General features: G+C 65.0%; 60 protein-coding genes and 1 tRNA gene (1 of these 61 running past the window's edge). 17 read left to right on the top strand and 44 right to left on the bottom strand.

The genetic code is table 11. The features are described 5' to 3' along the window. The 5 genes from AC1DW2_RS26595 to AC1DW2_RS26575 all read right to left on the bottom strand — a co-directional run. On the bottom strand, positions 1–48 hold the 5' end (the start) of the coding sequence (locus tag AC1DW2_RS26595; protein ID WP_063985874.1) for a UPF0262 family protein. Its footprint begins 450 nt before the window's first position; only the first 48 of its 498 coding nucleotides appear in the window; its start codon is at positions 46–48; its stop codon lies beyond the left edge, outside the window. Further along, positions 45–1,340, bottom strand: a complete 1,296-nt coding sequence (hisD, locus tag AC1DW2_RS26590; RefSeq protein ID WP_063985875.1) for a histidinol dehydrogenase — start codon at positions 1,338–1,340, stop codon at positions 45–47. Before hisD ends, AC1DW2_RS26595 begins: the two co-directional genes overlap by 4 nt. A gap of 145 nt (positions 1,341–1,485) precedes the next feature. Continuing rightward, positions 1,486–1,935 (bottom strand): DUF2948 family protein, encoded by a 450-nt coding sequence (locus tag AC1DW2_RS26585; protein WP_477007467.1) that lies wholly within the window; start codon positions 1,933–1,935, stop codon positions 1,486–1,488. 81 nt (positions 1,936–2,016) lie between these two features. Further along, the gene (locus tag AC1DW2_RS26580) at positions 2,017–2,676 is read right to left on the bottom strand and encodes an NAD(P)H-binding protein (RefSeq protein WP_063986740.1); all 660 of its coding nucleotides are present in this window, start codon (positions 2,674–2,676) and stop codon (positions 2,017–2,019) included. A gap of 26 nt (positions 2,677–2,702) precedes the next feature. Further along, positions 2,703–3,641: an SDR family oxidoreductase gene (locus tag AC1DW2_RS26575; RefSeq protein WP_477007466.1), complete on the bottom strand. Its 939-nt coding sequence runs from the start codon at positions 3,639–3,641 to the stop codon at positions 2,703–2,705. A gap of 84 nt (positions 3,642–3,725) precedes the next feature. Here AC1DW2_RS26575 and AC1DW2_RS26570 point away from each other — a divergent pair, with 84 nt between their 5' ends. Continuing rightward, entirely contained in the window at positions 3,726–4,379 is a 654-nt protein-coding gene (locus AC1DW2_RS26570) for a TetR/AcrR family transcriptional regulator (protein ID WP_063985877.1), read from the top strand. Positions 4,380–4,579: 200 nt separating this feature from the next. Here the strand turns inward: AC1DW2_RS26570 and AC1DW2_RS26565 are convergent, their stop codons facing one another. The 5 genes from AC1DW2_RS26565 to AC1DW2_RS26545 form a co-directional block, all read right to left on the bottom strand. Continuing rightward, positions 4,580–5,404 (bottom strand): alpha/beta fold hydrolase, encoded by an 825-nt coding sequence (locus AC1DW2_RS26565; RefSeq protein WP_028151420.1) that lies wholly within the window; start codon positions 5,402–5,404, stop codon positions 4,580–4,582. Positions 5,405–5,518: 114 nt separating this feature from the next. After that, the gene (locus AC1DW2_RS26560) at positions 5,519–6,028 is read right to left on the bottom strand and encodes a hypothetical protein (protein ID WP_028151419.1); all 510 of its coding nucleotides are present in this window, start codon (positions 6,026–6,028) and stop codon (positions 5,519–5,521) included. 260 nt (positions 6,029–6,288) lie between these two features. Further along, positions 6,289–6,597 carry an EthD family reductase gene (locus AC1DW2_RS26555; protein WP_063985878.1) on the bottom strand — a complete coding sequence of 103 codons (309 nt, stop codon included), beginning with the start codon at positions 6,595–6,597 and terminating at the stop codon, positions 6,289–6,291. A gap of 126 nt (positions 6,598–6,723) precedes the next feature. Further along, positions 6,724–8,430 carry an FAD-dependent oxidoreductase gene (locus AC1DW2_RS26550; protein WP_063985879.1) on the bottom strand — a complete coding sequence of 569 codons (1,707 nt, stop codon included), beginning with the start codon at positions 8,428–8,430 and terminating at the stop codon, positions 6,724–6,726. A gap of 40 nt (positions 8,431–8,470) precedes the next feature. Then, entirely contained in the window at positions 8,471–8,659 is a 189-nt protein-coding gene (locus tag AC1DW2_RS26545; RefSeq protein WP_063985880.1) for a hypothetical protein, read from the bottom strand. A 317-nt stretch (positions 8,660–8,976) separates the two neighbouring features. Here AC1DW2_RS26545 and AC1DW2_RS26540 point away from each other — a divergent pair. Continuing rightward, positions 8,977–9,051: transfer RNA gene (locus AC1DW2_RS26540), tRNA-Thr, on the top strand. Positions 9,052–9,151: 100 nt separating this feature from the next. Here the strand turns inward: AC1DW2_RS26540 and AC1DW2_RS26535 are convergent. Then, positions 9,152–10,171: an outer membrane protein gene (locus AC1DW2_RS26535; protein ID WP_477007465.1), complete on the bottom strand. Its 1,020-nt coding sequence runs from the start codon at positions 10,169–10,171 to the stop codon at positions 9,152–9,154. Between the two features lie 1,102 nt (positions 10,172–11,273). On the opposite strand from AC1DW2_RS26535, the gene AC1DW2_RS26530 reads away from it, so the two are divergent. Next, positions 11,274–11,765, top strand: coding sequence for a septal ring lytic transglycosylase RlpA family protein (locus tag AC1DW2_RS26530; protein ID WP_094184040.1), 492 nt, complete (start codon positions 11,274–11,276; stop codon positions 11,763–11,765). Positions 11,766–11,861: 96 nt separating this feature from the next. Here AC1DW2_RS26530 and AC1DW2_RS26525 read toward each other — a convergent pair whose 3' ends face one another. The 3 genes from AC1DW2_RS26525 to AC1DW2_RS26515 form a co-directional block, all read right to left on the bottom strand. Next, entirely contained in the window at positions 11,862–12,350 is a 489-nt protein-coding gene (locus AC1DW2_RS26525; RefSeq protein WP_063985882.1) for a cyclic nucleotide-binding domain-containing protein, read from the bottom strand. A 196-nt stretch (positions 12,351–12,546) separates the two neighbouring features. Then, positions 12,547–13,185, bottom strand: a complete 639-nt coding sequence (locus AC1DW2_RS26520) for a ferric reductase-like transmembrane domain-containing protein (protein WP_063985883.1) — start codon at positions 13,183–13,185, stop codon at positions 12,547–12,549. Positions 13,186–13,196: 11 nt separating this feature from the next. Further along, entirely contained in the window at positions 13,197–13,685 is a 489-nt protein-coding gene (locus AC1DW2_RS26515) for a peptidase associated/transthyretin-like domain-containing protein (RefSeq protein WP_063985884.1), read from the bottom strand. 371 nt (positions 13,686–14,056) lie between these two features. Here AC1DW2_RS26515 and AC1DW2_RS26510 point away from each other — a divergent pair, with 371 nt between their 5' ends. After that, on the top strand, positions 14,057–15,820 hold the full coding sequence (locus tag AC1DW2_RS26510; protein WP_354177783.1) for a SulP family inorganic anion transporter: 1,764 nt from the start codon (positions 14,057–14,059) through the stop codon (positions 15,818–15,820). 13 nt (positions 15,821–15,833) lie between these two features. Here AC1DW2_RS26510 and AC1DW2_RS26505 read toward each other — a convergent pair whose 3' ends face one another. Further along, complete coding sequence (locus tag AC1DW2_RS26505) at positions 15,834–16,283, bottom strand: DUF3085 domain-containing protein (protein WP_477007464.1); 450 nt, start codon at positions 16,281–16,283, stop codon at positions 15,834–15,836. Next, complete coding sequence (locus AC1DW2_RS26500; RefSeq protein ID WP_063985887.1) at positions 16,280–16,519, bottom strand: hypothetical protein; 240 nt, start codon at positions 16,517–16,519, stop codon at positions 16,280–16,282. The genes AC1DW2_RS26505 and AC1DW2_RS26500 overlap by 4 nt, the downstream gene beginning before the upstream one ends. Positions 16,520–16,689: 170 nt before the next feature. Here AC1DW2_RS26500 and AC1DW2_RS26495 point away from each other — a divergent pair, with 170 nt between their 5' ends. From AC1DW2_RS26495 to AC1DW2_RS26485, 3 genes are all read left to right on the top strand, one after another. Beyond that, the gene (locus AC1DW2_RS26495; protein WP_231143679.1) at positions 16,690–16,857 is read left to right on the top strand and encodes a hypothetical protein; all 168 of its coding nucleotides are present in this window, start codon (positions 16,690–16,692) and stop codon (positions 16,855–16,857) included. 58 nt (positions 16,858–16,915) lie between these two features. Then, positions 16,916–17,134 carry a hypothetical protein gene (locus AC1DW2_RS26490; protein WP_028151408.1) on the top strand — a complete coding sequence of 73 codons (219 nt, stop codon included), beginning with the start codon at positions 16,916–16,918 and terminating at the stop codon, positions 17,132–17,134. Between the two features lie 309 nt (positions 17,135–17,443). Continuing rightward, positions 17,444–18,451 carry an LLM class flavin-dependent oxidoreductase gene (locus AC1DW2_RS26485; RefSeq protein WP_231143680.1) on the top strand — a complete coding sequence of 336 codons (1,008 nt, stop codon included), beginning with the start codon at positions 17,444–17,446 and terminating at the stop codon, positions 18,449–18,451. A 218-nt stretch (positions 18,452–18,669) separates the two neighbouring features. On the opposite strand, the gene AC1DW2_RS26480 is transcribed toward AC1DW2_RS26485, so the two are convergent. The 6 genes from AC1DW2_RS26480 to AC1DW2_RS26455 are packed head-to-tail and all read right to left on the bottom strand — an operon-like array spanning position 18,670 to position 23,286. After that, on the bottom strand, positions 18,670–19,545 hold the full coding sequence (locus tag AC1DW2_RS26480) for an amidohydrolase family protein (RefSeq protein ID WP_063985889.1): 876 nt from the start codon (positions 19,543–19,545) through the stop codon (positions 18,670–18,672). Between the two features lie 13 nt (positions 19,546–19,558). Further along, positions 19,559–19,951 (bottom strand): RidA family protein, encoded by a 393-nt coding sequence (locus AC1DW2_RS26475; protein ID WP_063985890.1) that lies wholly within the window; start codon positions 19,949–19,951, stop codon positions 19,559–19,561. 25 nt (positions 19,952–19,976) lie between these two features. Next, the gene (hpaH, locus tag AC1DW2_RS26470) at positions 19,977–20,780 is read right to left on the bottom strand and encodes a 2-oxo-hept-4-ene-1,7-dioate hydratase (protein ID WP_477007463.1); all 804 of its coding nucleotides are present in this window, start codon (positions 20,778–20,780) and stop codon (positions 19,977–19,979) included. 3 nt (positions 20,781–20,783) lie between these two features. Then, the gene (locus tag AC1DW2_RS26465) at positions 20,784–21,644 is read right to left on the bottom strand and encodes a fumarylacetoacetate hydrolase family protein (RefSeq protein WP_063985892.1); all 861 of its coding nucleotides are present in this window, start codon (positions 21,642–21,644) and stop codon (positions 20,784–20,786) included. A 55-nt stretch (positions 21,645–21,699) separates the two neighbouring features. Then, positions 21,700–22,317 (bottom strand): flavin reductase family protein, encoded by a 618-nt coding sequence (locus tag AC1DW2_RS26460; RefSeq protein ID WP_283017788.1) that lies wholly within the window; start codon positions 22,315–22,317, stop codon positions 21,700–21,702. A gap of 3 nt (positions 22,318–22,320) precedes the next feature. Continuing rightward, positions 22,321–23,286 carry a Bug family tripartite tricarboxylate transporter substrate binding protein gene (locus AC1DW2_RS26455; protein ID WP_477007462.1) on the bottom strand — a complete coding sequence of 322 codons (966 nt, stop codon included), beginning with the start codon at positions 23,284–23,286 and terminating at the stop codon, positions 22,321–22,323. Positions 23,287–23,415: 129 nt separating this feature from the next. On the opposite strand from AC1DW2_RS26455, the gene AC1DW2_RS26450 reads away from it, so the two are divergent. From AC1DW2_RS26450 to AC1DW2_RS26440, 3 genes are all read left to right on the top strand, one after another. After that, positions 23,416–24,225, top strand: a complete 810-nt coding sequence (locus AC1DW2_RS26450) for an IclR family transcriptional regulator (protein ID WP_477007461.1) — start codon at positions 23,416–23,418, stop codon at positions 24,223–24,225. Positions 24,226–24,408: 183 nt separating this feature from the next. Further along, positions 24,409–25,704, top strand: a complete 1,296-nt coding sequence (locus tag AC1DW2_RS26445; RefSeq protein ID WP_436856069.1) for an O-acetylhomoserine aminocarboxypropyltransferase — start codon at positions 24,409–24,411, stop codon at positions 25,702–25,704. Positions 25,705–25,708: 4 nt separating this feature from the next. Further along, positions 25,709–26,491, top strand: coding sequence for an alpha/beta fold hydrolase (locus AC1DW2_RS26440; protein WP_477007460.1), 783 nt, complete (start codon positions 25,709–25,711; stop codon positions 26,489–26,491). A 6-nt stretch (positions 26,492–26,497) separates the two neighbouring features. On the opposite strand, the gene AC1DW2_RS26435 is transcribed toward AC1DW2_RS26440, so the two are convergent. Both AC1DW2_RS26435 and AC1DW2_RS26430 read right to left on the bottom strand, forming a co-directional pair. Continuing rightward, complete coding sequence (locus tag AC1DW2_RS26435; protein WP_477007459.1) at positions 26,498–27,451, bottom strand: aliphatic sulfonate ABC transporter substrate-binding protein; 954 nt, start codon at positions 27,449–27,451, stop codon at positions 26,498–26,500. A gap of 22 nt (positions 27,452–27,473) precedes the next feature. After that, on the bottom strand, positions 27,474–27,695 hold the full coding sequence (locus AC1DW2_RS26430; protein WP_063985898.1) for a hypothetical protein: 222 nt from the start codon (positions 27,693–27,695) through the stop codon (positions 27,474–27,476). Between the two features lie 389 nt (positions 27,696–28,084). Between AC1DW2_RS26430 and AC1DW2_RS26425 the strand changes: the two genes are divergently transcribed. Continuing rightward, positions 28,085–28,816 (top strand): SDR family NAD(P)-dependent oxidoreductase, encoded by a 732-nt coding sequence (locus AC1DW2_RS26425; RefSeq protein ID WP_477007458.1) that lies wholly within the window; start codon positions 28,085–28,087, stop codon positions 28,814–28,816. A 172-nt stretch (positions 28,817–28,988) separates the two neighbouring features. Here AC1DW2_RS26425 and AC1DW2_RS26420 read toward each other — a convergent pair whose 3' ends face one another. The 9 genes from AC1DW2_RS26420 to phnG are packed head-to-tail and all read right to left on the bottom strand — an operon-like array spanning position 28,989 to position 35,983. Further along, positions 28,989–29,600, bottom strand: a complete 612-nt coding sequence (locus AC1DW2_RS26420; protein ID WP_071909237.1) for a pyridoxamine 5'-phosphate oxidase family protein — start codon at positions 29,598–29,600, stop codon at positions 28,989–28,991. Between the two features lie 22 nt (positions 29,601–29,622). Continuing rightward, on the bottom strand, positions 29,623–30,219 hold the full coding sequence (gene phnN, locus AC1DW2_RS26415; RefSeq protein ID WP_477007457.1) for a phosphonate metabolism protein/1,5-bisphosphokinase (PRPP-forming) PhnN: 597 nt from the start codon (positions 30,217–30,219) through the stop codon (positions 29,623–29,625). Further along, positions 30,216–31,373, bottom strand: coding sequence for an alpha-D-ribose 1-methylphosphonate 5-triphosphate diphosphatase (locus tag AC1DW2_RS26410; protein ID WP_477007456.1), 1,158 nt, complete (start codon positions 31,371–31,373; stop codon positions 30,216–30,218). Before AC1DW2_RS26410 ends, phnN begins: the two co-directional genes overlap by 4 nt. An 11-nt stretch (positions 31,374–31,384) precedes the next feature. Then, positions 31,385–32,083: a phosphonate C-P lyase system protein PhnL gene (gene phnL / locus AC1DW2_RS26405; protein WP_477007455.1), complete on the bottom strand. Its 699-nt coding sequence runs from the start codon at positions 32,081–32,083 to the stop codon at positions 31,385–31,387. Positions 32,084–32,105: 22 nt separating this feature from the next. Continuing rightward, positions 32,106–32,918, bottom strand: coding sequence for a phosphonate C-P lyase system protein PhnK (gene phnK, locus AC1DW2_RS26400; RefSeq protein WP_477007454.1), 813 nt, complete (start codon positions 32,916–32,918; stop codon positions 32,106–32,108). Continuing rightward, positions 32,911–33,801, bottom strand: a complete 891-nt coding sequence (locus AC1DW2_RS26395; RefSeq protein WP_071909234.1) for an alpha-D-ribose 1-methylphosphonate 5-phosphate C-P-lyase PhnJ — start codon at positions 33,799–33,801, stop codon at positions 32,911–32,913. Before AC1DW2_RS26395 ends, phnK begins: the two co-directional genes overlap by 8 nt. Beyond that, positions 33,798–34,901, bottom strand: coding sequence for a carbon-phosphorus lyase complex subunit (locus AC1DW2_RS26390; protein WP_085400872.1), 1,104 nt, complete (start codon positions 34,899–34,901; stop codon positions 33,798–33,800). The genes AC1DW2_RS26395 and AC1DW2_RS26390 overlap by 4 nt, the downstream gene beginning before the upstream one ends. A gap of 4 nt (positions 34,902–34,905) precedes the next feature. Next, on the bottom strand, positions 34,906–35,514 hold the full coding sequence (gene phnH / locus AC1DW2_RS26385) for a phosphonate C-P lyase system protein PhnH (protein ID WP_247313683.1): 609 nt from the start codon (positions 35,512–35,514) through the stop codon (positions 34,906–34,908). 4 nt (positions 35,515–35,518) lie between these two features. Beyond that, positions 35,519–35,983, bottom strand: coding sequence for a phosphonate C-P lyase system protein PhnG (phnG, locus tag AC1DW2_RS26380; protein ID WP_014491455.1), 465 nt, complete (start codon positions 35,981–35,983; stop codon positions 35,519–35,521). A gap of 119 nt (positions 35,984–36,102) precedes the next feature. Here phnG and phnF point away from each other — a divergent pair, with 119 nt between their 5' ends. Continuing rightward, positions 36,103–36,834, top strand: a complete 732-nt coding sequence (gene phnF, locus AC1DW2_RS26375) for a phosphonate metabolism transcriptional regulator PhnF (protein ID WP_477007453.1) — start codon at positions 36,103–36,105, stop codon at positions 36,832–36,834. A gap of 165 nt (positions 36,835–36,999) precedes the next feature. Here phnF and phnE (AC1DW2_RS26370) read toward each other — a convergent pair whose 3' ends face one another. From phnE (AC1DW2_RS26370) to phnC, 4 genes are all read right to left on the bottom strand, one after another. Continuing rightward, positions 37,000–37,848, bottom strand: a complete 849-nt coding sequence (gene phnE / locus AC1DW2_RS26370) for a phosphonate ABC transporter, permease protein PhnE (protein ID WP_477007452.1) — start codon at positions 37,846–37,848, stop codon at positions 37,000–37,002. Further along, positions 37,845–38,729, bottom strand: coding sequence for a phosphonate ABC transporter, permease protein PhnE (phnE, locus tag AC1DW2_RS26365; RefSeq protein WP_477007451.1), 885 nt, complete (start codon positions 38,727–38,729; stop codon positions 37,845–37,847). The genes phnE (AC1DW2_RS26370) and phnE (AC1DW2_RS26365) overlap by 4 nt, the downstream gene beginning before the upstream one ends. A gap of 76 nt (positions 38,730–38,805) precedes the next feature. Then, positions 38,806–39,741, bottom strand: a complete 936-nt coding sequence (gene phnD / locus AC1DW2_RS26360) for a phosphonate ABC transporter substrate-binding protein (protein ID WP_063979768.1) — start codon at positions 39,739–39,741, stop codon at positions 38,806–38,808. Positions 39,742–39,800: 59 nt separating this feature from the next. Then, positions 39,801–40,610, bottom strand: a complete 810-nt coding sequence (phnC, locus tag AC1DW2_RS26355; protein ID WP_477007450.1) for a phosphonate ABC transporter ATP-binding protein — start codon at positions 40,608–40,610, stop codon at positions 39,801–39,803. A gap of 174 nt (positions 40,611–40,784) precedes the next feature. Here phnC and AC1DW2_RS26350 point away from each other — a divergent pair, with 174 nt between their 5' ends. Genes AC1DW2_RS26350 through AC1DW2_RS26340 form a run of 3 tightly spaced genes read left to right on the top strand, consistent with a single transcriptional unit; the run spans position 40,785 to position 43,363 of the window. After that, positions 40,785–41,456 (top strand): LbetaH domain-containing protein, encoded by a 672-nt coding sequence (locus AC1DW2_RS26350; RefSeq protein WP_071909228.1) that lies wholly within the window; start codon positions 40,785–40,787, stop codon positions 41,454–41,456. Continuing rightward, positions 41,453–42,646, top strand: a complete 1,194-nt coding sequence (locus AC1DW2_RS26345; RefSeq protein ID WP_477007449.1) for an alpha-D-ribose 1-methylphosphonate 5-triphosphate diphosphatase — start codon at positions 41,453–41,455, stop codon at positions 42,644–42,646. The genes AC1DW2_RS26350 and AC1DW2_RS26345 overlap by 4 nt, the downstream gene beginning before the upstream one ends. Before the next feature lie 18 nt (positions 42,647–42,664). Continuing rightward, positions 42,665–43,363, top strand: coding sequence for a DUF1045 domain-containing protein (locus AC1DW2_RS26340; RefSeq protein ID WP_477007448.1), 699 nt, complete (start codon positions 42,665–42,667; stop codon positions 43,361–43,363). Between the two features lie 3 nt (positions 43,364–43,366). On the opposite strand, the gene AC1DW2_RS26335 is transcribed toward AC1DW2_RS26340, so the two are convergent. The 7 genes from AC1DW2_RS26335 to AC1DW2_RS26305 form a co-directional block, all read right to left on the bottom strand. Then, entirely contained in the window at positions 43,367–43,960 is a 594-nt protein-coding gene (locus tag AC1DW2_RS26335) for a hypothetical protein (protein WP_477007493.1), read from the bottom strand. 83 nt (positions 43,961–44,043) lie between these two features. Beyond that, entirely contained in the window at positions 44,044–45,444 is a 1,401-nt protein-coding gene (locus AC1DW2_RS26330; protein ID WP_477007447.1) for a selenium-binding protein SBP56-related protein, read from the bottom strand. Positions 45,445–45,736: 292 nt separating this feature from the next. Beyond that, complete coding sequence (locus AC1DW2_RS26325; RefSeq protein ID WP_477007446.1) at positions 45,737–46,675, bottom strand: dihydrodipicolinate synthase family protein; 939 nt, start codon at positions 46,673–46,675, stop codon at positions 45,737–45,739. Between the two features lie 117 nt (positions 46,676–46,792). Continuing rightward, the gene (locus AC1DW2_RS26320; protein WP_354121420.1) at positions 46,793–48,874 is read right to left on the bottom strand and encodes a methyl-accepting chemotaxis protein; all 2,082 of its coding nucleotides are present in this window, start codon (positions 48,872–48,874) and stop codon (positions 46,793–46,795) included. 121 nt (positions 48,875–48,995) lie between these two features. Beyond that, entirely contained in the window at positions 48,996–49,766 is a 771-nt protein-coding gene (locus tag AC1DW2_RS26315; RefSeq protein ID WP_477007445.1) for an enoyl-CoA hydratase, read from the bottom strand. 11 nt (positions 49,767–49,777) lie between these two features. Then, a complete protein-coding gene (locus AC1DW2_RS26310) occupies positions 49,778–50,227 on the bottom strand; it encodes a MarR family winged helix-turn-helix transcriptional regulator (protein WP_063979774.1) in 450 nt (149 codons plus the stop codon). A gap of 45 nt (positions 50,228–50,272) precedes the next feature. Then, positions 50,273–50,926 carry a TetR/AcrR family transcriptional regulator gene (locus AC1DW2_RS26305; RefSeq protein ID WP_354114501.1) on the bottom strand — a complete coding sequence of 218 codons (654 nt, stop codon included), beginning with the start codon at positions 50,924–50,926 and terminating at the stop codon, positions 50,273–50,275. Between the two features lie 91 nt (positions 50,927–51,017). Here AC1DW2_RS26305 and AC1DW2_RS26300 point away from each other — a divergent pair, with 91 nt between their 5' ends. Next, a complete protein-coding gene (locus tag AC1DW2_RS26300) occupies positions 51,018–52,277 on the top strand; it encodes an HlyD family secretion protein (protein WP_477007444.1) in 1,260 nt (419 codons plus the stop codon). Continuing rightward, entirely contained in the window at positions 52,225–53,838 is a 1,614-nt protein-coding gene (locus AC1DW2_RS26295; protein WP_477007443.1) for a DHA2 family efflux MFS transporter permease subunit, read from the top strand. The genes AC1DW2_RS26300 and AC1DW2_RS26295 overlap by 53 nt, the downstream gene beginning before the upstream one ends. Positions 53,839–54,146 lie beyond the last annotated feature (308 nt).

Raw genomic sequence — 54,146 nt, 5'->3', positions numbered from 1 at the left:
CGCGACGATGCGATTGGTCGAGTCGTCCTGTTCGGGCGGCTGGGTCATGACAGATTGAGGCGCAATCCAATCGAGCGCGAATGAGCGTCCAGCCCTTCCGCTTGTCCGAGCGTCATCGCGGCAGGTCCGAGCGCACGCAGCTGGTCCGGGCCGCATTTCAGGATCGAGGTGCGCTTCATGAAGTCGGCAACTCCGAGGCCTGAGGAGAACCGCGCCGAGCGCGCCGTCGGCAGCACGTGGTTGGAGCCGCCGACATAGTCGCCGATCGCCTCGGGCGTATGCGCCCCGAGGAACACCGCGCCGGCGTTGCGGATCTTTGCGGCAAGCGCATCGGGATCATCAGTCATGATCTCGAGATGCTCGGCCGCGATCGCATCCGCGAGCGGAATGGCGTCGGCAAGATTCTTCACCATGATGATGGCGCCGAAATCGGCCCAGGAGGCGCCGGCAATTGCGGTGCGCGGCAATGTCTTCAGCTGCGCTTCGACGGCCTTCTCGACATCCGCGGCGAGGCGCGCGGAATCCGTGATCAGGATCGATTGCGCGCTGGCATCATGCTCGGCCTGCGCCAGCAGATCAGCGGCGATCCAGTCGGCATTGCCGGTGTCGTCGGCAATCACCAGCACCTCGGAGGGGCCGGCGATCATGTCGATACCGACCTTGCCGAACACCAGCCGTTTTGCGGCGGCGACATAGGCGTTGCCGGGGCCGACGATCTTGGCCACCGGCGCGATCGTGGCGGTGCCGTGCGCCAGCGCCGCCACGGCCTGCGCGCCGCCGACCCGGTAGATCTCGCTTACGCCGCCAAGCGAAGCGGCCGCCAGCACCAGCGGGTTGAGCTTGCCGTCCGGCGACGGCACCACCATGACGAGGCGCGAGACGCCGGCGACCTGCGCGGGCACGGCGTTCATCAGCACCGAGGAGGGATAGGCCGCGGTACCGCCGGGCACATAGAGGCCCGCGGATTCGATCGCGGTATAGCGCCAGCCGAGCTCCACGCCGAGCGGATCGGTGAAGCGCTCGTCCTTCGGGAGCTGGCGGCGGTGATAGGTCTCGATGCGGTCGCGCGCGAGCTTGAGCGCATCCAGCGTCGCGGCATCGCAGGCCTTCACGGCCGTCTCGATCTCGGCGGCGGTGACGCGCAGGCCGGATGCATCCAGCTTCAGCCGGTCGAACTTTGCCGTGGCCTCGAGCAGGGCCGCATCGCCCCGCCTGGCGACGTCGTCGACGATGGTGCGCACGGCGGCCTCGACGTCGGCCGAGACCTCGCGCTTGGCGGCGAGGAAGGCCGCGAATCGCTGGTCAAAATCGGCGCTGCTGCGGTCGAGACGAACGGGCATTTTTGGCTTGGCTTCCGGCTGGTCTTTGGGGCGGATTGGCTCACCCGACCCCCTGCTCAATGGCGCGGCGGGGAAGCTGCGTCAACCCTCGGGAGATGCCGTTCCGGCAGCGGCCCGACCTGGCTTGACTGGTATACCGGCCAGCTCACCCCTCCTCCTCGAGGCCCAGTCCGGCCCCGAGCGCGTCCGCCCCCAGATCGGTCAACTCGCATTCCAGACATTCGACGTCGAGGCGGATGGCGCCGCCATGGGCGAACAGCAGCAGGGCGCTGCCGCCGGGCTCCTCGTCGCGGCCGTCCTGGGAGTGAAACTCGATGCCGACGAGGTCCAGAACCTCGTCCGGCGCGCCGAGGTCGATGTTGCGCGACTTGCAGGCGAGCACGCGGTCGAAGCGGAGCGCGGCGACCAGCCGGCGGGGTTCGGCCTCGCCGTCCAGTGACTGCTCCCAGTCCAGCCGGCTCATCCCGACCACCAGCMGCTTCTCGCTTTGCCGCCAGATGATGTCGGCGGCCTGGACGCGGGCGTCCTGCACATGGGTCGAGATCACGGCGAGATCGTCGGCGTCGAGCGCGATCAGTTTGAGCTGGGGAGACATCGCCGGCATTTCTCCTCGGGGGCCGATAAGGCTCAACGCGCGCGGACGCGGAAATTTCCGTGAAACTAACGGGCTAGCCGGCTAGAGGCTATTGATATCCTCCATCTCCAGCACCTTCCGCGGATACCCCTCCCGGGCGACACGAATCATGGCGCGGCCCATCTGCTCGGTCGAGGTGACGAGCCGCGGCGAGATCCGGCGCAGCGCCGACCAGAGCGGCCCGGTTGCGGCATACACGGCCTGCACCCAGGCGGTCTTGGAGCGGGCGCCGTGCAGGGGCTGGATCGCCCCGGGGCGGAACATGTAGGCCCCCCGGAACGGCAGCTTGAGCAGATCGTTTTCGGTCTTGCCCTTGATCCGCGCCCACATCCGCGATCCCTGCTCGGTGGAATCGGTGCCGGCGCCGGTGACGTAGACGAACGTCATCTGCGGATTGAGCTTCGCGAGCGTCGTCGCCGTTGCGAGCGTGAGATCGTAGGTGAGATGGCGATAGCGATCCTCGCTCATGCCGATCGAGGAGACGCCGAGGCAGAAGAAGCAGGCATCGAAGCCCGTGAGCTGCGCTTCGATCGCCGAGTAGTCGGTGAAATCGCCGTGCGTGATTTCGGTGAGCTTCGCATTGCGGACGCCGGTCGGGCTGCGGCCGACCACGAGCACGCGGTCGATGCCGGTGTCGATCAGGCATTCGCGCAATACGCCCTGCCCGACCATGCCGGTCGCGCCGAAGATGATGACTTGCATCGTGACGTCCCCACCCGGCCCGCGGCTCATGCGGCGACCGCGATCTCGTCGAAGGATACACCGGTCAACGTCGCCGAGACATCCCACAGCATGGCGGCCGCGGCGAAATCCTTCGCCTGCGGCATGATCTTCGCCGGCGCGGGCGGCCCCTTCAATTCGTAGAACCAGTTCAGACCGCAATAGCCGCCGGGCTCTGCAGCCGGCGAGGTCGCCGCGAACAGCGTGGGCAGCGCGCCTTCGGCTGCGGAGTGGCTGATGAAAGGCTGGAGCCAACGGCTGACACGCGACTGGAAGGTGTCGGCGCCCGGCCCGTTCGGAATGAGATCGGTCCGCGCGTAGCCGGGATGGGCAGCAAGGCTCGTCAGGCCCCAGCCGGCGGCGAGGCTGTGGCGCTGCAGCTCCAGCGAAAACATCAGCATCGCCAGCTTGGACTGGCAATAGGCGCGCCAGGGACGATAGGAACGCTTGCTTTGCAGATCGTCGAAATTGATCGCGCCGGAGCGGTGCGCGAGGCTCGACAGATTGACGATGCGCGGCGCTTTCGCGCGGCGAAGCTGCGGCAACAGCTGTGCCGTCAGCGCGTAATGGCCGAGATAGTTGGTGCCGAGCTGCATCTCGAAACCATCCTCCGTCTGCTGCCGCTTCGGCAGCGCCATCACGCCGGCATTGTTGATCAGGAGATCGAGCTGCTCGTTGCTGGCGGCAAAGCGCCTGGTAAAATCGGCGACGGAGGCGAGACTGGCGAGATCGAGATGCTCGTAGGCGATCAATGCGTTGGGAAACCGCTCGCAAATGCCCTCGATCGCCCGCAGGCCCTTTGCGTCGTTGCGTCCGGTGAGTATGACAATGGCACCGGCGCCCGCCAGCGCCATCGCCGTCTCGTAGCCGAGGCCGCCCGTCGCCCCGGTCACGACGGCGGTCTTGCCGCTGAGGGAGGGGATGTCTGCCGTGCTCCAGTCGGTCATGCCGTATCTCCGTTCGGGGCTGGAATGAGGCCCGCGACCGGTCTAAATGTGCACTGAGTGCAAGTTTGCAAGAGGTGAAATAATTTGAAGGCTTCAAAGCCCGGCGGGAAATCGGTCAGGACAGGCGCCAAGCCATTGCCGGCAGGAGCAAAATCCCCTGATGGTCCCGGCCTGCGCCAGCGTAAATTGCAAGAGACCCGCGAGCGGCTGACCCGCGCGGCGATGGCACTGTTCCTGGAGCGCGGCTTCGAGGCCACGACCATCGACGACATCGCGACCGCGGCCGACGTGTCACGCCGCAGCTTCTTCCACTACTTCGCGTCGAAAGAGGACGTGGTCGCCGCCTGGCAGGAGGGCGCAGCAAGCGCGCTGGTCGCAGAGGTCGTGGCGCGGCCAGTGGGCGAAACCATGCTGACGGCGGCGGAGAATGCGATCGCGGCGGCCGTCAGGCGGATCGACCCGGCGGAAGCCGCGGCAATGTCGCGGCTCAAGCGCGACAATCCCGCGCTTCACGCGCGCGACCAGCTCAAATACGAGAAGCTCGAGCGCGCACTGGCCGAAGGGCTTTCGCAGCGTGCCAAAACCAAATCGGACAGGCTGAAGGCACGGCTCGTCGCCATGATCGCCACCGGCGCGATGCGCGTCGGCGGCGAAAACTGGATCGGCGAAGATGTGCGGGAGAAACCGGAGGTTTTCGTGAAGCGCACGTTCGATGCGATCAGGGCGATCTTGAAGTGAGTGCGCACCCTCCCCTGGAGGGGTCCGGGACGAGCGTAGCTCGCCCGTGGGTCGGCTCACATGGAGCGCAGCGGAATGTGAGACGGGGTGGGGTGACGGTCTCTCCGCATCGAACAGCGCCCGAGGGGAGAGATCACCCCACCCCGCTCGCGCTGCGCGCGATCGACCCTCCCCCTCCAGGGGAGGGTGAGATCAGTCCCTCACGCCTTGAAGAACGCGAGCAGGTCCGCGTTGATGGTTTCGGCGTGCGTGGTCGGCATGCCGTGCGGGAAGCCCTTGTAGGTCTTGAGCGTGCCGTTCTTCAGCAGCTTGGCCGACAGCGGGCCGGAATCGGCGTAGGGAACGATCTGGTCGTCGTCGCCGTGCATCACCAGCACGGGCACGCTGATCTTCTTCAGGTCCTCGGTGAAATCGGTCTGCGAGAACGCGACGATGCCGTCGTAATGCGCCTTCGCGCCGCCCATCATGCCCTGGCGCCACCAGTTCTGGATCACCGCTTCCGACGGCTTTGCGCCGGGACGGTTGTAGCCGTAAAAAGGACCGGAAGCGAGGTCGCGGTAGAAGCCGGTGCGGCTGGCGGCGAGCTGCTTCTGGAGATCGTCGAACACGCTCTTCGGCAGGCCGCCGGGATTGGCCGCCGTCTGCACCATCAGCGGCGGCACCGCGGAGAGGATCGCAGCCTTCGCCACCCGGCTCTCACCGTGACGCGCGATGTAGTGCACGACTTCACCGCCGCCGGTGGAGTGGCCGACATGGATGGCGTTCTTGAGGTCGAGATGCGCGGTCACCGCCGCGAGATCGTCGGCATAGTGATCCATGTCGTGGCCGTCGGCGACCTGCGAGGAGCGGCCGTGGCCGCGGCGGTCATGGGCGATGACGCGGTAGCCGTGATTGGCGAAGAATATCATCTGCGTGTCCCAGTCGTCGGCCGACAGCGGCCAGCCATGGCTGAACACGATCGGCTGGCCCGAACCCCAATCCTTGAAAAAGATCTCGACGCCGTCCTTGGTGGTGATGGTGGGCATGAATGGCTCCTTCAGTGAAAATCAATCCGGGGCTCGCAAAACGCGAGCCGGCAATCCGGAGATGGTCGGGCGATGTCACGAGGTCGATGCCGCGCACCGACCGTGAACGTGCGATCAGGCAAACGTCATCGGCTTGTAGCGGCGCCAGGCGCCGATGGTCAGCACCACGAAGAACACCAGCACGATGCCCTGCACCACGGCGAAGACGGGGCCTCCCGGCGGATTCGGCGGCACGGCAGGCGCGAGCGCGGCGAGCGCCGGCACCTTCAGGAACGACTGGATCACCAGCACGAAGACGTTGAAATAGAGCGAGATCATCGCAGTCACGATGTAGACGGGACGCCAGACCCCTTTGAGCTTCATTCCGTAGAGCGCGAGGCAGGCGATCGCGAGCAGCACCAGCGAGATGCCGGCGATGATGTACGAGGGCAGCAGCTCCTTGAACGGAAACAGGAAGCCGGTGACGCTGGTGAGGATCGTGAACAGCAGGAAGATCGCGGTGAGGCCCGGCATCGACTTCGACCCGAGCAGACCGAACATCACGACCAGGCCGGCGACGATGCCGATCAGGCTGATGATGACATGGACCAACGTGAAGGCGGGCAGGCTCAACCCAAGAACCACGGCATCTCTCCTACTCTCTGCATTGAGATCAGGCGATTGATATTACGGTCCTCATCGGATGGCTACATACGCGATGTCACAGACTCGTGCGGAGCCATGCGCCGTCGTGCGAATCGACAAACGCACGACCGAATTTTTTGCAGTGCTGTCACAAACGAGAGCAGTTTGTAGCCCGGATGGGGCGAAGCTAAATCCGGGCTACGAGCTTGCAGGTCTTCGACGAAAGTTGAATCGAATTTGGTGAGACGCTTCGCGCGCGCTCAGACTTCCTTGGTGTCGAAGATCAGCAGATCGGCGCCGCCGCTGGCGAATTTCGGCACGTCGCCCGCGGCCGCCTTGCCAGCTTCGCTGCCGAAGGCCTTCTGGATGTCGCCCACGCTGTCGAAGCTGAGAATGGCGACGAGGTGGACGCCCGATGGTCCGGCGGGCGAGCCGACTGCGCCCGTGCTGACGGCGTATTTCTTCAGGCCGGGAAGTTTCTTCGCGAGCGGAATGTGGGTCTCGGCATAATGCTTGTCGAAGGCGGCGGCGTCTTTGGGCGTCTTGTAGAGCACGACGAGTTCGGCCATTTAGTCCTCCCTTGTGAATCTTTTGTTCTTCCACGCGCGATTGGCCTCGCGACGGGGCGATAGTCTGTGGGACACGGCAAGATGGCAAGTGAGATTCCGCTTGCCGTCTGCTTGTCTTGTCCTTGACTAAAGCGCCGGTTTTGCGGCGTCGCCGAGATAGCCGTGCAGGGAGGCCACGACCTGCGCGCCTTCGCCAATGGCGCCGCCGACGCGCTTGACCGAGCCGGAGCGGACGTCGCCGACCGCGTAGACGCCGGGCACCGAGGTCTCCAGTGGGGCCACCAGCTTGCCCTGGTTCAGCTCGGACTGCGCGCCCGTCACGACGAAGCCGCCGCGATCGAGCGTGACGCCGCAGCCGTCGAGCCAGCTGGTGGCGGGATCGGCACCGACGAACAAAAAGAGATTCTTGATGTCGGCGGAGTCTTCATCGCTCGACAGCCGGCTCTTCCAGCGGATGCGCCGCAGCAGTGAAGCCTCGTCGCCCTCGAGCGCGGTGATCTCGGTGTTGAACATCAATTCGATGTTGGGTGTCGCTTCGATGCGCTCGATGAGATAGCGCGACATGCTGGCGCCCAGGCCACCGCCGCGGATGATCATCAGCACCTTCTTGGCGTGTCCCGACAGGAACACGGCCGCCTGCCCCGCCGAATTGCCGGCACCGACCAGGGCCACCTCCTCGCCGGCGCAGAGCCGCGCCTCGACCGGAGAGGCCCAATACCAGACGCCGCGGCCCTCGAACTTGTCGAGGTTCTCGATCTCGGGGCGGCGATAACGCGCGCCGCTCGCAACCACGACCGCGCGCGAACGCAAGGGATCGCTGCCGTCGAGCGTCACCGCAAAGGCGCCGTCCCGGCGCGTGCAGTCGAGCGACTTCACCGTGACGGGGATCATGATGTCGGCGCCGAACTTCTGCGCCTGGTTGAACGCGCGCGCGGTCAGGGCCTGGCCGGAAATGCCGGTCGGAAAGCCGAGATAGTTTTCGATGCGCGCGCTGGCACCGGCCTGGCCGCCGAAGGCGCGGGTGTCGAGCACGGCAACCGAGAGCCCTTCGGAGGCGGCATACACCGCGGTTGCCAGCCCGGCGGGTCCGCAGCCGACGATCGCGACATCGTAGATACGGTCGTTGCGGGGGCCGCCGATCATGCCGATCGCGCGCGCAACCTCGGTTTCGCTGGGGTTGCGCAGCACCTCGCCGCTCGCCGCGACGACCAGCGGCCAGTCTTCCGGCTTCGGCGAATAGCGCGCGATCACCTCGGCGGCGTCGCGGTCACGCTCGGGATCGAGCAGATGATGCGGCTGGCCGTTGCGGGTGAGGAAGCCCTGCAAGCGCACCACGCCGGCCGAATACGAGGGACCGATCAGCACCACACCGCCGACGCCGGCCTGAAGCAGATTGACCCGGCGCAGGATCAGCGCGCGCATGATGCGCTCGCCGAGCTCGGCCTCGGCGACCAGCAGCGCGCGCAGGCGGGGCGGCGGCAGCAGCAGCGTCTCGACCTCGCCTTCGGCGCGGCCGTCGACCAGCGCCGGCCGGCCCGAGAGCTGGCTGAGCTCGGCCAGAAATTGCCCCGGCCCCTGGTCGATCAGCGGCGTGACATTGCCGAGCCCGTCGCGCTGGGTGATGGCGACGTGGCCCTTCAGCACGACGAACATGCCCGGCCCGGGCTTGCCGGTCTCGAACAGGAATTCGCCGTTAGCGTAGGTGCGGACCTCGCCGAAATTCCGCATGCGCTCGATCTCGGCCGATGTCAGCGCCGGAAAGGTCTGCTCAGGGCGCGTGAACCGCGACATCTGCGCGTCACCATCGTCTCGTTGCTGCTCGTCCTGCCCCATTGCCACGTCCATGCACTCCAAAAATTCTAATCGCCAGACTTCAATCGCCAGTCTTGCCGGCGGTCCCCTCATCTAGGGAAGCATCGTCATTCTGCGAGGGGTCGGTGATTGCGGCGCGTTCGCGCGCCTGCATCTTCCGTCGCTTCAGGTTTTCGCGCAGCGCCGATTTCAGCCGGTCGTCCCGCGCCCCCCTCGCCTGTCTCGTGCTCTTGTCGTTCTCGTCAGCCATCAGCGGTCCATACCAGCGATCCGCGATAACATGCCCGGAGAATGCGGCAGCTCAAGAGGCCCCTCACGAACTGTTCGTGCGAAATCCAAAATGGGCCGAATGCCATGCCGCGGCCAACTGGCCAGTTGGCCGGGGATATCGGAACCGAAATCGGCGGAAAGTCGGTACTTTCACCTGAAAACGGGCATTTTGGCCCCGATATCGACCCGATTTTCTCGTTTTGGCGGAGCTAGCAAGCTTGCACAGGAGGGGGGCTTGTGGCAGATATCGGCCCGCTTGGTAGGCCCCCTTGGCGGCCGATTCTTATCCCAGCACATGCTGCCGTAGCTCAGTGGTAGAGCACTCCATTGGTAATGGAGAGGTCGACAGTTCAATCCTGTCTGGCAGCACCAGTTTCCTCAGAAAATCGCCTTCTTCCGTTGCCCGGTTGCCTCCTGGGAGGGGCCGGACGTGTCGTCCGCCCCCTCCGATTCTCGCAGTGATCGAGCTCAGCTAGAAGCCGAAGCCGATGCCGCCGGCTGCGAGATGGTGCGATGTGCCGCCGAAGCTGACCGTCCACGGGCTGGTCGCAGCATGAGCGGGATTCACGGTGGAGCCGAAAACCTGATTCACATCGCCGACGTACAGATAGCGGTACTCGCCGAACAGGTAAGCGCCGCTGTTGCCGAGGGCGAAGCGCGCACCGGCCTTGGCCTGTGCCGCAAAGGTCCAGGCTGAGGAGTCCGGACGCGCGTTGACGTGGTTGATGCCAGGCTCGGCCGGGTCGGTCTGTGTGGACGTGGCGCCGTTGATGGAGACGTTCGCGGCCCCGATCCCGCCACCGATATAGGGCGTGATGCCTTGATAGGGCGTGTTGAAGCCGACAACCATGTTCGCCAGCAGCACCGTGGTGCGCGTCGGGAAAGTCGTGTCGAAGGAGTGCTCTGCAAATCGGTCTGTGGGGGTCACCAACGTCGCACGCGGCTGGTTACCTGCCAGATAGAAACCTTCGATCTCCAAAGCGGGCCGCAGATACGTACCATACGACCATTCATAGCCGAGATGCGCGCCACCGAACCCGACGCCGCCGCTGCTGGTCCGCCCTGTGGCGTCGACAGCCAAGGGGCCCCCGACGGCCTCAACGAAAAAGACGGTGCCGAGCTGGCTGACGTCAGTGCCGCCGCGACTGCCGCCGCCACCGAACACACCGACATAGGCACCGCCGGTGCGCGCCGGCGCGACTGCGGGTCCCTTGTTGTACATCGCATAAGCCTGCGCGGGCGGTGCTACCGCAACCGTCTCCCTCGCGGCGTCGCGTCCGGCTGGCTTGGCTGCCGATGCAGTCGCCTCTCGCGGAGTGACCGTGCGCCGCTCCTGTTTGGCCTGCTTCAATTCGGCGCGCAGCTCGGAGATGGTCTGCTGCTGCGCCTTCAGCATGCGAAACAGTTCGGCGTTGGAGGGAACGTCCTCGGCATGGGCGGCGCTCGCCATCATCAATCCCGCGGCCACGATGAAACATTTACGCGCTGTCATTTGATACCCCGCCCCTCGGTTGCAAATCATCGCTGACACTATGGAATCTGGTCAGGCTATCGCAAAGATATCGCGTCCGCGGATGCGACCGTTTGAGGCACCCAAGCTGGCGATTCCGAACCCATGTGGATTTTGAGCGACACGCACCCCGCGTCTCGATCAATCCCATCGGGCAACACGATTCTCAATTCACGCATGAAGCGGCATTCTCGCGGCATGAAACGCCCGAGTTTTGCTCTCCTCTTTCGCCCTCTTCCGTGAAGAGGGCGCAGGGAAGGCCGGGTGCCGGCTGGCACCCATGATCCGCTGCGCCAGGAATTTGCACACGCAAATGCGCAGGCGGGAAACAGGTGGGCCGGAAAAACACCCGGCCTTCCCTGCGCGATGGTCTGACGGTTTATGCGCGCTCTCCCCGGAGCCGAGTTCCTTCTGGCCTCCGTCACCTCGCGAATTGGCGATGCCTCGAAACCCGGTAGAGCCCCGATCCATCTCCGCAAGGCTTGACCGTAGCAACGACGGTCAGGACCACGCGTTTTCGCCGTACGCAGCGATCCAGCTCCGCCCAAGGGCTTCGCCGGACACAGGCGCCGTCCGTCCCGCACGCAGTCAAGGCCCTCACGAGGTTCATCTCGCCCTGGTCCCGCATTCGCGTGCCCGGCACTGCCGCGTCCACCGCACCCCGGCCCACGTTCGTGACGACGTACGATCGCCCCTCTTCTCGGGGCGGGATGACGGAGAGAATGCTGTAATTCCGAATTTCGGTAAAGTGGAATATTTTTACTGAAGAGGATTGACGGGTTTGTGCGAGCGGCGGGTGTTTTGCCCGACGCATCAATTAGCGCGAGCGTGTCGGCTTGTGGCGACATCGCATGTGTCACTCACCGCAGGTTCCATCAGGTCATGCTGCTGACGCATTCTCTGTCTTAGTCGGGGACAACCTAAAACACTGCGTGCGGACCGCTCTGGTTCGCACATCGGTTCCGTAGCCAGGGGTTGGCTCGAATCCGCAAAGCACTGGTGCAAGTTCGTGAACGCTTCCGCGTTCGCTTGACCATGCTTGCGGTGTCGGAACCGGACGATCGAAAAAATCACAGGAGTTATAATGCTGTTCCGCTCGAGCGCCGCAATTTGCGGCGCCCTGGTTGCGCTTGCCGTTTCTGTTCCCGTTGATCGAAGTGAAGCGTGTGAAGTTCACTCAAGCGCCGTCGTCGATGCCGCCTCCGGGGAGGCGATCGTTGGCGCCGCATCCATGTACAATCCGTTCAAGCCCGGCAAGGAAGAGGGCGGTCCGAACACAGCCTCCGGCGAGCGCTATGATCCGTCTGTCTGGGCGGCTGCCATCAAGACGAATTTGCGCGGGAAATTTGGTGGGGTCCAATTTGGCGCGAGGCCGAAATATGCCCTCGTCGAGGCCGTCGGCAAGAAGGTCATCGTCAAGATAAATGACGTGGGGCCATTGAGGCCTGGCCGCATCATCGACCTCAACGAGCGGACGATGCGCCATTTCGATCCAAGCCTGGAACTCGGAGTCATTGTTGGCGTAAGAGTGATCCCACTTTCAGGGGACGATTGGATCCCGGGACCGGTGGGCTGAACGTCCCACGCGAAGTGGCGTGGCCCGGATGGAGCGCGAGCGTAATCCGGGACCGTCAGCCGCGGAGCGAACTTGCGGCGGCGCAGAGAAGCACAGTCATCTCGCGGGGGTTTCGTCTTCGTCCGCCTGGTGTCCGGTGAGGCGATCGTCGGCACGGCGCAGCCGCCGGCATAGCTCTCGATTGACGTTCTGCAGGACGATCACATAGGCGTGGATATCGGCCTTGTAGCAAGCGTAGAGCTTTTGCGCCGTCAGCTCGTACAGCACCGTCGGACTCTCCGCGACCACCGTGGCGGAGCGATTCTGCATTTCAATCAGCGTCATTTCACCGAAGAAATCGCCAGCCTCCAGAACGGAAATCGGGATGACGCTCCCCGAGTTCGCCTGCTTGCTCACCGCCAGCCGGCCGGATTTGACGATGAACAGCGAGCGTCCCGGCTCGCCTTCCGCCACGACGGTCGCGCCGGCATCAAAGCGGCACTCGACCAGCATCGAAATCAGCAGGTCGAGGCTCGGGTCCGGAAGACCGCCGAAGAACGGCGTCGCGAGCAGGAACGTTTTCAGCTCGGGGGCACTGACAACCATCACGCTAGGATACGCCCCGTCGCAATCTGCGGCAAGCGGAGCGGAGATCGGCGCTGACGACGCCGAACGTGTTTGAACAAGGCGGTCAGCAAAAGTTTCGTAGGATGGTAGAGCGCTTGCGAAACCCATCATGCTTCCGCGCAGACAAAGTGCGATGGGTTTCGCTTCGCTCTACTATGCGCTACGCGCGGCCATGTCACTGCGGCGCAGTGCTCTCGCCGCGCAAGGTCCTTCGCTTTCGCCACACCTGCAGGTCGATCATGACTTTTACGGTTGCCGCGAGGACGAGCGCGCAGAGTGCCGCCTTAGAGATCGTCTCCATCGTCCCCTCGATCAGCAGGCAATGGACCACGCTGCCTGCGACGATGACGATCGCCAGCGGCATGTGAATGAAGCGCCAGGTTCGTGGTCGCAGTCCCAATCGCCGACGCAGGGCGGCCAAGAGCGCGACCGCGAAGATGGCCCACATCGCGGTCACGCCAAAGGGAGAGAACGGCGTCGGCGATGAGAAGGTCAGCGCGTCGATCATGTCGGGCGGACTGGTGATCCAGAGGCCAACGACATGGATCACGATCGCTGCGACCAGCGTACCGCCGATCCAGTGATGCGCACGCCGTCCGCGATAAGCCGGGAATCCCGGCAGATATCCGCCGATCAGCAGGGGCTGAACGAGCACGAGGCCGAGGGCAACAATTCCCGCAAACCCGGCCACGACGTAGAGCGGACCGCGCCATGCGAGCTGCTCGCTTCCCGCTGCCGCGACGATCGGCACGCCAATGGCYGAAGCAAGGGCAACCCAGATCAGGATCACCCGGGCCAGTCTCCACCCCTTCATTCGCAACCCGGTCAGGCCGTCTGCAGGACGAAGTGCGCTTCCAGGCTCGTCTCCTTCGCGCTCCGCATCACCGGCCGCAGAAAGACGGTCTTGAACTCACCGCTGTCATAGGCGAGGTGACCATGCGGCTGGCCGAAGATCGGAATGATCTGCGGCATCTCGAGCCGGAACTTGCCGTCCTTGTCGGTGAGCGTGGCGCCATGACTTTGCGGTTCGTGCTCCTGCCCTTCGGTCGTGTGCGCCCAGATCTGGATGCGCTGCCCGGCAAGTGGAGCCCCGTCGCCTGCGCGGCGAACGGTGCCGCTCATCCAGAAGCCGCCCTTGCCGATCCGGTCCACGATCGCCGCGCCCTTGCGGTAGTTGTTCGCGCCACCCGACATCGACTCGGTCGGTGCGAGGCCTTCGGCACGGGCCGGCAACAGGAGCCCGGACACCCCGGCCGCCAGGACCGAGCCGCCGGCGGCGAGGAGATAGCGTCGGTTGAGTACGACCATGGTCATGTCAGTTCCTCCTCGCGACCCCAGCAGCAGTTTCACCAAGGGTACAACAACAGGCGCAAAACGCCCAGTTGAGACAACGGGCGCACCAGGTCGCAATAACAGGGTTGTGAACGGAGGCACAGGCCACTCAAACAGCCGCGAACGAACGCCATTCTCGCGGCATGGAACGCCCGAGTTCGGTTTTGGTCCTTCCCCCTCGTCCGTGAAGAGGGCGCAGGGAAGACTTGGTGCCGGCTGGCACCCATGGCCCGCTGTGCTGCTTCGGCCATAGCGCCGGGCCACTGTTCAGCCTGCTGCGGGCGTAATAGCCTGATCGGTCCAACACATCATGCGGGGCAAACTTGCTCAATGCGGGCTGGGAGAAACCATCAATGAAGCGCTGGTTGCCCGGACTCGACACTCTCCGTCAATATGAAGCAGCATGGCTTCCGCACGATATCTTCGCCGGCATCGTCCTGGCGACAATGCTGGTCCCGGTCGGCATTGCCTATGCAGCTGCATCGGGCCTGCCGGGCATCTACGGTTTGTACGCAACGATCGTGCCGCTGCTGGCCTACGCGCTGTTCGGCCCAAGCCGCATTCTCGTCCTTGGCCCGGACTCGGCGCTGGCGGCAATACTCCTTGGAGTCATCGCTCCCTTGGCTCAGGGCGATCCCCTGCGGGCCGTGACACTCGCGGGCATGATGGCGATTGTCTCAGGGACGGTCTGTATCCTGGCAGGCGTCGCGCGCCTTGGCTTTATCACCGAGCTTCTCTCGAAGCCGATACGCTACGGGTATATGAACGGAATTGCCCTGACCGTATTGATCAGCCAGCTGCCCAAGCTCTTCGGCTTTTCCATCGAGAGCGAGGGGCCACTGCGAAGCCTGTGGGCGATTGTCAGCGCGATCCTTGGGGGGCAGATAAACTGGGTCGCGTTCGCGATTGGCCTCGCCACGTTGATCGTGATCCTGCTTCTCAGGAACAACAAGCGGGTACCGGGCCTTCTGATTGCGGTCGTTGGGGCTACGCTCGTCGTCGGGGTGCTTGATCTCGGGACGCAATACGGCGTCAAGGTGCTGGGCCCCCTTCCCCAGGGCCTGCCGGGTTTCGTTGTCCCATGGATCACCTCCAGCGACCTCGTGCCGGTGCTGATCGGCGGTTGTGCAGTAGCGATGGTTTCGTTTGCCGATACGAGCGTACTTTCACGTGCCTATGCTGCGCGATTGGGGTCTCGGGTCGATCCCAACCAAGAGATGGTCGGGCTCGGTGCCGCCAATCTGGCGACGGGATTTTTCCAGGGCTTCCCGATCAGCAGCAGTAGTTCACGGACACCCGTTGCGGAAGCCGCCGGTGCCCGCACTCAACTCACCAGCGTCGTAGGCGCGCTTGCCATCGCGTTGCTCCTCCTGGTCGCGCCGAGCCTGCTCCAACATTTACCCACCGCCGCATTAGCCGCCGTCGTTATCGCATCGGCGATTGGCTTGATTGAAGTTGCCGACCTCAAACGAATCTATCGCATTCAACGGTGGGAATTCTGGCTGGCCATCGTCTGCTTTGTCGGTGTAGCAGTGCTCGGAGTCATTCCAGGAATTGGTCTTGCGATCGCAATCGCTATCATCGAGTTCCTGTGGGACGGTTGGCGCCCACACTCCGCCGTATTGGGGCGCGCCTACGGCGTCAAAGGCTATCACGACATCACACGATATCCGGATGCGCGCCGGGTCCCCGGGCTGGTCCTGTTTCGCTGGGATGCACCTCTGTTTTTTGCCAACGCCGAATTCTTCAGGGAACGCGTCCTGGATGCCGTAGCGACATCGCCAACACCCGTGCGTTGGCTAGTTGTTGCCGCGGAGCCGGTCACGAGCGTAGACGTCACCGCCTGCGACGTGGTTGCCGAACTGGACCGATCGTTGCACGCGCAAGGCATAGAGTTTTGTTTTGCCGAACTCAAAGATCCCGTGAAGGACAAGCTGAAAAGATTTGGCCTCTTCGCGCAGCTTGGAGAGAATTACTTCTTCCCGACAATCGGCGTAGCCGTCGCCCGCTATCTCGAAACCAACAACGTGGAATGGGAGGACTGGGAGGACTGGGAGGACGACGATGTGCAGGGCTTGGAGAGAGTAGCGGGCCAAGATACCGCGTCTGGTCCTTAGCCGAGATTCAGACTCAAACCCGACAACTGCGCCCTGACGTGGTGTCATTTTTGTCCCGGATGCGCAGCGATTGCAGTCGTATGCTCGCCGTCCCTTTTTCGACGACAGCCACCGTCATCGTGTCGGGCTCGAAGGTCACCTCGAGGTCGGCGCCGGCATCGACGGCAGTGCCGATCATCACCAGATCGACGAATTCCCTCCCATCGTTATCGCCGAAGATGGCGCGCTTGATACCCAACCAACTTTGGACCGGCACCCTGAGCGGGTCGCATTCGTTTGCGTAGGCCAGAGTCACGCTGCCCCGAGGCCTGGCGCCGTTATGCACGAGATAGATGCCTTGGCCACCGACAAGCCAGAAACCGGGTGAATCTCGACCGTTCATGGCTCGCACCGAAACCGGCCATTGCCGGACGGCCTCGTTCCAGAGCGCCTTCAGCCTTGCATGAGGGAAGGTCAGCTTCACTGAAGTGGGTTCCGCCGAGCTGCGTAGTTACGAGTTGCGATCGCGTCGGCAATCTGGTCGCGTGGCACAACGCACACGATCTGGGCATCATTCGGCAGGGCGAACGTCAGCCAATAGGTTTCGGCGTCGTATGCGGCGATCACCACGACGGCTTCGACGTAGGCAGCTTTGCTGTTGTCGGCGACGGAAAACCCAGCGTCCGTCAGCGCGGTGCGTTCCTGTTCGTCAAACTTCACGGCGTCATCTCGTGTCTGGAGGACGCCCCCGCGACTCGCGGTTTACCCACACCGCTTACGGAAACCTCGTTAAATCGCATTAAGGTTGTGAAGGATCGGCAATGTCCGGCGACGACGGGAGCCCGACGACTCAAGCGTCACGGCTGCGCGAACGACACCCAAGCCATTGAATGATCCTTCTTGTCAGCGCCGCATCCCTCAATATTCAGCAGGCATCCACTGGTGGCGCCGCAGCGCCCTACCGCGACTGCGTCCAGATGTCGCGCTCCTCGTCCATGGTCAGGACGATCGGCATCGGCTTCGGCTGGATCGGTAGTTACCGCGATTTAACTGGCTGATCTCTCCGGATCGGGCGAGGGCTGCACGCGAGCACACCGTCCGCGAGAACGACCAACAATGCCGGAAATTGAAATCACCGACGAGTGCCGCGCTCTGATTGCGGCCGAGTTCCCGTCCGACGATACCGGACAACGCCTGGCAAGCGGCAAATGGCAGATACAGATCGATGAGGTGACGTGGCAAATGCTGCACAAGGCACGGCGGCCCGGCGAGTCAGTATCGGACTGCATCATTCGCGTTATCATCATCATCCAGCACAAGCGCGGCTTGCTGTAGCTGCCGCCAACGGGAAAAGTGCCGGCCACATCTCGACCGAACCGACAATCATGGAGGTTCGTCCCTCGACGCCAGAGACGTGGAATAGGAACGGCAGAACAATTCACGAGATGGAGCCAAAACTAGTAAACGGAGGACGATTTCGCTCTTGAGAAGCAAAAGGTGAATCCTGGCCCGCTACATCGTCTCTGACGTTAGCACAGCAGATTTGGATTGCATTTGCGCGCTACGGCCGCGCTAACATTTCCATAATAAGCCACTACATGTGAGGCCGCAGCGCACATCGCACTCCCACCCGGTACGCCAAACATGATCCCCTTCTCCGTGCTCGACCTCGCTCCCATCCGAAGAGGTGGCGATGCGGCGCAGGCGTTCCGCAACTCGCTCGACCTCGCCCAGCATGCCGAGACCTGGGGCTACAAGCGGTTCTGGCTCGCCGAGCATCACAACATGACGGGCATCGCGAGCGCGGCGACGTCGGTGGTGATCGGGCATGTCGCGGGCGGGACTAGGACGATCCGGGTCGGGTCCGGCGGGATCATGCTGCCGAACCATTCGCCGCTGGTCATCGCCGAGCAGTTCGGCACGCTGGAGTCGCTCTATCCCGGGCGGATCGATCTCGGGCTCGGCCGCGCGCCGGGCACCGATCAGTTCACCGCGCGGGCATTGCGGCGCGACCTCGCCACGAGCTCCGAAAACTTTCCGCACGACGTGCTGGAGTTGCAGGCGCTGCTCGGTGATGTCCAGCCGAACCAGTCGATCCGCGCCGTGCCCGGCTTTGGGACGAAAGTGCCGCTCTGGATCCTGGGATCGAGCACCTTTGGCGCGCAGCTTGCCGCGATGCTCGGGCTGCCATTCGCGTTCGCCTCGCACTTCGCGCCTCAAATGATGATGCCGGCGCTGCGCGAATATCGGGCGCGCTTCGAGCCGTCGGCGCAGCTCGACAAGCCCTATGCGATGGTCGGCGTCAACGTGTTCGCCGCCGAGAGCGACGCGGAGGCGCAGAGGATGTTCTCCTCCCTCCAACAGCAGTTCATCAATCTGCGCCGCGGCACGCCCGGCCCGCTGCCGCCGCCGGTCGACGACATGGACGCGCTGTGGTCACCGGCCGAGAAGGCCATGGTTGGCCAGTCGCTGTCCTGCTCCGCCGTCGGCTCGCCCGAAACTGTCGAGGAGAAGCTGAAGGCGCTGATCGCCGAGACMGGCGCGGACGAGCTGATGACGACGGGCCAGATCTACGACCACGCCGCGCGGCTGCGCTCGTTCGAAATCGCAGCCGAGGTGCGCGACCGGCTGGCGGCACGGCCGGCGGTGTGAGCGCCAGAATTGGAGGCTGTGAAAGCGCCCGGCCTTCATGGGGCGAGACGTCTGCCGCTAGCGGCTCCTCAGCATGAGGGTCTAAGACTTTGCCACGATACGAGACCTCATCCTGAGGAGCCCGCCAAAGGCGGGCGTCTCGAAGGATGGCCTCGGGCGACAGCCGGGCCTGCATGGTTCGAGACGCGCGTACCGCGCTCCTCACCATGAGGGTCTTGCTAGTCCGGAAAGCCGAACAGCTTTGCCGGATTGTGCACGAGGATCTTCTCCAGCTCGGCCTGGTCGGGCGCGTAGCGGTACATCAGCTCTAGCAGGTCGGCGTCGTTGGGCGGCTGCTTGACGGAGACGGGATGCGGCCAGTCGCTGGCCCAGACGCAGCGGTCGATTGCGGCCTCGATATAGGCGCGCGCGATCGGGATCACGTCGTCATAGGGCGGGCCGGCCTGCGAGGTCTTCTCGCCGAGCGACAGCATGACCCAGAAATTGCCCTTCTCGAGCAGCTCCAGCATCTTGCGCAGGTTCGGATCATCCCGGCCATTCGAGGGCACGGGCCGCGCCATGTGGTCGATCAGCACGGGGACGTCGAGATTCTCGTACTTGGCGACGCTGGAGACGATGCCGTCCTTCTCGGGCTGGATCTTCACGTACCAGCCGAGCTCGCGGATGCGCGCGATGGCGCGGGCGAAATCGGCGTCCGACAGCACGGCGCCGAGCTCCTGGCGGAAACTGAAGCGCGCGCCGCGCACACCCGCGTCATGCAGCTTGGAAAGATACGAGTCGCTCGCTTCCGCGAACACCAGTGCGTTGGCGCAGCCGCGATAGTTCGGGCCCATCGCCGCAAGACCGTCGAGTACGACGGAATGATCCGCACCATAGGTCGTGGTCTGCACGATGATGCCGCGCTCGATGCCGAGCGTCTTGTGCACGCGCAGCGCTGCTTCCCAGGTCGCGCTCGGCATCCGATAGGCAGCGCCGGGGCGTTCCGGATATTTGTCGATGGGCCCCAGCACGTGAAACTGGCTGTCGACAGTCTTCGGCGGCGGCGCCCTGACCGGGCGACGGGGGTTCGGGTCGAACGGCAGATAAGTCGGCATGCGCAAAGCTCCCTCAGTCGATCACGGCGGTGAAGTCGCACTGCACCAGCGCGCCGCCGTCCATATTGTCCATCGGCAGCGCGTGACGCGCCGGGCGCGAATGCTCGTCCGGAAACATTTTTAGCCACTCGACATTGACCGGGCCGCGGTGTGTACGGTCCTTCAGCCACACCGTCATCTTGATGATGTCGTCCGTGGTGCCGCCGGCGGCTTCCACCGTCGCCTTCATATGCGCGAACATGTTGGCGCATTGCGCGTCCAGGCTCGCAGGCATCACGCCGGCCGCATCACGGCCGAGGATGACACCGGACATCACGAGATTGCCGATGCGGCAGGCGTTGGGAATCGGGTTGGCGTGCTTGAAGCCGCCGATGTGGATGCTCTTGCGCCGCGTTTGACCCGTCATGATGCGCTCCCTCTTATGTGTTGATTCAGACGAACTGGCACGACACCGAGCCGAACGCGCCATAGTCGGCATGGAACGTGTCGCCGCGCCGGATGTCGACGGGACGGGTGAACGATCCCGCCAGCACCACCTCGCCGGCCGCGAGATGTTCGTCATGCGGCGCAAGACGGTTGGCGAGCCAGGCGATGCCGTTGGCGGGATGATTGAGCACGCCGGCCGCAAGCCCAGTCTCCTCGACCTCGCCGTTGCGGAACAGCAGCGCGCCGATCCAGCGCAAATCCGCATCCATCGGGCGGAACGGCCGGCCGCCGAGCACCAGCGCGGCGTTGGCCGCGTTGTCCGAGATCGTGTCCATCACCTTCCGCGTTTTGCCGGTCTCGGGATCGATGCGATGCATGCGCGTCTCCAGGATTTCGAGCGCAGGCGTGACGTAGTAGGTGGCGTTGAGCACGTCGAAGATGGTGCAGTCAGGTCCGCGCAGCGGCGCCTTCAGCACGAAGGCGAGCTCGACCTCGATGCGCGGCGCGTGAAAGCGGTCAAACGGAATGGGCGTGGCGTCGGCATAGAACATGTCGGCGAACAGCACGCCGTAATCGGGCTCGGAGATGCCGACCGCGTTCTGCATCGCCTTCGAGGTCAGGCCGATCTTGTGTCCCTTGATAACACGGCCGCGGCCGAGCTGCAGTTTCGTCCAGGCGCGCTGGATGGCGTAGGCATCCTCGATGGCGAAATCGGGATACTCCTTCGAGAACATCGGGATCAGCGTCTTGCTGCGCTCGGCCTCATCCAGGCGCGCGGCGAGGCGTTCGATCGTGGCGGTATCGAGCATGGCTTACTGCTCCGCGGCGACGGTGTTGCGCAGAACGCCGATACGACTCGACTCGACCTCGACGACGTCGCCCACCCTAAGCCAGCGCGGCGGATCGAAACGCGCGCCCGCGCCCGTCGGCGTGCCTGTTACAATCATGTCGCCGGGCTTCAGGGTGGCGAAAGTGGAGAGATAGGAGATCAGGAAATCGAACGGGAACATCAGCCGCTCGGTCGTGTCCTGCTGCCGCACCTCGCCGTTGACGCGCGTGATGATGTCATGAGGCCCGCGCGGATCGAGCTCGTCAGACGTGACGATCCACGGCCCGATGCTGCCGGAGCGATCGAAATTCTTGCCCTGGGTGACGTTGAACTTGCCGTGGCGCAGCCAGTCGCGGATCGTGCCCTCATTGCACAGGGTCATGCCGAAGATGTGCGACCAGGCTTTGTCGCGCGGAATGTGGCGGCCGCCCTGGCCGATCACGATGACGAGCTCGCCCTCGTAGTCGAGCTGCTCAGATACATGAGGCTTCTCGAGCGGCTGGCCGGCGCCGGTCATCGACGAGATGCTGCGCACGAACAGGCTGGGATATTTGGGCAGGTCCGAGCTGTCTTTATACTCGGCATTGCGTTCGGCGTAGTTGACGCCGATGCACCAGAGCTTTTCCGGCGCCAGCACCGGCGGAAGCAGGACGAGGCTTTCCAGCGCGTAGTCGGGTTTTTGTCCGGCCACCGCTTCCTGCGCATCGGCCAGCGCGTTGGCTGCAATCAACGCTTTCACGTCGGAGAAGTCGCGGCCGATCCGCCTGGTCAGATCGACGACACCGCCATCCACCGCCGCGCCATAGCGCAGCTCTCCGTCCAAGAGATAGCTTACGAGTCGCATTGTCGTGTTCTCCGATGGTCTTCAGGCACATAGGCCGGCGCGATGGGCTGCGCGCTCAGTCTTTGGATTTGGGCGTCTGGAAGACGGTGTTCAGCGTCACGATCTCACCGAGGCGCGCGTAGCGGGGCCCGCCGATGCGCGCGATCGGGTCGAGCGCCGCGGTCTCGACCTTGCCGTCGTTCACGAGGCCGTCGCGGATGTGGAACATCACGACCTCGCCGACGATGAGCCGGCTGCGAGCCTCGCCGAATTCGAGGCACTGCCGGAAACGGCACTCCATCGCGACGGGTGCTGCGGCAAGCCGCGGCACCTTGATACACTCGCTCGCGATCGTCTCCAGCCCGAGATGCTCGACCTCGCTGATTTCAGGCGGATGCTCGACCGAGCTGTCGTGCACCGCGGACATCAGCGGGGTATCGGCGATGTGGATCACATATTCCTCGGTGTCGAGGATGTTGTGCGCGGTGTCCTTGTAGTCGGCACCTTTGCGGCCGACGCTGATGGCGAGCATCGGCGGCTTCTGCGAGACGAAGGTGAAGGCGCTGAAGGGGGCGAGGTTGAGCACGCCCGAGCGCGACAGGCTCGTGACCCACGCGATCGGGCGCGGCACCACGATGCCGGTCATCAGCCGGTAGATGCGCTCCGCGCCGAGCTCGGTGGGGTCGATCCGCATCGCTCAGTCAGCCTTGATGTTGGCCTTGCGCACGACCGGAATCCACTTGGCGTCCTCGCGCGCGAGATAGGCCTTGAACTCGTCCGACGTCATCGGGGTGGATTCTCCGCCAAGCTTTTCGAACTTGTCGATCACACCGGGATCTTTCAGGATCGCAACCAGCGTCTCGTGAAGTTTGTCGACGACCGGCGCCGGCGTGCCGGCAGGCGCGAACAGGCCCGTAAAAGTCTGGCCGTCGAAATCCTTGTAGCCGAGCTCGGTGAAGGTCGGGACATCAGGCAACGACTCCAGGCGGTGCGGGCTGGTGACGGCGAGCGCGCGGAACAGGCCGGCCTTGATGTGCTGGAGGCTGACCGTGAGCTGGTCGAATGCGAACTGCACCTGGCCGCCCAGGAGATCGTTGATCGCCGGCGCGTTGCCGCGGTAATGCGCGGTGACCCATTGCAGGTCGAGGCTCGACTGCATCAGCTCGCTGAGCAGATGGTTGGTGGTGCCGGGGCCGGGCGAGGCCATCGTCAGCTTGCCGGGCTCGCGCTTGGCGAGTTCGATGAATTCCTTGAACGTCGTGGCCTGCACGGACGGGTGCACTTCGAGCACCAGCGGCGTCATCGAGATCGTCGAGATCGGAAGAAAATCCTTCTTCCAGTTATAGGCCTCGCGCTTGTTGATCTCGGTCGCGAACAGTACCGGGCCGTTGGCGCCGACGAACAGCGTGTAACCGTCGGGCACCGATTTCGCGAAGGCTTCGCCCGCGATCATGCCGCCGGCGCCGGCCTTGTTCTCGATGATGAAGGGCTGGCCGAGCTTTTCCTGGAGCTTGTCGGCGACGATGCGCGCCGCGCTGTCGACGTTGCCGCCGGCCGGATAGGGCACGATCAGCTTGACGCTGCGCGCCGGCCATTGCTGGCCCGATGCGGGTCCCGCCAGCATCGCGGCTGCGGCAGCTATGGCAACCCAGATTAATCTCATGTTAACCTCCCGGCGGCGCTTCCAATTCCATATCGAATGCCGTGACGTCGCGCATGGCGCTCGATCGCGGCGCAATCTCCAGATGAGCGCTTTACCTGTCGAGTGAATTGTGGCGTTCTTGTCCATAATATGGACAAGACAGACTCCGCAAGATCCGCCCGCGGAACGGCAGAGCCGCGACAGGGCGCGCAGGCGATCCGGCGCGCGCTCGCGGTGCTGCGTATTCTTGCCGCAGGCCGCGAAGACGGGGTGCCGCTGGCCGAGGTCGTGCGCGCGACCGGCCTCACCCGCCCGACCGTGCATCGCATCGTCCACGTGCTGATCGAGGAAGGCATCGTCGAACGTTACGAGCGAACAGGCCGCTACGCGATCGGCAACCAGGTGCCGGAGCTCGCGCTTGCACGCCCACGGCCGTCGCGGCTGCTGGTCGCCGCAAATCCATCGCTGCGGCGTGCCTCCACCGAGATCGGCGACACGCTGTTCCTGACGGTGCGGACCGGCAACGACACGCTGTGCGTCGATCGCAGGATCGGAATCTATCCGATCCAGGTGCTGTCGATCGAGGTCGGCGCGCGCCGCCCGCTCGGCGTCTCTAGCGCAGGCGTCGCCATCCTCGCCGCGATGCCGGCGCAGGACGCGCGAAAAATCGTCGCGGCCAACGAGAAGCGATTCGGGGCCTACCGGACCGACGTCGCGACGGTGCTCGGCCAGATCACCGCCGCGAGACGGCTGGGGTACGGCATGAGGGAGATCGGCCTCGTGCAGGGCACGAAATCGATCTCCACCTGGATCAAGACCCCGGACGGACAGCCTGCCGCGGCGATCACCGTCTCCGCCGTTCGGACGAGGCTCGGCCCGCGCCGCGAGCACGAGGTAGCGGAGATTTTGCTGCGGGAGGCGCGGATCATCGAGCAGGCGATCGGCGGGAACGTTAGCTAGCGCGGACGGTGCCGCTTCACCTCTCCCCGTAAGAACGGGGCGAGGGAGCGCACTGACGCTACGGCCACGGCTCGCATCACACTGCGCGCTGCGAGCCGCCGCCCGGCGCTGTCAATGGGCTGACGTTCCCCGCCATTTTGTGGCACAAGAGCCGCCTCCGCCGACCGACCAACGAGGCCACGCATGCCCGCGCCGAAACCGCCTGCCTTCGAGACCCTGAGCCTGCATGCGGGCCAGCATCCGGATCCCGCGACCGGCGCCCGCGCGGTGCCGATCTACCAGACCACGTCCTACGTGTTCCAGGATTCCGACCACGCTGCCGCGCTGTTCAATCTGGAGCGCGCCGGCCACATCTATACGCGCATCTCCAATCCCACCACCGGCGTGCTGGAAGAGCGGCTCGCGGCGCTCGAAGGCGGCGTCGGCGCGATCTGCACCGCGAGCGGCATGGCCGCGCTGCATCTGGCCATCGCGACGCTGTTGAATGCCGGCGACCATATCGTGGCGTCGAGCTCGCTCTATGGCGGCACCATCAATCTGCTGGCGCACACGCTGCCGCGCTTCGGCATCACCACGACCTTCGTCAAGCCGCGCGACCTCGACGCGTTCCGCGCGGCGATCAAGCCGAACACGAAACTCGTGATCGGCGAGACCATCGGCAATCCCGGGCTCGAAGTGCTTGATATCCCGAAGGTCGCGGGAATCGCGCATGAGGCAAAGATTCCGCTGCTGATCGACAACACCTTTGCCACGCCCTATCTCAGCCGCCCGATCGAGCTTGGCGCCGACATCGTCATGCACTCGGCGACCAAATGGATCGGCGGCCACGGTATCGCGATCGGCGGCGCCATCGTCGACGGCGGCCGGTTCGACTGGCGCGGCTCCGGGAAATTCGGCGTGCTGACCGAACCCTATGGCGGTTATCACGGCATCGTCTTCGACGAACAGTTCGGCACGAGCGCCTTCATCATGCGCGCACGCACCGAGGGCCTGCGCGATTTCGGCGCCTGCCTGTCCCCGACCAACGCGTTCCAGCTCTTGCAGGGCGTGGAGACGCTCGGCGTCCGCATGGACCGCCACATCCAGAACACACATCTGGTGCTGGAGGCGCTGAAGTCGAACAAGGCCGTCGATTGGGTCCTGCATCCCTCACTGGAGGACCACACCGATTATCAGCTCGCAAAAGCGCTGCTGCCGCGCGGCGCCGGCTCGATCGTCTCCTTCGGCATCAAGGGCGGGCGACCCGCCGGCCGAAAATTCATCGAAGCGCTGCGCATGATCAGCCATCTCGCCAATGTCGGCGACGCCAAGACACTGGTGATCCACCCCGCCTCGACCACGCATCAGCAGATGGATGCCGAACAGCTCAAGGCCGCCGGTATCGGCGAAGAGCTGGTGCGGCTGTCGGTCGGCATCGAGACGGCAAGCGACATCATCGACGATCTTGCGCAGGCGCTGCGCATCTCGCAAAAGGTCTGACACCATGAAGCTCACTGTCAACGGCGCCGAGGTGTTTGTCGCAAACGGTGGCCGCGAATTCGACAAGTCCCTGCCTGCGGTCGTCTTCATCCATGGCGCCGGCTTCGATCATTCGACCTGGGCGCTGCATACACGCTGGTTCGCGCATCACAGTTTTGGCGTGCTGGCCCCCGACCTGCCCGGCCACGGCCGCTCCACTGGGCCTTCGCTGGGAGGCATCGCCGAGATGGCGGACTGGACGGCGGCATTGCTCGCTGCGGCCGGCGTGGCGAAGGCGCACCTGATCGGCCATTCGATGGGATCGCTGATCTCACTGGAGACGGCGGCGCGTCATCCCGACAAGGTGTCCGCGCTGAGCCTGATCGGCACCGCCGCGACCATGACAGTCGGCCCGGATCTGCTGAAAGCGGCCGAAGCCAACTCGCAGGACGCCAACGACATGGTGTCGATCTGGGGCCTCGGCTTCAACGCCGAGCTCGGCGGCAGCCTTGCGCCGGGCCTGTGGATGCATGGCGGCGCTCAGGCGGTGCTGAAGTCTTGCGAGCCGGGCGTGCTCTTCAGGGATTTGTCGGCCTGCAATGCTTACGCGAACGCGCTTGTCGCTGCTGCGAGCGTGAAAGTGCCGACGACGCTCATCCTCGGCGAACGCGACATGATGACACCGGCGAAGGCGGGCAAGGCGCTCGCCGCGGCGATCCCGCATGCGAAGACCGTCGTGGTGCCGGGCGCGGGCCACATGATCATGGCCGAGCGCCCGGATGAATTGCTGGCGGCGTTGAGGGGCTGAGCCCGCTCACGACCCCGGCGTCCACTTCCAGACGATATCGGAGACATTGACCGGCTTCGGGATCAGGCCGAGCTTTGCAAAACGGTCGGCTACGGCCTGCTGCGTCCTGATCACCTCGGCGTCGAGCGGCACCACGCTGTAGACGGAGCGGTTGACGAAGCGCCTGACAGCTTCGATGTCGACGCCGGTCGCCTCGGCCTGCGCCTTTGCGACCTCCTCGTGATGCTGCTCCGCCCACTTGCCTTCGGAAGCGAAGGTCGTGTTGAGCTTTGCCACCAGCGACGGATATTTCTCGACGAAGTCGGTGTTGGCGATGTAGTAGGCGTTCGGCGTGTGCACGTCCTTGTCGAAGACGAGAACGCGGGCGTTCTCCTTCAATTCGGCGAGCGCGAGATAGGGATCCCAGATCGACCAGGCGTCGACCGAGCCCTTCACGAAGGCCGCTGTCGCATCGGCCGGCGCGAGCGGCGCGGGCGTGATGTCGGACCAGGACAGGCCGGCCTTTTCGAGCGAGGCGACCAGGAGATTGTTCGCGCTCGATCCCTTGCCGAAGGCGACGCGCTTGCCTTTGAGATCGGCCAGCGTCTTGATGGCTGAATCCTTCGGCACGATGATCGCCTGGTTGTCGCCCTCGGACTTCACGGCCGCGACATATTTTATTTTTGCGCCGCCAGCTTGCGCGAAGATCGGCGGCGTGTCGCCGACGAAGCCGAAATCGACGCTGCCGACGTTGATCGCCTCAAGCAGCGGCGGACCGAACTGGAAGTCGATCCATTTGACCTCGATGCCCAGCGGCTTGAAGGCATTTTCGAGCGTTTGACGCTGGCGTACCGCCGGGAAGAAGCCGCCCTTCTGGGTGCCGATGCGGATTTCCGCCGGCTTGTCCTCGGCTCGTGCGGGTGCGGCCAGGGCGGTTGCGAGGAGAAGCGCTGCGGTCAGGATACGTCGTCGTGCAATCATGTTGCGGTCCTTTGCGTCAGGTTCAGTTGGCGAAGAGTGATGAATTGGCGCGGCGGCTCCGCTCCGAAAACACCGCACGGGCTGCGCGTTCGGCCTCGCGCGCCGAGCGGAACTGGCGGCCTTCGAGGCTGTCGAACAGGCGCTCGGAGGAGAAAAAGCGGAAGCCGCGCTCATCTCTTGTGATGATGCCGGCGGCGCGATCGTGGATTTCAATGATGTAGGCGTTCGACTGTGTCTGGGACATGACTGCTCGTTCGCCGGAATCTCGGCGTTCCTGTCGTGGGATTTGTGCTGTGAGAGGTTGCTAGGAGACGATCAGCAACAACAGGCGCCGGTTGCCGCCGAGAAACAGCGCCGAGTCATGCACGCGTGCATGTCGTCAAGGTTACGCTGGTGATCGGTTCTCATATCGCGGCATCAAGCTCGAGGAGCAGTTTCGATGCTGCGAATATCGAGCGATTGGCGCGTTCGGTCAATGAAATGGCTATCCATATTTGGCACGAGCGCGCTGGCGCGCTTCTTCCGCCGCAAGCACCGACAGACGGATTCATCTCGCGATGAGTTCAACAGGCGCGGGCGGCGGGCATGGTACGCTCGCGCAACGTCAAAACAGACAATTTGGGAGATCCGGACATGGCGGATGATCTGAAGGGGCGCACCGCGCTCGTCACCGGCGGCTCGCGCGGGATTGGCGCAGCCGTCTGTCGCGCCCTGGCCGCATCAGGCGCGGCGGTGGCGATCAACTGCCGGGAGCAGATCGGGCAGGCCGAGCAGTTGGCAGGCGAGATCGGCAAGCAAGGCGGTCGCGCGATTGTCGTTGCCGCCGACGTCTCGCAGCGCGACGCCGTGGCTGGAATGGTCGAGCGCGTCACGGCCGGGCTCGGACCGATCGACATCCTCGTCAACAATGCCGGCATCGCTATCACGCGCGGCGTTGACGATCTCACCGAGGACGATTTCGACCGCACCATCCTGGTCAACCTGAAATCGGCCTTCCTGTGCACGCAGTCGGTGCTGCCGGAGATGCGCGCACGGAAATGGGGCCGCATCGTCAACATCTCCTCGGGCGCGGCGCGCGGTGCCGGCTCGATCGGTCCACACTACAATGCATCCAAGGCCGGCATGGAGGGCCTCACGCGCGGTTATGCAGCGCGGCTGGTCAAGGAAGGCATCACCGTCAACGCGGTGGCGCCGTCGCTGATCGAGACCGACATGATGAGCGGCCAGCCCGGGCTCGTCAGCCGCATCCCGCTCGGCCGCTTCGGCACGGCCGATGAGGTGGCGAAAGCCGTAATGCTGCTGGTCGACAATGCCTACATGACCGGGCAGACCATCGCGCTGAGCGGCGGGATGGCGTTTAATTAGGGGCGCGGCTGGCTTCCTTCACCTCTCCCCGCTTGCGGGGAGAGGTCGGATCGCTCTTGCGATCCGGGTGAGGGGGTACAGGTCTCACGACGATCTCGCGTGTCGAGAGAGGCCCCTCACCCCGCCCTCTCCCCGCAAGAGCGGGGCGAGGGAGACGAGAGAGCGCGGAAGATCACCACATCGTCGCCGCGGCCCGCTCGGGCCAGATGCGGTCGTACTCCGCGCCACCCACCTTGTTCTCGCTCATCTCGGCGAGAATCTGGCCGGGCGTCGGCAGCGTCTTCGGGTCGATCCGCTTGTCGGGATTCCAGAGGTCGGAGCGGACGATGGCGCGGGCGCACTGGAAATAGATTTCGTCCACATTCATCACCATGACGCTGCGCGGCGCCTTGCCCTCGACCTTGAACGAGGCGAGCAGCTCGGGATCGACGGAGAGACAAGCGCGGCCGTTGGCCCGCACCGCATTGCCGGAACCGGGGATCAGGAACATCAGCGACACCCTGGGATCGCGCACGATGTTGCGCAGGGAGTCGACCCGGTTGTTGCCGCGGCGATCCGGCAGCATCAACGTCTTCGGATCATGAATGCGGACGAAGCCGGGGAGATCGCCGCGCGGCGAGCAGTCGATCCCCTCAGGCCCGATGGTGGCGAGCGCGGCAAACGGCGCCTTCTCGATGAAGATGCGGTAGAGCGGGGTAACGTGGTCGGCGACTTTCACGGTCGAGGCGTCACCAACGGCACCGTAGATGGCCTCCAGCTGTTCGACCGTTTCAATCACCGACATTCCGTTCTCCTTGTTGCGCCGGCTATTCGTGCCAGCCTTCGTTCCTGATCACACGCACGAGCTGGCGGCTGTGATAGTCCGCGCTGCCCGCGTTGAGGATGGTGACATCGGCATTGGCCGATGCGTCGTCGACGCTGCGCGCGAGGCGATCTGCGATATTGCCGTCGCTGTGCCGGGCCCGGGCGGCAAGCCGCTGTGCCAGCACGTCCGGCGGCGCCGTGATCGCGACCACGACGACGTTGGCATAGGCCTGACGCAGCGCGCCGATCACCGTGCGCGAGACATTGGCGACGACGGCCCGTCCAGCGCGGATGTCATCGTTGATTTCAAGCGGAAGAGCATAGGAATGACCATGCGCTTCCCAGTGCACGGCGAAATCGCCGTGCTCGCGCGCGCGGCGGAATTCGTCCTGGCTCATCGCCATGTTGTCTTCGGCTTCGGAGGCTTCGCGCGTCACGACACGGCGCGGAAAGACGATGTCGTGATCGTCGATGCAAGCCGCCTTTGCGAGCCGCAACAGCGTGTCCTTGCCGGCACCGCTGGGACCGACCACGAGCACGAGCCGCCCGGGTCCGATCCCGCTGGCCTCATCGTGTGCCATGGTCGCGGTCTCGCTCATGCGACGCGGTTTCCTTCGCGCCAGACGCTGCGGACCACGGGAACGTCGCCTGCGACATGCACGCGGATCAGGTCTGCGCGCTTGCCGATCGCGACCTCGCCACGATCCAAAAGGCCAACGGCCTCGGCCGGCGCCTTCGTCACGGTACGAACCGCCGCCGGCAGGCTGATCGCGGGCACATGCTCCGGCAATTGCAGCGCGGCCATCAGGAGGCTGGACGGGATGTAGTCCGACGACAGGATGTCGAGCAGGCCCTCGCGGGCGAGATCGACCGCGGCGATGTTGCCGGAGTGCGAGCCGCCGCGCACGACGTTCGGCGCACCCATCAGGATGTCGATGCCGGCCTGGTGCAGGCCGCGCGCGGCCTCCAGCGTGGTCGGGAATTCCGCCACGGACACGCGATCGCGCACGGCGTCCACGACGTTCTCCTCGGTGGTGTCGTCATGGCTTGCGAGCGGAATGTTGTATTTGTGCGCCAGCGACACGATCTCGCGCATGTTGGTCGCGGCATAGAGCTTCTGATACTCGAAGCGCTTCGCGAACAGCTCGTCGAGCTCGGCATCGGTCTTGCCGCCGCCCTTGCCGCGATAATAGTCGCGCAGCTTGACCTCGTCGCGGAACTGGCGCTGGCCGGGCGTGTGGTCCATCAGCGACATCAGCTTGACGTCGGGACGATCGATCAGCTCCTTGGCCTCCTCCACAACGCTCGGCATCGGGATTTCGCAGCGCAGATGCAGGAAGTGGTCGGCGCGCAGCAGGTCGGCATCGCGCGCGGTCGTGATGGCGGCGGCGAGCACGCCGGCGCGGCCATCGACTTCCTCGGCGCCGTCCTCGCGCCAGACCCGGAGCGAGTCGAACACAGTGGTGATGCCTGAGGTCGCAAGCTGGCCGTCATAGGAGATGACGGCGGCGACCGGATTCCAGAACACTTTTGGGCGCGGCACGTAATGCGCTTCGAGATGATCGGTGTGGAGCTCGATCAGGCCGGGCATGATGAGGTCGCCGCCGGCATCCTCCGCACCCGCGGGGGCCCTGCCCTCGCCGATCTCGGCGATGCGTCCGTCGGCAAGAGCGAGCCAGCCCTGCTCGATCACCCGGTCAGCCAGCACGATCCTGGCGTTGGCGATCAATGTGTCCTTCGGCTTGGCATTCATTTCCATTTCCTTCAGGCCGCGGCGGCAAAGCTGGTGACGTCAACAATACGGTCGGCAATCAAATGGCGGATTTCGTCGTCATGGACAATGGCGACCATGGCGACGCCCTGGCGCTTCTTCTCGGCGACCAGATCGACCACGACGGCGCGGTTGGCGGCATCGAGCGAAGCGGTCGGCTCGTCCAGCAGCAGGATCGGCAGCTCCGAGATGAAGCCGCGCGCGATGTTGACGCGTTGCTGCTCACCGCCGGAGAAAGTCGCGGGCGGCAGCTGCCAGAGTCTTTCAGGAATGTTGAGGCGGTGCAGCAACTCGCCGGCGCGGGCCTGTGCGTCGGCTCGGGCCGTGCCGTTCACGATCAGTGGCTCCGCGACGACGTCGATGGTCGCAACACGCGGCACCGCCCGCAAAAACTGGCTGACATAGCCGATCGTGGAGCGGCGGATGTTGAGCACCTGCCGCGGCTCGGCGGTGGCGAGATCGACCACCGCACCGCGGTGGCGGATGCCGATGCGGCCGGAGTCGCAGCGGTAGTTGCCAAAGATCATCTTCAGGATCGACGACTTGCCGGCCCCGGACGGGCCTGAGAGCACGACGCATTCGCCCGGGTTGACGTGGAAGGTCACGCCGCTGACGACAGGCAATTCGATGCCGCCCTGGAGGTGCATCGTAAAGGTCTTTTTCGCGGCGGCGATGTCGATCATGGCGGTCATCGGAAAACTCATCTTGGAAGGCTTATGGCGGCAGAATCGAGGAAACGAGGAGCTGGGTATAGGGCTCGCGGGGGTCGTCGAGCACCTGGTCGGTGAGACCCGTCTCGATGACGCGGCCGCCCTTCATCACCATCACGCGATGCGACAGCAGTCGCGCCACCGCGAGATCGTGGGTGACGATGATGACGGCAAGGTGCAGCTCGGCGACGAGGCTGCGCACGAGGTCGAGCAGGCGCGCCTGCACGGAGACATCGAGGCCACCGGTCGGCTCGTCCATGAACACCAGCCGCGGCTCGGTGACGAGGTTGCGCGCGATCTGGAGACGCTGGCGCATGCCGCCGGAGTAGGTCCGCGGTGCATCGTCGATGCGCGCGATGTCGATCTCGACGCGGGTCAGCCAGTCCGACGCGGTATCGCGGATGCGGCCGTAGTGATTCCAGCCCACCGCCATCAGCCGTTCGCCGACATTGGCGCCGGCCGAGACCGCCATGCGCAGGCCCTGCGCGGGATCCTGGTGCACATAGCCCCAGTCGGTGCGGAACAGGAAGCGCCGCTCGGCTTCGCCGAGGCTCGTGAGATCGCGGGTGATGCCGTCGCGCATCCGGTACGACACCTGGCCGGCGCTCGGCGCGAGCTGGCCCGAGAGCATTTGCAGCAGCGTCGACTTGCCCGAGCCGGACTCGCCGACGATCGCCAGCACCTCGCCGGGGTAGAGCGAGAAGGAGACGTCGCGGCACGCGGCGATGCGGCCGTAGGACTTGCTGAGGGATTCTGCGACCAGCAGCGGCTGGTCGTTTTCGAGCTCGGCGAGATCAGCCATGTCTTGATCAGCCATGTGAGCCCGCCTTGTCCTTGTACGGCGCGGCGCTGAGGCTGCCGTGATGGCCGGCGGCCTGACGGCCCTCGCAATAGTCGGTGTCCGAGCACACGAACATGCGCCCGCCCTTGTCGTCGGTGACAATCTCGTCGAGATAGGAATTTTCCGCCGCGCACAGCGCGCAGGGCGCGTTGAAGCGGTACGGCTCGAACGGGTGATCCTCGAAATCGAGCGACACCACCTGCGTATAGGGCGGGATCGCATAGATGCGCTTCTCGCGGCCGGCGCCGAACAATTGCAGCGCCGGGCAATTGTCCATCTTGGGATTGTCGAATTTCGGCGTCGGTGACGGATCCATCACGTAGCGCGCGTTCACCTTCACCGGATAGGCGTAGGCGGTGGCGATGTGGCCAAAGCGGGCGATGTCCTCGTACAGCTTCACATGCATCAGGCCGTATTCGGCCAGCGCATGCATGCGCCGCGTCTCGGTCTCGCGCGGTTCGAGGAAACGCAACGGCTCCGGGATCGGCACCTGATAGACCAGCACCTGGTTTGCGTGCAGCGACGTCTCCGGGATGCGGTGACGGGTCTGGATCACGGTTGCATCTTCAGTCGCCGTGGTCGTGGCGACGCCCGCGGTCTTGGCGAAGAATTTGCGGATCGAGATCGCATTCGTCGTGTCGTCGGAACCCTGGTCGATCACCTTCAGCACATCCTGGGGCCCAAGGATCGCAGCGGTGACCTGCACGCCGCCGGTTCCCCAGCCATAGGGCATCGGCATCTCGCGGCTGGCGAACGGCACCTGATAACCCGGAATAGCGATCGCCTTGAGGATCGCGCGGCGGATCATCCGCTTGGTCTGCTCGTCGAGATAGGCGAAATTGTAGGCGGGCGCGTTCATTCCGCGGCCTCCTTCATGGCGTCGGGCGCATTGGCCTCGGCAAATTCCTTGCGCAGCTTGCGCAGGAGCCCGAGCTCGGACTGGAAGTCGACATAGTGCGGCAGCTTCAGATGCTCGACGAAGCCGGTCGCCTGGACGTTGTCCGAATGCGACATCACGAATTCTTCATCTTGCGCCGGGGCCACGGCCTCTTCGCCGAGCTCGCGGGCACGCAGCGCCCGGTCGACCAGCGCCATCGACATGGTCTTGCGCTCGCTCTGGCCGAAGGCGAGACCATAGCCGCGGGTGAAGCACGGCGCTTCCGTCGCCGAGCCCTTGAACTGGTTGACCATCTGGCACTCGGTGAGCTCGATGGAGCCGAGCGGCACCGCGAAGCCGACGTCCTCCGCGAAAAATTCGACCTCGACCTCGCCGAAGCGGATCTCGCCGACGAAGGGATGGTTGCGGCCGTAACCGCGCTGGGTGGAATAACCCATGGCCAGCAGAAAGCCTTCGTCACCGCGCGCGAGGTTTTGCAGGCGCAGGTCGCGATCGGCCGGGAAGTTCAGAGGTTCGCGCGTGAGATCGCCGACGCTGGCGCCGTCTTCGGCCCGCGGCGAGGATTCGATCAGCCCGTCGCGGCCCAGGATATCGGTCACACGCGGCGTGGGCGCCGTCGACGCTTCGGCCGTCGCCGGCACTTCAGGCACAAAGCCCTGGCCAAGCGAGGGATCGAGCAGACGATGCGTGTAGTCGAAGGTCGGCCCGAGGATCTGGCCGCCGGGAATGTCCTTGAAGGTCGCCGACACCCGCCGCTGCACCCGCATCGCGCCGGTCTCGACCGGCTCGCTCGCGCCGAAGCGCGGCAGGGTGGCGCGGAAGGCGCGGACCAGGAAGATCGCCTCGATCAGGTCTCCGCGCGCCTGCTTGATGGCGAGCGCCGCGAGCTCACGGTCGTAGAGCGAGCCTTCGCTCATGACGCGGTCCACCGCGAGCCCAAGCTGCTCCGAGATCTGGTCGAGCGTGACTTCGGAAACGCTCTGGTCGCCACGCCGCGCATTTGCGAGCAGGCGATGGGCGTTCTCGATGGCGCGCTCGCCGCCCTTGACTGCGACATACATGCGACTAGCTTCCCTTATTCACGACACGGGTGGTGCGCGGGATCGCAACCACGGCATCATCGGCGACCAGCACCAAATCGATGCCGCGCGGAAACAGCGCCTCGTTGAACTGCAGCCGTTCGAACAGGTCGAAAGGCCTGATCGAGGCCTGAAGCGTCGCGACACCGTCGATGCCGGGGCCACGCAGTTCGAAACTGCGCCCCGAATTCAGGCTCTCGACCTGAAGGATCACCGTGGTCGAACGATCCGGATACTCATTCGTGCCCAGCGCGAAGCGCTCGAGCGACGGCAGCGCCGCGCCGTCGCTGATCAGCGCGAAACTCGCGATCGAAGAGTCCTGCACCACCGGCGCGCCGGTGTGGAACTTGAGCCATTTCACCACGTCCGACCTCTCCGCCATCCGGGCATCGAGCCAGAGCGGCGTGTCGTGATCGAACAGCGTTAGCGCGATCGCGGCAGTGCCGCGCATCGTTGGCTCGGGCGCTCCCGCCATCGGCACGATGCGCTGGACCGAGCCCGGCCGCGCCATCGCGTCCATGACGGAACGAAAGGTCGATTGCGCCGACAACACCTTGTCGACGAAACCCGGCGGTAGTTCCGCAATCGTGGTCATGGCCTCACCCCTCACCGCGCACCATGGTGTAGAAATCAACCTTCGTCGCGGCGGTCTCGGCGGCCGCCTGCTTGCGCTGGATCATAAGCTGCTCGCGCAACGGCGCGATAACGTCACGCTCCACCGCCTCGCCGAAATCACTGGACTGCGCCAGTGCGTCGCACAGCGCGATCAGCCGCGCCTTTTCGCCATCGCGCCCCAGCGTGTAGCCGAAGCCGACCTCGCCGCTCGCGAGCCGGACCGCTGCGCGAGACACCGTGGCTTCACCGAGATTGAACGGCGCGCCGTCGCCGCCGACCCGGCCGCGCAGCATGACGAGACCGTTTTCCGGCGCGCGTAGCTCCTGATGCGCCGGCAGGGCGAGAGCGCGGAGGCGAGCGGCGATCTCGCCCGCCTCCGCGTGCGCCAGCACGGCCATCGCGGCCTTGCGCTGGACTTGCTGGTTATTGTGCTGGGTCACCAAATCCACCGAGCTTTTGACAGAACTTGCCGAATCCAAGTTGTCTATGATAATAGACAACTTGATACGGAAGCGCCATGACTGTTTCGTGACAAACGTGTGATTTCTGAAGTAGGCTTCTCGGCGACATGAGCATGCAGGACACAGCCTCTTCGGGCGTCGCGCTGTGGCGCCTCGTTGCCGACGGCATCGAGCGCGGCATCGCCGACGGCCGCTTTGCAGCCGGCGACAAGCTGCCGGGCGAGATGGAGATCGCCGAAACCTATCGGGTGAACCGCCACACCGTGCGGCGCGCGCTGGCMGCGCTTGCCGAGCGCGGCATCGTGCGCGCCGAACGCGGCAGCGGAACCTATGTCGAGGCGCAGCGCCTTGCTTATCCCTTGCGCTCGCGCACCCGCTTCTCCGAGATCGTCGGCGCGGATGGCCGCGAACCGCATGGCCGGCTGATCGAAGCGTCCGGCGACGTCGCAACCCGCGAACTCGCGCGCGAACTGGGATTGAGGGCCGGTGCACCGCTGGTGCGAATCGAGGCGATCCGCCTCGCCGACCGCACGCCGATCTGCGTCTCCACCACCTGGCTGTCAGCGGAATTGTTCCCGGGCGCGGGCGAGGTGTTCGCCGCGACGCGCTCGATGACGAAACTGCTCGAGCATTACGGCGTCCGCGACTACAGCCGCGGCGCGACCCGGATCACCGCCGGCATCGTGGACGCGACCGACGCCGCGCGGCTCGATCTGCCGCTGGGACGGCCGATCCTGGTGGTCGACGCGACCGACCACGATCTCGCCGGCAAGCCGCTGGTGACGAAGCATTCGCGGTTCGCGGCGGAGCGGGTGGAGTTTCTGGTGGAGAACGGGTGAGCGGCGCTCTCTTCCCCTCTCCCCTTGTGGGAGAGGGTGGCTCGTCGCGAAGCGACGAGACGGGTGAGGGGTATGTCTCTGCAAACACCGATCTGAGTTCGAGGAGGCAGCCCCCTCATCCGGCGCTTCGCGCCACCTTCTCCCACAAGGGGAGAAGGAAGAAAGCTACGCCACCGCCCTGCGCCCAATGATCGCAAAGCGCAGCTTGCTCGAGATGAAATCGATCGCGGCGACGGCGACCAGAATCATCAGGATCAGGAACGACACCCGCTGCCATTCCAGCACGCGGATCTGCTCGGCGAGCTGGAGGCCGATGCCGCCGGCGCCGACGATGCCGATGATGGTGGCCGAGCGCGTGTTGGATTCGATGAAATAGAGCACCTGGCCGGCGATCACGGGCAGCACCTGCGGCAGCAGGCCGAAGCGGATCTCGTGCAAAGCGCTGCCGCCGGAGGCGCGGACGCCCTCGACCTGCTTCTGGTCGGCACCCTCGATCGCCTCCGAGAACAGTTTTCCGAACGCGCCGAAATCCGACACCGCGATCGCAAGCACACCGGCGAACGGGCCGAGCCCGACGACGTTAATCCACACCAGCGCCCAGATCAGGGTGTCGACGCCGCGGATCGAATCCAGGAAACGGCGGACCGGAAAACGCAAAATCTGCGAAGGTATGACGTTGCGCGCGGCCAGCAGGCTGACCGGAAGCGCTAACAGCGCGGCGAGCGTCGTGCCGAGCAGGGCGATCGACAGCGTCTCGCCCAGCGCCTTCAGATAGACCGGCAGCGAGGAACCAGGATCGGGCGGGATCATCATCAGGCTGATCCAGCCGAGCTGGCTCAGCCCTGCAAAGAATCGCGACGGCGAGAAGTCGAGATCGACGAGGCCGTAGACCAGAATCGCAAACGCCGCGACGATCATCGCCGGCATCGCGAGCCGCGCCGAGGCGGGGCGGTCGAACACATCGGGGTAGCGTGCGCGAAGCTCTCGCGTGTCGACCTCCTGCGGTCTCGTCACGTCCGCGCCTCCTTGCCGAACAGACGGCCGCGCAGCCAGCCCGTGCTGATGTCGATGATGAAGACCGTGATGATGATGGTGAGTAGGATGGCACTGACGTCGGAGTAATAGAACTTGCGGATGGCGACGACGAGCTCCTGGCCGATGCCGCCGGCACCGACGAAGCCCATGACCGAGGCCTCGCGGACGTTGATCTCGAAGCGCAGCAGCGCATAGCTAGCATAGCCCGCGGTCACCTGCGGCACCACGGCGAAGCGCATGCAGGAGAGCCAGCTCGCGCCGGTCGAGCGGATGCCTTCAACCGGCTTCATGTCGGCATTCTCAACGATCTCGGAGAACAACTTGCCGAGCGCGCCGGTGGAGTGGATCGCGATCGCGAGCACGCCGGCCATCGGCCCGAGGCCGAAGGCGATCACGAAGATCAGCGCGAAGACGATGCCCGGCACGGTGCGGGCGAATTCGAGCAGGCGGCGCACCACGAAGCGCAGCCAGGGCGACGGTGAGGTGTTCTCAGCCGCGAAGAAATTCAAGGCGAAGGCCAAGGTCGCGCCGATCAGCGTGCCGACGTAGGAGATCAGCAGCGTCTCGCCCAGCATCTTCAGCCATTTGCGCCAGCCCCACAGCCACTCGCCGGCATCGGTCCAGACCCGCTGGCCGCTATCGAGCGTGAGGATGCGGTCGAAATAGCTGATGAAATTGCCGAAATGGGCAAAGAAGGTGCGCAGGTTCACTTCCGCGCCGATCGCGGCAAGAAACAGCGCTGCGGCAAAGATCGCGACCCCCAACAGGAGTCGGAGCCGCTTGCGCGCGACCGCCTGGCGATAGGCCGCGTTGAGCACGGCGAGCTGCTGCTCGGGGAGGATCGAAACCGCGACGGTCATCTGGCCAGGGAAGGTGGTCGATCAAAGAGAAAGAGCCGGGTCCATCGACCCGGCTCCAGTGCTATCGTCCCGAAACTCAGGACGCCTTCTTTTTACGCAGTGCATCGACGAACTTGATCAGCTCGATCGTGCCATCCCAGTCCTTGGTGGTGGCGGGATGAAAACCCTTCTTCTGGCCGTCCTGGAGGCGATCGAAGGCCGCCTTGTCCTTGGCCGGCGCGTCGAAGAACGCCTTGGCGATCGCCGCCTTGGCATCTTCCGGCAGGTCGGAATTGTAGGCGTAGGGGCCGTTGATGATCGGTGCCGACTTGTGGATGATCCGGAAATCGTCCTTCTTCATCGGCGAGCCGTCCGCGTTCTTCAGCATGCCCTTGGTTAGCATCTGCGCCAGCGTGGAATCGTCATCGCTGGTCCACTGGTTGGCCGCAACGTCGACGGTGCCCTGCGCCAGCGCCAGGATCGCGTTCTCGTGGCTGCCAGTGAAGACGACCTTGCTGAAATAGGTGTCGGCATCCGTGATGCCCATCTTGTCGAGCTCGAAGCGCGGCACGTTGTTGCCGGAGGTCGAGTTCGGGTCGACGAGGCCGAGGTTCTTGCCCTTGAGCTGGTCGACGCTCTTGTAGGGGCTGCTCGCCTTGACGAAGAACACCGAGTAGTAGCCGGTCGAACCGTCGGCGTTGATGTCGTTGGCGAAGGCATCGGTCTTGACGCCGGTCAGGCGGGCGCGGGCGAACGACGCCGAGCCGTAGCTGGCGATATGGATGTTGCCGGCGCGCTGGCCTTCGATGACGGCAGCGTAGTCGTTGGCGATGCGCAGCGTGACCTTCACGCCCAATTCCTTGGAGAGATAGTTCATGAACGGCGCCCAGCGCTCGGTCACGCCCGAGGCGTTTTCCGCCGGAATGACCGCGAAGGTCAGTTCGGGATATTTGGCTTTCCAGTCGTCGGCGGAGGCCGAGGTCGTGAACGCGAGCGCGGCGGCGCCGGCAAGAACGAGTCTGCGAGTGATCATGATACCCTCTTCATCGGTTGGGGTCGGTTGACGCAAAAATTGGCAACTACAGGCGCAGCTCAGGCGGCCGCGGCCGTTCCGAGCGCCGGCACGCCCTCAGGCGCCGGCACGGGCATTCCGCCCATGACGTCGGAGGCTTCGAGATCGTAGAGCTCGCGCGCGACGTGGTCGGTCAATTCGGCCGGCGCGCCGTCGAACACCACGCGCCCCTGCGCCATGCCGATCAGGCGGTCGCAATAGCTGCGCGCCAGATCGAGCGAATGCAGGTTGCAGAGCACGGTGATGCCGAAATGCTTGTTGATGCGCAGCAGCGCATCCATCACGATCTTGGTATTGCGCGGGTCGAGCGAGGCGATCGGCTCGTCGGCGAGGATGATGTCGGGCTGCTGCACCAGCGCGCGGGCGATCGCAACACGCTGCTGCTGGCCGCCGGAGAGCTGGTCGGCACGCTGGGCGGCGAGCGAGGCGATATCGAACTGCTCGAGCGCCGACATCGCCAGCGCCTTGTCGTGCTCGGGCCAGGTCTGCGTTAGCGAGCGCCAGGCCGGCATCGTCGCGAGGCGCCCCATCAGCACGTTGGTGAGCACGTCGAGCCGGCCGACCAGGTTGAACTGCTGGAAAATCATCGCCGAGCGCGCCCGCCACTGCCGCAATTCCTTGCCGTGCAACGCGGTGACGTCGAGGCCGTCGAACAGGATGCGGCCCTGCGTCGGCGTCGCCAGGCGATTGATCATGCGCAGCATGGTCGACTTGCCGGCGCCGGAGCGCCCGATCACACCGACGAAGCCGCCGGGGGAGATTTGAAACGAAGCGTCGTCCACCGCGGCTTTTGCGCCGAAGCGGCACGTCAGACCTTCAACCACCAGCATAGAGGGCTCCAGAGTAGCTGGCTGCCACCGCTAACGCCGGCACTTGACACTTGTGTGACACGCGGATCGCGGTGCGGCGATCCTACACACCTCTTCCCCTGTCATCGCATCGTCATGACGTTGTCATCAGGGCGCTTGAAGAGGTACGCCCGCCCTCGACCTCTCGGATGCAGCATGGCCGGCAAAACGCTCTCGGTTCAACCGACCATCGACCCTTCGGCGAAGCTGCATGAGACCAGGCTCGGCACCTATACCGAAGTCGGTGCGCGCACGATCCTCACTGAAGTCACGATGGGCGATTACTCCTATGTCGTGAACGACGCCCAGATCACCTACACCACGATCGGAAAATTCTGCTCGATCGCGGCGATGACCCGCATCAATCCCGGCAATCATCCGATGCATCGCGCGACGCAGGCGCATTTCACCTATCGTTCCAGCGCCTATTTCGAAGGCGAGAGCGACGACACCGAGTTCTTCGACTGGCGGCGCCAGCATCACGTCCATATCGGCCACGATGTCTGGATCGGCCATGGCGCGATCGTGCTGCCCGGCCGCAACATCGGCACCGGCGCGGTGATCGCGGCCGGCGCCATCGTCACCAAGGACGTGCCGGCCTACACCATCGTCGCCGGCAATCCGGCGCGCATCGTCCGACGGCGGTTCTCGGAAGACGTCGCCGGACGGCTGGCCCGGCTCGCCTGGTGGGACTGGGATCACGACAAATTGCGTGAAGCACTGCCCGATTTCCGCAAGCTCGGGATTGAAGATTTCCTCTCGGCATATGAAGCACGGGCAAGCTCCCTCACCCGTTCTCCTGCCAGCAAACGAAGCGCGGTCGCGTGACAGACATCTTCCTTGAGGGCGGCCGGGCCCTGATCGGCTCCGAGCTCGTCGAAACTTCCATTCTGGTGTCCGGCGCGGACATTGCGCAGGTCGATGCCTCTCGCGGCCGGACGCGACTGGCGATCGATGCGCGCAACCTGCTGGTGCTGCCCGGCATCGTCGATCTGCATGGCGATGCCTTCGAGCGCCAGATGATGCCGCGTGCCGGCGTCGACTTCCCGATCGACGTCGCGCTCGCCGACAGTGACCGCCAGGCGATCAGCAACGGCATCACCACCGTGTTTCACGCCACGACCTGCTCATGGGAGCCGGGCCTGCGCAGCGCCGGCAATGCGCGCGCCCTAATGGAGGCGATCGAGCGGCAGCGCCCGCAATTCGCCGCCGACACCCGTTTCCACCTGCGGCACGAGACCTACAATCTCGATGCAGAGGCCGAGATCCGCCAGTGGCTCGCCGAGGGCCGCGTCGACCTGTTCGCCTTCAACGACCACATGGACGGCACCGTTGCCGACATGGCCAAGCCGCGCAAGCGCAACCGCATGGTGGAACGCACCGGCCTCTCGGGCGAGGAATTCGACCGGCTGGTGGAGCGTGTGCTTTCGCGGGCCAGTGAAGTGCCGGCTTCCGTGTCGCGGCTCGCCGCAACTGCTCGCGCGGCCGAGGTGCGGATGCTCTCGCACGACGATGCGACGCCGGCGATGCGGCAGGAGTTTCGCGAGCTGGGCGCTGACATCGCGGAGTTTCCGATCAACGAGGAGACCGCGCGAGCGGCCGCGTCCGCCGGCGATGCCATCGTCTACGGTGCGCCGAATGTCGTGCGCGGTGGCAGCCATACCGGCTGGACCCGGGCGTCCGACATGATCGCGAAGGGGCTCTGCTCGGTGCTGGCGTCGGACTATTACTATCCCGCGCAGCTGCTCGCCGCGTTCCGCCTCGCCGCCGACGGCGTGCTGCCGCTGACCGAGGCGTGGAACCTGGTGTCCGCGGGACCGGCCCGCGCGACCGGCCTTGCCGATCGCGGCGTGCTCGCGGAAGGACGCCGCGCCGACATGCTGCTGGTCGACGACGGCGTGCCGCTGCGGCCGCGGCTGATCGCGGTGGTATCAGGCGGAAAGCTCGTGCATCTCACCGATGCGACGCGACTGCTCGCTGCGGCGGCGACGCCGCGCGAAGCTGTTGTTGCGGCCTGAACCGGTTATGCTCGGGCAATGACGGATTTTCCCCGCTACGCGATCTACTTTGCCGCCGGCGCCGACAGCGTCCTCTCCCACTTCGGCGCCGAGCTGCTCGGCTACGATGTCTACACCAGCGACGAGGTGCCGTTCCCTGCCGACGCATCGCGTGTTGCGCCGGATTGGCGCGACGTCACGGCCGATCCCCGCAAATACGGTTTCCACGGCACGCTGAAGGCGCCGATGGCGCTGGCGCCCGGCAGGACTGAAGCCGAGCTCGTCGCAGCCTGCGCGGCCTTTGCGGGCAAGGCGCGGCCGATGCCGTCAATCCGCCCGGTCGTCGACTCCATCAGCGGCTTCATCGCGGTGATTCCGACCGAGCCGGTGGGCGCGCTCCAGCAACTTGCCGCCGATTGCGTCCGCGAATTCGACGACTTCCGAGCGCCCATGACGGCGGAAGACCGCACGCGGCGCAAGCCCGACAAGCTCACCGAGCGGCAACGGGACTATCTCGACCGCTGGGGTTACCCTTACGTGATGGAAGAATTCCGCTTCCACATGACGCTGACGGGACGGCTGGATGCAGAACGGCGCGGGCCGATCCTGGAGATGCTGCGCGCGAGGTTTGCGGCGCTCGGTCTCGAGACGCTGGCGATCGACCGGATCGCGCTGTTCAAGCAGGATGATACCAGGGCGCGCTTCCGCTTTGTCGGCGAGTGGGCGTTGGCGAAGTAGGCCTCAGCGCCAGCTCGCGAGATTGAAGGCGAGCGCCACGGCGCCAACCAGAATGAGGCTGGTCGCCCAGATTGCATCCAGATTGAACCAGCTTCGCGAGACGAACCTCAATCCCAGATAACGGTACACCAGCCACGCCAGACATCCGCCGGCACTGACCATGGCGACAACGTGCACCAGGGACACCAGCACCGCCATCCCGAGACTTGTCTTCATCAGCGCGCCCGCCGCCTCATGGCCGGCATCGAGCTCGAAGGCCTGGCAGAGCCCGAGATAGATCGGCACGAGCATCAAGGCCGCGCCGTGAGCAATGGCAACGGCGGATGACCAGAGCGCCAATTGCGTTGGCGGAATTCGTGCGAGCGTGCGCGGATGGCGTCGCTCGATCAGCCGATAGACGCCGAAGCCGATGACGAGAAGACTCGCGCCGAGCTGGATCGAACGCTGCCACTCGGCCAGCACGAACAGGAACGCGAATGGCAGCAGCACGAGAAGTGTTGCCAGGAGATGACCGGCCGCAAGAGCCCACAACGCGCGGAACAGCGCGCGCGGGCTCTTGTCCATGAGCCCGGCCGACACGGCGAGCGGCCATCCCATTCCCGGATTGACGCCGTGATAAAGACCGCTCGCAACAAGAGCGAGCCACAGCCAGCCGAGCGGCCAACTCCCGTGCTGCCAGCCTAGGCCGACGGGTAGCAAAAGGAGTCCGTCGAACAATCGCCGCCCTCCAGCCTGATCTGGTGCGCACGATATCCGTCGGGGAAGCTCACGAAATAGTCCTTGGCGAGCTCCAGGCCGCCGTCGCGACCGACATTGGCCATGACTTCCACGCCCGGAACCCCATCGGGATAGAATTGGTCATCCCAGGTGGAATACAGCGAATTGGTCCAGTACACGCGCTTGCCGTCGCGGCTGATCTCGACCATCTGCGGACCGGCCGCAAATCCCTTGCCGTTCGGATGGGGCGTGCGGCGCGCGATGCCGCCGATGTGAACCGAGCCGGCAAGCTTCGGCTTTCGCGGATCACTCACATCGTACTGGCGCATTTCACCCGTGCCCCAGCACGAGACATAGAGAAACCGGTCATCCATCGACAGGTCGATGTCGGTCACCAGCGGCGGCACGGCGCCAAATCCCTGCAGCAGCGGCGGGAGCTTCTCCTTTGGCGCGGGCTCGGGCGGAATCGTCGCCGTCTTCTCCGCATGGAATTTTCCGCCTTCGCGCCACCAGGTCCAGATCGATGCTTCGAGGTTGGTGGTGTCGACCACAACGCCAACGAAGCCGTATTCGCGAACCGGATCGTGCGCGGGCCGCACCTCCAGCGCCATCTGATGATTGGCGCCGAGGTCGATGGTCTGCACGTTGCGACGGGCGCGGAGATCCCAGAAGTGGAGACGATGGCCATATTTGTTCGCCAGCAGATCTTCCGCGACGATCCCGTTCTCGAACTGCGGCGGCAACGCCCATTCGCTCGTCACCATGTAGTCGCGCGGCAGGTTCCACCAGAAATCATAGTGCAGCGTCTGCGGACCGCGGTCGATCTCCCACCGTCCAAGGACCTCGAACGTCTCGCAATCCATGATGAAGACGCCTGGAGGCCCGTTGGTGCCGTCCTTGCCGCCACCGCCCAGCGTGCTCACATAGACGCCGTCCGGCCCGCAATGGATGGTATGCGGCCGCGAGTAGCCGGTCTTTTTGAAGATTTCCTCGGGCTCGATGATCTTGTGGATTTTGGCTTTGGTCGGATCGGGCTTGGTATCGATGATGTAGATCCGCGACGAGCGTATCCCGGGGATGATGAGATAGCGCCGCTCGATGAAGGCATGTCCGGCGAGCGGCGACAAGGCGGAGGAGCAGGCGTTCCAGCCGAAGTGATGAAACTCATCGCCCTTGTTGGGCATCGTCACCGTGTGGACGATTTGGCTGTAGGTTGGCGATCCCGGCTTGACGTCGATGACCGCGAGAGCATCCGGCTTTGAGAAATCCGGACTGAGCAGCAGCGTGTAGGCAAAGTTCTCTGCAGGTGCTTCCATCGCCAGCTTGGGCGATGCGTGAAAGGTGGGATCCGGCCTCATCGTCATGGCACTGCCTCCCTGTTTCGTCGGCTCGCTCCAACCTGGCTCGGAATAGCGGCATAATGAAGAGCTGCTCAGCGACGTCTTGAGAAGCTCCGCGGACCTGGTTGGCGAGCGCGCAAGGAGCTTACAATATGTCATCGCCGGCGTGCGGAAAACCGCCCGAACCGCGCTAATTCGACGCCCTCAGCCAGATGGAGGCCGGCGGGATCAGGCCAGCGCGCACCTCACACTCGGCGTCGCCCCCGCGAAGGCGGGGACTGCCGAGAGACCTGGCGACAACCGAGTGGGTGCGGCGCTACTTGCCCCACCGCAACGCCAGCGCATCCCGCTCCTTCGCCAGCTCCAGCAGCCCTGCCCGCGTCGCCGGGTGCAGCGGCTGGAGCGGATGCCGCACGGCGTCCGATTTGATCACACCGCCGGCCTGCATCATGGCCTTGCAGGCGATCAGGCCGCATTGGCGGTTTTCGTAGTTGATCAGCGGCAGCCAGCGCTCGTAGGCGGCCTTTGCCTCCTCGCGTTTGCCGGCGAAATAGGGATCGATGATCTGGCGGATGCCGTCGGGATAGCCGCCGCCCGTCATCGCGCCGGTGGCGCCGGCGTCGAGATCGGCGAGCAGCGTGATGGCTTCCTCGCCGTCCCACGGGCCTTCGATATCCTTGCCGCCCGCCTCGATCAGGCTGCGCAGCTTTGCAGCCGCGCCCGGCACCTCGATCTTGAAATAGCGGATGTTGGCGAAGTCGCGCGCCAGCCGCGCGAGCAGCTCGACCGACAGCGGCGTGCCCGCCACCGGTGCATCCTGGATCATGACGGGAATGTTGATCGCGCCCGAGAGCACCTTGAAGAACTCGACGATGCCTTTCTCGGGCACGCGGAAGGTCGCGCCGTGATAGGGCGGCATCACCATCACCATGGCGGCCCCCGCCGCCTCCGCCTGTTGGCTGCGCGCCGTGCAGACGGCGGAGCTGAAATGCGTGGTGGTGACGATCACGGGAACCCGGCCCGCGACGTGCTCCAGCACCGCATGCATCACGGTTTCGCGCTCGGCATCGGTGAGCACGAACTGCTCGGAGAAATTGGCGAGGATGCAGAGACCATTCGAGCCCGCATCGATCATGAAATCGATGCAGCGGCGCTGGCCCTCGAGGTCGAGCTCGCCGCGCTCGTCGAAGATGGTGGGCGCGACCGGGAACACGCCGCGATAGGGGCGCTGGGCGTTGTGTGGGGTGACCGGCATCGAACTCTCCATCCTTGATACGTCTGTTGCTGCACTCCCGCAGCGGCACAGATGTACCCGCCGCGTGAAGCGGCGGCAATGCCGTTCGCGCGACGACCAGACGGATGACGATCGACGTTATGCGGTCTTCACGGCCCCCAAAAAGCCTTCGACCGCGACGCGAAGACGATCGGCATCGCCCGACATCTTCTTCACGGATTCGGACAGCACCGTGCCGGCGTTGCCGGTTTCCTGGTTGAGCCTGGCGACGCTGCCGATGGTGTCGGTGACCTCGCGGGTGCCCTGGGCTGCCTGCTGGAAGTTGCGCGAGATCTCGGTGGTGGCCGCGCGCTGCTCCTCGACGGCGGCTGCGATCGCCGTCATCTTCTCGTCGATGCCGCTGATGGCGCCCCCGATCGAGCGGATGGCGGTCACGGCCTGGCCCGTCGCGCCCTGGATCTCCTCGACCTGGCGCGAGATTTCTTCGGTTGCGGTTGCGGTCTGCGCGGCGAGGCTCTTGACCTCGCCGGCGACCACGGCAAAGCCGCGGCCGGCTTCGCCCGCACGCGCCGCCTCGATGGTCGCGTTCAGTGCCAGGAGATTGGTCTGGCCGGCGATGGCGTTGATCATCTTCACGACCTCGCCGATGCGGCTCGCGGTCTGATCGAGGATCTCGACCGTCGCGTTGGTCCGCTCGGCCTGCGAGACGGCCTCGCGCGCCTCGCGGGCGCTCAACTGCACCTGTGCGGAGATCTCGCCGACGGATGCGGAGAGTTCCTCGGTCGCGGCCGCGATGGTCTCGAGATTGTTGGTGGCCTGCTCGGCCGCGGAGGAGACCGCCGCGGTCTGGCTGGTCGACTCTGATACCAGCGTGCGCACATCGGTCGCGGTGGCGTCGAGTTCCCTCGCCGACGCAGCGACGCTGTGGATCACCGCCTGCACGGTGTCGTCGAAGCTGCGGCATGCGTCGTCCACGGTACCGGAACGGGCGAGTTGCAGCGCCTGCTGCGATTCGCGTTCCTGGCCCAGCCGCTCGGCGGTCGCCGCGCTCTCGCGCAGGCTCTCGAGCGCGGCAGCCATGGTGCCGAACTCGTCGGGATATCGGGATCGCGGCACGGGCGTCGCATAATCACGGGCGCCGATTCGCGCGATGGCGTCGAGGATGGCGCGGACTGGGCGCATCAGGCGATTGCGCACCACGTAGACGCCGGCGAGGGTCACGGCGAGCGCGAGCAGAAACGCGAGCGACTGCACGATGAGGTTGGTGAGCGCCTTCGTCTGCACGGCCTCGGCACGCGCGATCGACTGATCCAACGCTTTGGTCGCGACCCCGACAATGAGCGGGAACGGCGACTGGCAGAGCGTATTCCACTCCGAAGCGGGCATCGCGGGCTTGCCGCTGCCGTCGAGATTCTTGGTGAGATCGCCGATCTGCTTCAGGACGCCATCGGTCTTGGTCTTCGCGTCCGACGCTGCCGTCACCAGCTCCGCCGTCACGTCGGGCGCGGCCAGCAACTCGGCCATGCCCGCCCAGCCGGAGGCGATCGTGCCGTCCCATTGCGCCACCGACCGCTTCTGAACGTCGTCGAGCGGCTTGCTGCTGTTGATGTTCGAGCGAAGCGACGAACAATGGACTCCATAGCGGTCGCGCACCTGCCAGGCGAAGCGGCGGACCTGGATCATGCGGGCGATGTAGGGATCGTTCATCCAGGCGCGGTTCGACACCGCGGTGGAGGCGAAGTTCGCCGTGTCGATGACCTTGGTGACGGCATCGTACCAGGAATTGGTTCGCTCCATCTTGCGCTCGGCGCGCGGAAGCTTAGCCTCGTCGTAGAACAGCTGGAATTGCGGCGCGGCTTCGTTCCAGCGCTGCTTCAGCGTGCCGGCGAGCTCGTCGCGGCGTGCGAAATCGACGGTCGAGAGTGCAGCGCTGATCCCTTCATAGCCGCCCTGCTCGGCCTTCTCGGCTTCGGCGAGTTTTGCCTTGGGATCGTCCTCGCCAAGGATGGCGCTCTGGGCATCGCCACGATTGTTGCGCAACGCGAGCACGCCATGGAAGATCGCCTTGTCGGCAGCGGCGAGCCTCGCCGTCTCGAGACTGTCGCTGTAGCGACCGAACGCTCCGAACATCTGGATCGCCGTAGAGGCCAGCGCACCCGCCGCAAGCAGGGCCATCAAGGTCAGGAGAAGCGAGCTTACCGATTTCTTAAACATTGCCATGAGTCAGGGGGCCTGCATTGTACTGCCGGCCACCCTGCATCGCGACATGCCAAGGATCGGTTAAGGTTTTAGTCAAATTGCCGGAAGTGCCCGGTCTGTAAGCGCTTTAAGACTAGCGAAATCAGGCAACCTTGGTGAAATCCGGCGGCCGGCGCTCGGCGAAGGCGGTGAAGGCCTCGCGTGCTTCCGCCGTGCGCAAACGCTGCGCGAATTGCTCGCCTTCGGCCTGCATCTGCGCGACCAGTGCCTCGCCATTGCGCATCAGCTTCTTGGTCGCAGTAAGCGAGCCGGCCGGCTGGCGAGCGAGCCGTTGCGCCAGCGCGAGCGCCTCGGCATCGAGCTTGTCGAGCGGCACCACGCGATTGGCAAGGCCCCATTCCAGCGCCGACCTCGCCGGTACGGTCTCGCCCAGCGCGAACATCTCGTAGGCGCGGGCGTAGCCGATGCGTGCCGGCATCAGCAGGCTGGAGGCGGCCTCCGGCACCAGCGCGAGGCTGACGAAGGGCGTCGACAATTGCGCGTTGTCGGCGAGCACGACGAGGTCGCAATGCAGCAGCATCGTGGTGCCGACGCCGACGGCGCGGCCCTGCACCGCCGCGACCAGCGGCCGGGTGCAGCGCGCCAGCGACTGGATGAAGCGCACGACGTTGCGGCTGCCTTCGGACTTGCCGGCTGCGACGGCGGCGAATTCGCCGACATCGTTGCCGGCGGTGAACATGTCCCCCTCGCCGCGGATCAGGATCACGCGGGCGGACGGATCGAACTCGGCGGATTCGATGGTGTCGGCGAGCTTGCCGTACATCGCATCCGTCAGCGCGTTCTTCTTGTCGGGGCGCGCCAGCGTGAGGGTGAGAATTCCGTTGTTGTTCTCGATCCGGACGTGCTCGGTCATGGGTCTCTCCTTTAGTCGTCTGAAGGTCTTGGAAACTTGTCCTGAATGCTGGTCAGCCAGCGCGCGACGATGTCGATCTCCGCGCTGGTAAAGCCGTCCGTCAGCGCGGCGTTGATCTGCGCCGCGTCAGTCTTCGCCTGCGTCAGCACGGTGCGCCCCTTCGGCGTCAGCCATACGCGCCAGGCCCGGCCATCCTCGCGATCGGCCCGCCGCTCGACCAGCCTCGCCGCAGCACTGCGATCGACGAGGCCTGAGATGCCGGCCGGCCCCATGTCGAGCGCCGCGCCTGCCTCGCCCATCAGCACGCCGTCCTGCTTGCCGAGGATGAACAACAGCCCCGCCTGCGCCGGCGTGACCTCGTTCTGCGGCTGCGCCGCCATCCAGCGCTGCAAGCGGCGTTGCGCGACGTTCAGGAGGTAAATAAGCCGATGATGCCTCGCTGCGGCTTCTTTATTTCGCATGCGAAATAGATAGCCGACCCAAACCGGATTGTCAAAGGGAGACGGCTACGCGGCGCGGCAGCCATCGAGGAACAGCGCCGCGCAGGTTTGCACGCGGCGCTCGATCTGCTCGCGTGACGGCAGCGGCATGCCGCCATAGATCGCCGCGCGCTGCGGCGCCGATGCGACCATGCCGATCAGCATGCCGGCAACTTCCTCCGCATCGTCGATGGCGATGCGCTTGCGCTTGACCTGGACGCGCAGCCAGCCCGCGAGCGTCCTGACGGTGCGGGAAATGCCGTTGCTGTAGAAGTTGGCGGCGAGCTCGGGGAACGCGGCGGATTCCTGCAGCACCATGCGCTGCAGCGCCACGACCTCAGGATCGAGCGCAAGATCGGCGCAGGCCAGCAGCGCGGCACGCAGGCCCGTCTCGATATCGACCTCGTCGCTTCCTTGCAGATCGACGGCGGAGAGCAGCCGCTCGAGCCTGTCCGCGCACATCGCCTCGAACAGCGCGGCTTTGCCCGGAAACAGGCGATAGAGCGTCTTGGTCGAGATGCCGGCGCGACGTGCCAGCCCTTCGGTGCTGGTAGCGGCATAGCCGTCGACGGCGAAGGCGTGGCGCGCGGCGTCGAAGACGATCCGCCTCGTCTCCTCGTCGCTGCGCAGTTGGGGCCGCCCGCGGGGGCGGCATTCACCTGATGGTTTTGCCTGAGCCATGCTTTTAAATGACGCCTGTCATTCCATTGACAATTCCAAAGCTAGTCTCATTTTGGAAATCGTCAAGTTTCCTAATTCAGGGGAGCCGGCCATGACCGTCCACACCACCCCATCTGCTGCGACCCAAACCGCTATTCCCGCAACCGTGCCGGAGGGCGTTCTGCCCACCGCGCCGACCGGCGTCCGCCGGCAAAAACTCAATCTCCGCAAGCTGTTGCTGATGGGGGCGGCGATCGTCGCGCTGGCCGGCGCGAGCTGGTACGGCTACGACTACTGGACCGTCGGGCAGTACCTCGTCTCCACCGATGACGCCTATGTGAAGGCCGACAACACCAACATCGCGCCGAAGGTCAGCGGCTACCTCGACCGCGTCCTGGTCGGCGATAACGAGCATGTGAAGGCCGGCCAGGTGCTCGCCAGGATCGACGATCGCGACTTCCGCGTCGCGCTCGACCAGGCCAAGGCCGACGTCGCCGCCGCGAATGCGACGGTGACAAGCAAGCAAGCGCAGCTCGAGGTCCAGCAAGCCGTGATCGCGGCGGCAAGAGCGACCATCGATGTCGACAATGCCGCGAAGGTTTTCGCGAAGCAGGAGAACAAGCGCTACACCGATCTCGCGGCAACGGGTTTCGGCAGCGTGCAGAACGCGCAGCAGGCGCAAGCGCGCGACGCCGGCGCAGACGCGGCGATCCAGCGCGATATCGCCAATCTCACCTCCGCCTTGAAGCAGGTCGATCTCCTCAACGCTGAGATATTGCAAGCCAGGGCCGCCGCCGCGCGCGCGGCCGCACTCCAGCGTCAGGCCGAGCTCAATCTGGGCTACACCACGATCGTCTCCCCGATCGACGGCGTGGTCGGCAACCGCTCCTTGCGCGTCGGCCAGTTCGTACAGGCGGGCACGCAGCTGATGGCCATCGTGCCGGCCGAGGGCGCCTATGTGGTCGCCAACTTCAAGGAGACGCAGCTGACCCACGTGCAGGCCGGCCAGGCCGTCGATATCGAGGTCGACACCTTCCCGGGTCAGGTCGTTCACGGTCACGTCGATTCCATCGCGCCGGCCAGCGGCCAGGAATTCGCGCTGCTGCCGCCCGACAACGCCACCGGCAATTTCACCAAGGTGGTGCAGCGCATCCCCGTCAAGATCGCGCTCGATGCCGCGCACGGTCCCGCGATCGCGCTGCGGCCGGGCATGTCGGTGATCCCGACCATTGCAACACGTTCGACCGCGCCGACCGCGAATGCGGCCGTGACGCCCAAGACAAACGTAAAGGCGAAGCTCGTTTCCGGAGGGTCGTGCCATGTCAAACAGCCTCTCACTTTCGACGCCAGCAACACCGGTCGCGACGCCTGATCCGGCAATAGCCGACCCGAACCGCGCGAGTGCCGCGATCTGGATCGCCGTGCTCGCCGCCATGATCGGCTCGTTCATGGCGATCCTGAACATCCAGATCACCAACGCCTCGCTGGCCAACATCGAGGGTGGCATCGGTACCGGCGCCGACAACGGCTCCTGGATCTCGACGTCGTATCTGATCGGCGAGATCATCGTGATCCCGCTGACCGACTATTTGAGCCGCGTGTTCTCGTTCCGCCGCTACATGCTGGCGAGCGCGGCGCTGTTCGCGGCGTTCTCGGTCGCCTGCGCCTTCACCCATGATTTGCCGTCGATGATCGCGATGCGCGGCCTGCAGGGCTTTGCCGGCGGCGTGCTGATCCCGATGGCGTTCACGCTGGTGCTGACCAAGCTGCCGAAGCCGCAGCAGCCGGTGGGGCTTGCGATCTTCGCGCTGTCCGTCACCTTTGCACCCGCGATCGGACCGACCATCGGCGGCTATCTCACGGAGAATTACGGCTGGCGTACGATCTTCTTCGTCAACGTAATTCCGACCGCGGTGATGGTGGCCGCGCTCTATCTGACGCTGGAGAAGCAGAAGATGCAGCTCGGCCTGTTGAAGGAAGGCGACTGGGCCGGCATCGTCACCATGGCGATCGGGCTGTCGGCACTGCAGGCCGTGCTCGAGGAAGGCAACAAGGACGACTGGTTCTCCTCGCCCTTCATCGTCAAGCTCGCCGTGATCGCGGCCGTCAGCCTGACGCTGTTCGTCACGATCGAGCTCACGATCGAGAAGCCGCTGATCCGGCTGCGTCTCCTGACGCAGCGTAATTTCGGCTTCGGCACCATTGCGATGACGATGGTCGGCTTCGCGCTGTTCGGCTCGGTCTACATCCTGCCGGCCTATCTCGGCCAGGCGCAGGGCTACAATGCCGAGCAAATCGGCAACGTGCTGGCCTGGACCGGCCTGCCGCAGCTCGTGCTGATCCCGCTGATCCCGAAGCTGATGCAACGCTTCGACACGCGCTACATCGCCATCACCGGACTTCTGATTTTCGCCTATAGCTGCTTCATGAACACGGCGATGTCGCCGGACTATGCCGGCGACCAGCTCTGGATTCCGAACATCGTGCGTGCCGTGGGACAGGCCATGGTGCTGACGCCGCTGACCTCGGTGCTGACGGGCGGCATCGCGCCGCAGGACGCGGCCGCGGCCTCCGGCATCAGCAACATGTTCCGCAATCTCGGCGGCGCGATCGGCACGGCGACGCTCGCCACCATCATCACCAAGCGCGAGCAGTTCCACTCCAACATCATCGGCCAGTCGGTCACGCTCGGCCGCGAGGAAGTCCGCACCCGCATCGCGCAGATGACGGACTACTTCATGAACCACGGCGTGCCCGACCCCCACGCCGCGCGCGAGCAGGCCATCATCGCGCTCGGCAAGACGGTCAAGCGCCAGGCGCTGGTGATGGGCTATTCCGACGCGTTTGCGGTGATCGGTATCGTGCTGGTGATCGCCGCGATCGCGGTGGTGCTGACCCAGCGCGTGAAGGCGGCCGGTGGGCCGGCGCATTAGGCTCTTCTTCCCCCTCTCCCCGTTCTTACGGGGAGAGGGTCGGGGTGAGGGGCCTCTCTCCACATGTGAGATCGTCGAGGGACCTGTACCCCCTTGTAAGTCGAAGCGCCGCAGGTCTGCTATTGTAGACGTTGCGGTGACGGACGGGAGCCCGCAAACCCCCAGGTCGTTGCAGGCCGTGGGTGAGAGAGGTGCCCCGTCCGTTAGTCCATTGAACCCGAACAGTCGCCTGGGCCGCAAAGTGCGAAGCCCGATTAGGCAAGGAAGGGTGACCATGGATATCATCGCGGTTGGTATCGACGTATCGA

Source organism: Bradyrhizobium sp. P3_C3 (genome assembly GCF_056402655.1).
Note: the sequence above shows the minus strand (reverse complement) of the source record. Positions and strands in the feature narration are given on the sequence as shown.

Bases quoted from the DNA above. Each gene is read 5' to 3' on its own strand.
- hisD (WP_063985875.1), bottom strand. From the start codon at position 1,340: ATGCCCGTTCGTCTCGACCGCAGCAGCGCCGATTTTGACCAGCGATTC.
- AC1DW2_RS26580 (WP_063986740.1), bottom strand. From the start codon at position 2,676: ATGCAAGTCATCATCTTCGGCGCGACCGGCATGGTCGGGCAGGGCGTA.
- AC1DW2_RS26575 (WP_477007466.1), bottom strand. From the start codon at position 3,641: ATGACCGACTGGAGCACGGCAGACATCCCCTCCCTCAGCGGCAAGACC.
- AC1DW2_RS26565 (WP_028151420.1), bottom strand. From the start codon at position 5,404: ATGCCCACCATCACCACCAAGGACGGCGTCGAGATCTTTTTCAAGGAT.
- AC1DW2_RS26555 (WP_063985878.1), bottom strand. From the start codon at position 6,597: ATGGCCGAACTCGTCGTGCTCTACAAGACGCCCAAAGACGCCGCCGCC.
- AC1DW2_RS26550 (WP_063985879.1), bottom strand. From the start codon at position 8,430: ATGGGGCAGGACGAGCAGCAACGAGACGATGGTGACGCGCAGATGTCG.
- AC1DW2_RS26545 (WP_063985880.1), bottom strand. From the start codon at position 8,659: ATGGCTGACGAGAACGACAAGAGCACGAGACAGGCGAGGGGGGCGCGG.
- AC1DW2_RS26535 (WP_477007465.1), bottom strand. From the start codon at position 10,171: ATGACAGCGCGTAAATGTTTCATCGTGGCCGCGGGATTGATGATGGCG.
- AC1DW2_RS26530 (WP_094184040.1), top strand. From the start codon at position 11,274: ATGCTGTTCCGCTCGAGCGCCGCAATTTGCGGCGCCCTGGTTGCGCTT.
- AC1DW2_RS26525 (WP_063985882.1), bottom strand. From the start codon at position 12,350: ATGGTTGTCAGTGCCCCCGAGCTGAAAACGTTCCTGCTCGCGACGCCG.
- AC1DW2_RS26515 (WP_063985884.1), bottom strand. From the start codon at position 13,685: ATGACCATGGTCGTACTCAACCGACGCTATCTCCTCGCCGCCGGCGGC.
- AC1DW2_RS26510 (WP_354177783.1), top strand. From the start codon at position 14,057: ATGAAGCGCTGGTTGCCCGGACTCGACACTCTCCGTCAATATGAAGCA.
- AC1DW2_RS26495 (WP_231143679.1), top strand. From the start codon at position 16,690: ATGATCCTTCTTGTCAGCGCCGCATCCCTCAATATTCAGCAGGCATCC.
- AC1DW2_RS26490 (WP_028151408.1), top strand. From the start codon at position 16,916: ATGCCGGAAATTGAAATCACCGACGAGTGCCGCGCTCTGATTGCGGCC.
- AC1DW2_RS26480 (WP_063985889.1), bottom strand. From the start codon at position 19,545: ATGCCGACTTATCTGCCGTTCGACCCGAACCCCCGTCGCCCGGTCAGG.
- AC1DW2_RS26475 (WP_063985890.1), bottom strand. From the start codon at position 19,951: ATGACGGGTCAAACGCGGCGCAAGAGCATCCACATCGGCGGCTTCAAG.
- hpaH (WP_477007463.1), bottom strand. From the start codon at position 20,780: ATGCTCGATACCGCCACGATCGAACGCCTCGCCGCGCGCCTGGATGAG.
- AC1DW2_RS26465 (WP_063985892.1), bottom strand. From the start codon at position 21,644: ATGCGACTCGTAAGCTATCTCTTGGACGGAGAGCTGCGCTATGGCGCG.
- AC1DW2_RS26460 (WP_283017788.1), bottom strand. From the start codon at position 22,317: ATGCGGATCGACCCCACCGAGCTCGGCGCGGAGCGCATCTACCGGCTG.
- AC1DW2_RS26455 (WP_477007462.1), bottom strand. From the start codon at position 23,286: ATGAGATTAATCTGGGTTGCCATAGCTGCCGCAGCCGCGATGCTGGCG.
- AC1DW2_RS26450 (WP_477007461.1), top strand. From the start codon at position 23,416: ATGGACAAGACAGACTCCGCAAGATCCGCCCGCGGAACGGCAGAGCCG.
- AC1DW2_RS26445 (WP_436856069.1), top strand. From the start codon at position 24,409: ATGCCCGCGCCGAAACCGCCTGCCTTCGAGACCCTGAGCCTGCATGCG.
- AC1DW2_RS26440 (WP_477007460.1), top strand. From the start codon at position 25,709: ATGAAGCTCACTGTCAACGGCGCCGAGGTGTTTGTCGCAAACGGTGGC.
- AC1DW2_RS26435 (WP_477007459.1), bottom strand. From the start codon at position 27,451: ATGATTGCACGACGACGTATCCTGACCGCAGCGCTTCTCCTCGCAACC.
- AC1DW2_RS26430 (WP_063985898.1), bottom strand. From the start codon at position 27,695: ATGTCCCAGACACAGTCGAACGCCTACATCATTGAAATCCACGATCGC.
- AC1DW2_RS26425 (WP_477007458.1), top strand. From the start codon at position 28,085: ATGGCGGATGATCTGAAGGGGCGCACCGCGCTCGTCACCGGCGGCTCG.
- AC1DW2_RS26420 (WP_071909237.1), bottom strand. From the start codon at position 29,600: ATGTCGGTGATTGAAACGGTCGAACAGCTGGAGGCCATCTACGGTGCC.
- phnN (WP_477007457.1), bottom strand. From the start codon at position 30,219: ATGAGCGAGACCGCGACCATGGCACACGATGAGGCCAGCGGGATCGGA.
- AC1DW2_RS26410 (WP_477007456.1), bottom strand. From the start codon at position 31,373: ATGAATGCCAAGCCGAAGGACACATTGATCGCCAACGCCAGGATCGTG.
- phnL (WP_477007455.1), bottom strand. From the start codon at position 32,083: ATGACCGCCATGATCGACATCGCCGCCGCGAAAAAGACCTTTACGATG.
- phnK (WP_477007454.1), bottom strand. From the start codon at position 32,918: ATGGCTGATCAAGACATGGCTGATCTCGCCGAGCTCGAAAACGACCAG.
- AC1DW2_RS26395 (WP_071909234.1), bottom strand. From the start codon at position 33,801: ATGAACGCGCCCGCCTACAATTTCGCCTATCTCGACGAGCAGACCAAG.
- AC1DW2_RS26390 (WP_085400872.1), bottom strand. From the start codon at position 34,901: ATGTATGTCGCAGTCAAGGGCGGCGAGCGCGCCATCGAGAACGCCCAT.
- phnH (WP_247313683.1), bottom strand. From the start codon at position 35,514: ATGACCACGATTGCGGAACTACCGCCGGGTTTCGTCGACAAGGTGTTG.
- phnE (WP_477007451.1), bottom strand. From the start codon at position 38,729: ATGACCGTCGCGGTTTCGATCCTCCCCGAGCAGCAGCTCGCCGTGCTC.
- phnD (WP_063979768.1), bottom strand. From the start codon at position 39,741: ATGATCACTCGCAGACTCGTTCTTGCCGGCGCCGCCGCGCTCGCGTTC.
- phnC (WP_477007450.1), bottom strand. From the start codon at position 40,610: ATGCTGGTGGTTGAAGGTCTGACGTGCCGCTTCGGCGCAAAAGCCGCG.
- AC1DW2_RS26350 (WP_071909228.1), top strand. From the start codon at position 40,785: ATGGCCGGCAAAACGCTCTCGGTTCAACCGACCATCGACCCTTCGGCG.
- AC1DW2_RS26340 (WP_477007448.1), top strand. From the start codon at position 42,665: ATGACGGATTTTCCCCGCTACGCGATCTACTTTGCCGCCGGCGCCGAC.
- AC1DW2_RS26335 (WP_477007493.1), bottom strand. From the start codon at position 43,960: ATGGGATGGCCGCTCGCCGTGTCGGCCGGGCTCATGGACAAGAGCCCG.
- AC1DW2_RS26330 (WP_477007447.1), bottom strand. From the start codon at position 45,444: ATGACGATGAGGCCGGATCCCACCTTTCACGCATCGCCCAAGCTGGCG.
- AC1DW2_RS26325 (WP_477007446.1), bottom strand. From the start codon at position 46,675: ATGCCGGTCACCCCACACAACGCCCAGCGCCCCTATCGCGGCGTGTTC.
- AC1DW2_RS26320 (WP_354121420.1), bottom strand. From the start codon at position 48,874: ATGGCAATGTTTAAGAAATCGGTAAGCTCGCTTCTCCTGACCTTGATG.
- AC1DW2_RS26315 (WP_477007445.1), bottom strand. From the start codon at position 49,766: ATGACCGAGCACGTCCGGATCGAGAACAACAACGGAATTCTCACCCTC.
- AC1DW2_RS26310 (WP_063979774.1), bottom strand. From the start codon at position 50,227: ATGCGAAATAAAGAAGCCGCAGCGAGGCATCATCGGCTTATTTACCTC.
- AC1DW2_RS26305 (WP_354114501.1), bottom strand. From the start codon at position 50,926: ATGGCTCAGGCAAAACCATCAGGTGAATGCCGCCCCCGCGGGCGGCCC.
- AC1DW2_RS26300 (WP_477007444.1), top strand. From the start codon at position 51,018: ATGACCGTCCACACCACCCCATCTGCTGCGACCCAAACCGCTATTCCC.
- AC1DW2_RS26295 (WP_477007443.1), top strand. From the start codon at position 52,225: ATGTCAAACAGCCTCTCACTTTCGACGCCAGCAACACCGGTCGCGACG.